The 50,875-nt window shown below is 51.6% G+C and carries 44 protein-coding genes and 2 pseudogenes; 25 read left to right on the top strand and 21 right to left on the bottom strand.

The window, feature by feature from the left end; all coding sequences use genetic code 11:
* Window positions 1-169: pseudogene (locus tag V3O24_RS03575) on the top strand (IS5/IS1182 family transposase); the annotation flags it as partial.
* A gap of 198 nt (window positions 170-367) precedes the next feature.
* Here the strand turns inward: V3O24_RS03575 and V3O24_RS03570 are convergent.
* Window positions 368-3,547 (bottom strand): EAL domain-containing protein, encoded by a 3,180-nt coding sequence (locus V3O24_RS03570; RefSeq protein ID WP_331306246.1) that lies wholly within the window; start codon window positions 3,545-3,547, stop codon window positions 368-370.
* Window positions 3,548-4,132: 585 nt separating this feature from the next.
* Here V3O24_RS03570 and V3O24_RS03565 point away from each other — a divergent pair.
* From V3O24_RS03565 to ppk2, 3 genes are all read left to right on the top strand, one after another.
* Window positions 4,133-4,648 (top strand): aspartate carbamoyltransferase, encoded by a 516-nt coding sequence (locus V3O24_RS03565; protein ID WP_104424765.1) that lies wholly within the window; start codon window positions 4,133-4,135, stop codon window positions 4,646-4,648.
* Window positions 4,649-4,900: 252 nt separating this feature from the next.
* Complete coding sequence (locus V3O24_RS03560) at window positions 4,901-5,923, top strand: class I fructose-bisphosphate aldolase (protein ID WP_331306245.1); 1,023 nt, start codon at window positions 4,901-4,903, stop codon at window positions 5,921-5,923.
* Window positions 5,923-6,681 (top strand): polyphosphate kinase 2, encoded by a 759-nt coding sequence (gene ppk2 / locus V3O24_RS03555; RefSeq protein ID WP_331306244.1) that lies wholly within the window; start codon window positions 5,923-5,925, stop codon window positions 6,679-6,681. The genes V3O24_RS03560 and ppk2 overlap by 1 nt, the downstream gene beginning before the upstream one ends.
* A 50-nt stretch (window positions 6,682-6,731) precedes the next feature.
* Here ppk2 and V3O24_RS03550 read toward each other — a convergent pair whose 3' ends face one another.
* Both V3O24_RS03550 and V3O24_RS03545 read right to left on the bottom strand, forming a co-directional pair.
* Window positions 6,732-7,067, bottom strand: a complete 336-nt coding sequence (locus V3O24_RS03550; RefSeq protein ID WP_104424768.1) for a hypothetical protein — start codon at window positions 7,065-7,067, stop codon at window positions 6,732-6,734.
* 126 nt (window positions 7,068-7,193) lie between these two features.
* A complete protein-coding gene (locus tag V3O24_RS03545; protein ID WP_331306243.1) occupies window positions 7,194-7,829 on the bottom strand; it encodes a TetR/AcrR family transcriptional regulator in 636 nt (211 codons plus the stop codon).
* Between the two features lie 165 nt (window positions 7,830-7,994).
* On the opposite strand from V3O24_RS03545, the gene V3O24_RS03540 reads away from it, so the two are divergent.
* From V3O24_RS03540 to V3O24_RS03525, 4 genes are all read left to right on the top strand, one after another.
* On the top strand, window positions 7,995-9,152 hold the full coding sequence (locus tag V3O24_RS03540) for an efflux RND transporter periplasmic adaptor subunit (RefSeq protein ID WP_331306242.1): 1,158 nt from the start codon (window positions 7,995-7,997) through the stop codon (window positions 9,150-9,152).
* A 3-nt stretch (window positions 9,153-9,155) separates the two neighbouring features.
* The gene (locus V3O24_RS03535) at window positions 9,156-12,368 is read left to right on the top strand and encodes a multidrug efflux RND transporter permease subunit (RefSeq protein WP_331306241.1); all 3,213 of its coding nucleotides are present in this window, start codon (window positions 9,156-9,158) and stop codon (window positions 12,366-12,368) included.
* Window positions 12,369-12,370: 2 nt separating this feature from the next.
* A complete protein-coding gene (locus tag V3O24_RS03530) occupies window positions 12,371-13,858 on the top strand; it encodes an efflux transporter outer membrane subunit (RefSeq protein WP_331306240.1) in 1,488 nt (495 codons plus the stop codon).
* A gap of 81 nt (window positions 13,859-13,939) precedes the next feature.
* A complete protein-coding gene (locus tag V3O24_RS03525) occupies window positions 13,940-15,160 on the top strand; it encodes a hypothetical protein (protein WP_331306239.1) in 1,221 nt (406 codons plus the stop codon).
* A gap of 86 nt (window positions 15,161-15,246) precedes the next feature.
* Here V3O24_RS03525 and V3O24_RS03520 read toward each other — a convergent pair whose 3' ends face one another.
* From V3O24_RS03520 to V3O24_RS03505, 4 genes are all read right to left on the bottom strand, one after another.
* Window positions 15,247-15,696, bottom strand: a complete 450-nt coding sequence (locus V3O24_RS03520; RefSeq protein ID WP_331306238.1) for a CBS domain-containing protein — start codon at window positions 15,694-15,696, stop codon at window positions 15,247-15,249.
* Window positions 15,697-15,817: 121 nt separating this feature from the next.
* Complete coding sequence (locus V3O24_RS03515) at window positions 15,818-16,711, bottom strand: Gfo/Idh/MocA family oxidoreductase (protein ID WP_331306237.1); 894 nt, start codon at window positions 16,709-16,711, stop codon at window positions 15,818-15,820.
* Between the two features lie 114 nt (window positions 16,712-16,825).
* Window positions 16,826-17,200, bottom strand: coding sequence for a DUF2784 domain-containing protein (locus V3O24_RS03510; RefSeq protein ID WP_331306236.1), 375 nt, complete (start codon window positions 17,198-17,200; stop codon window positions 16,826-16,828).
* A 181-nt stretch (window positions 17,201-17,381) separates the two neighbouring features.
* Window positions 17,382-17,987, bottom strand: coding sequence for a MarC family protein (locus V3O24_RS03505; RefSeq protein WP_104424776.1), 606 nt, complete (start codon window positions 17,985-17,987; stop codon window positions 17,382-17,384).
* A 152-nt stretch (window positions 17,988-18,139) separates the two neighbouring features.
* Between V3O24_RS03505 and V3O24_RS03500 the strand changes: the two genes are divergently transcribed.
* Complete coding sequence (locus tag V3O24_RS03500) at window positions 18,140-19,687, top strand: cation:proton antiporter (protein WP_104424777.1); 1,548 nt, start codon at window positions 18,140-18,142, stop codon at window positions 19,685-19,687.
* A gap of 51 nt (window positions 19,688-19,738) precedes the next feature.
* On the opposite strand, the gene V3O24_RS03495 is transcribed toward V3O24_RS03500, so the two are convergent.
* The 3 genes from V3O24_RS03495 to V3O24_RS03485 all read right to left on the bottom strand — a co-directional run bounded on the left by V3O24_RS03495 (window position 19,739) and on the right by V3O24_RS03485 (window position 25,314).
* Window positions 19,739-22,045 (bottom strand): EAL domain-containing protein, encoded by a 2,307-nt coding sequence (locus tag V3O24_RS03495; protein WP_331306235.1) that lies wholly within the window; start codon window positions 22,043-22,045, stop codon window positions 19,739-19,741.
* A 691-nt stretch (window positions 22,046-22,736) separates the two neighbouring features.
* A complete protein-coding gene (locus V3O24_RS03490; protein WP_331306234.1) occupies window positions 22,737-24,704 on the bottom strand; it encodes a M48 family metallopeptidase in 1,968 nt (655 codons plus the stop codon).
* Window positions 24,705-24,723: 19 nt separating this feature from the next.
* On the bottom strand, window positions 24,724-25,314 hold the full coding sequence (locus tag V3O24_RS03485) for a LemA family protein (protein WP_331306233.1): 591 nt from the start codon (window positions 25,312-25,314) through the stop codon (window positions 24,724-24,726).
* A gap of 83 nt (window positions 25,315-25,397) precedes the next feature.
* On the opposite strand from V3O24_RS03485, the gene V3O24_RS03480 reads away from it, so the two are divergent.
* A complete protein-coding gene (locus V3O24_RS03480; RefSeq protein ID WP_331306232.1) occupies window positions 25,398-26,159 on the top strand; it encodes a ceramidase domain-containing protein in 762 nt (253 codons plus the stop codon).
* Between the two features lie 64 nt (window positions 26,160-26,223).
* On the opposite strand, the gene V3O24_RS03475 is transcribed toward V3O24_RS03480, so the two are convergent.
* Both V3O24_RS03475 and V3O24_RS03470 read right to left on the bottom strand, forming a co-directional pair.
* Window positions 26,224-26,550, bottom strand: a complete 327-nt coding sequence (locus tag V3O24_RS03475) for a hypothetical protein (RefSeq protein WP_104424782.1) — start codon at window positions 26,548-26,550, stop codon at window positions 26,224-26,226.
* A 117-nt stretch (window positions 26,551-26,667) separates the two neighbouring features.
* Window positions 26,668-27,357 carry a rhomboid family intramembrane serine protease gene (locus tag V3O24_RS03470; protein WP_331306231.1) on the bottom strand — a complete coding sequence of 230 codons (690 nt, stop codon included), beginning with the start codon at window positions 27,355-27,357 and terminating at the stop codon, window positions 26,668-26,670.
* Between the two features lie 176 nt (window positions 27,358-27,533).
* Between V3O24_RS03470 and V3O24_RS03465 the strand changes: the two genes are divergently transcribed.
* On the top strand, window positions 27,534-28,868 hold the full coding sequence (locus V3O24_RS03465) for a DEAD/DEAH box helicase (protein ID WP_331306230.1): 1,335 nt from the start codon (window positions 27,534-27,536) through the stop codon (window positions 28,866-28,868).
* 115 nt (window positions 28,869-28,983) lie between these two features.
* Here V3O24_RS03465 and V3O24_RS03460 read toward each other — a convergent pair whose 3' ends face one another.
* Window positions 28,984-29,373, bottom strand: coding sequence for a response regulator (locus V3O24_RS03460; protein WP_104424785.1), 390 nt, complete (start codon window positions 29,371-29,373; stop codon window positions 28,984-28,986).
* A 109-nt stretch (window positions 29,374-29,482) separates the two neighbouring features.
* Window positions 29,483-29,698: a DUF2905 domain-containing protein gene (locus tag V3O24_RS03455; protein WP_104424807.1), complete on the bottom strand. Its 216-nt coding sequence runs from the start codon at window positions 29,696-29,698 to the stop codon at window positions 29,483-29,485.
* Between the two features lie 142 nt (window positions 29,699-29,840).
* On the opposite strand from V3O24_RS03455, the gene V3O24_RS03450 reads away from it, so the two are divergent.
* The 13 genes from V3O24_RS03450 (at window position 29,841) to V3O24_RS03390 (ending at window position 41,710) form a co-directional block, all read left to right on the top strand.
* Window positions 29,841-31,448, top strand: a complete 1,608-nt coding sequence (locus V3O24_RS03450) for an NAD(P)/FAD-dependent oxidoreductase (RefSeq protein WP_331306229.1) — start codon at window positions 29,841-29,843, stop codon at window positions 31,446-31,448.
* Window positions 31,449-31,492: 44 nt separating this feature from the next.
* Complete coding sequence (locus V3O24_RS03445) at window positions 31,493-32,473, top strand: rhodanese-related sulfurtransferase (RefSeq protein ID WP_331306247.1); 981 nt, start codon at window positions 31,493-31,495, stop codon at window positions 32,471-32,473.
* Window positions 32,474-33,082: 609 nt separating this feature from the next.
* Window positions 33,083-34,660 (top strand): cytochrome D1 domain-containing protein, encoded by a 1,578-nt coding sequence (locus tag V3O24_RS03440; protein ID WP_331306228.1) that lies wholly within the window; start codon window positions 33,083-33,085, stop codon window positions 34,658-34,660.
* Entirely contained in the window at window positions 34,660-34,971 is a 312-nt protein-coding gene (locus tag V3O24_RS03435; RefSeq protein WP_331306227.1) for a cytochrome c, read from the top strand. The genes V3O24_RS03440 and V3O24_RS03435 overlap by 1 nt, the downstream gene beginning before the upstream one ends.
* 26 nt (window positions 34,972-34,997) lie before the next feature.
* Window positions 34,998-35,303: a cytochrome c gene (locus V3O24_RS03430; protein WP_331306226.1), complete on the top strand. Its 306-nt coding sequence runs from the start codon at window positions 34,998-35,000 to the stop codon at window positions 35,301-35,303.
* 17 nt (window positions 35,304-35,320) lie between these two features.
* On the top strand, window positions 35,321-36,034 hold the full coding sequence (locus V3O24_RS03425; protein ID WP_331306225.1) for an HNH endonuclease: 714 nt from the start codon (window positions 35,321-35,323) through the stop codon (window positions 36,032-36,034).
* 61 nt (window positions 36,035-36,095) lie between these two features.
* A complete protein-coding gene (locus tag V3O24_RS03420; protein WP_331306224.1) occupies window positions 36,096-37,259 on the top strand; it encodes a cytochrome D1 domain-containing protein in 1,164 nt (387 codons plus the stop codon).
* Window positions 37,260-37,263: 4 nt separating this feature from the next.
* Window positions 37,264-37,722: an Lrp/AsnC family transcriptional regulator gene (locus V3O24_RS03415; protein WP_331306223.1), complete on the top strand. Its 459-nt coding sequence runs from the start codon at window positions 37,264-37,266 to the stop codon at window positions 37,720-37,722.
* A complete protein-coding gene (locus tag V3O24_RS03410) occupies window positions 37,715-38,212 on the top strand; it encodes an AsnC family protein (protein ID WP_331306222.1) in 498 nt (165 codons plus the stop codon). Before V3O24_RS03415 ends, V3O24_RS03410 begins: the two co-directional genes overlap by 8 nt.
* Entirely contained in the window at window positions 38,205-38,648 is a 444-nt protein-coding gene (locus V3O24_RS03405) for an AsnC family transcriptional regulator (protein WP_104424792.1), read from the top strand. Before V3O24_RS03410 ends, V3O24_RS03405 begins: the two co-directional genes overlap by 8 nt.
* 2 nt (window positions 38,649-38,650) lie before the next feature.
* Window positions 38,651-39,133 (top strand): AsnC family transcriptional regulator, encoded by a 483-nt coding sequence (locus tag V3O24_RS03400; protein ID WP_181049921.1) that lies wholly within the window; start codon window positions 38,651-38,653, stop codon window positions 39,131-39,133.
* A 470-nt stretch (window positions 39,134-39,603) separates the two neighbouring features.
* On the top strand, window positions 39,604-40,740 hold the full coding sequence (nirJ, locus tag V3O24_RS03395; RefSeq protein ID WP_331306221.1) for a heme d1 biosynthesis radical SAM protein NirJ: 1,137 nt from the start codon (window positions 39,604-39,606) through the stop codon (window positions 40,738-40,740).
* Between the two features lie 202 nt (window positions 40,741-40,942).
* A complete protein-coding gene (locus tag V3O24_RS03390; protein ID WP_331306220.1) occupies window positions 40,943-41,710 on the top strand; it encodes a hypothetical protein in 768 nt (255 codons plus the stop codon).
* A gap of 163 nt (window positions 41,711-41,873) precedes the next feature.
* On the opposite strand, the gene V3O24_RS03385 is transcribed toward V3O24_RS03390, so the two are convergent.
* From V3O24_RS03385 to V3O24_RS03365, 5 genes are all read right to left on the bottom strand, one after another.
* Window positions 41,874-42,953 (bottom strand): AI-2E family transporter, encoded by a 1,080-nt coding sequence (locus V3O24_RS03385; protein ID WP_331306219.1) that lies wholly within the window; start codon window positions 42,951-42,953, stop codon window positions 41,874-41,876.
* Between the two features lie 48 nt (window positions 42,954-43,001).
* Complete coding sequence (locus tag V3O24_RS03380) at window positions 43,002-44,960, bottom strand: hypothetical protein (RefSeq protein ID WP_331306218.1); 1,959 nt, start codon at window positions 44,958-44,960, stop codon at window positions 43,002-43,004.
* 32 nt (window positions 44,961-44,992) lie between these two features.
* Window positions 44,993-45,469: a putative lipoprotein gene (locus V3O24_RS03375; protein WP_331306217.1), complete on the bottom strand. Its 477-nt coding sequence runs from the start codon at window positions 45,467-45,469 to the stop codon at window positions 44,993-44,995.
* A gap of 92 nt (window positions 45,470-45,561) precedes the next feature.
* Window positions 45,562-46,152, bottom strand: coding sequence for a TIGR00730 family Rossman fold protein (locus tag V3O24_RS03370; protein ID WP_331306216.1), 591 nt, complete (start codon window positions 46,150-46,152; stop codon window positions 45,562-45,564).
* A gap of 21 nt (window positions 46,153-46,173) precedes the next feature.
* Entirely contained in the window at window positions 46,174-46,890 is a 717-nt protein-coding gene (locus tag V3O24_RS03365; protein ID WP_104424799.1) for a YebC/PmpR family DNA-binding transcriptional regulator, read from the bottom strand.
* A 397-nt stretch (window positions 46,891-47,287) separates the two neighbouring features.
* Between V3O24_RS03365 and V3O24_RS03360 the strand changes: the two genes are divergently transcribed.
* Window positions 47,288-48,328 carry a hypothetical protein gene (locus tag V3O24_RS03360; RefSeq protein WP_331306215.1) on the top strand — a complete coding sequence of 347 codons (1,041 nt, stop codon included), beginning with the start codon at window positions 47,288-47,290 and terminating at the stop codon, window positions 48,326-48,328.
* A 380-nt stretch (window positions 48,329-48,708) separates the two neighbouring features.
* Here V3O24_RS03360 and V3O24_RS03355 read toward each other — a convergent pair whose 3' ends face one another.
* Both V3O24_RS03355 and V3O24_RS03350 read right to left on the bottom strand, forming a co-directional pair.
* Window positions 48,709-49,851, bottom strand: coding sequence for an IS91 family transposase (locus V3O24_RS03355; protein ID WP_331306213.1), 1,143 nt, complete (start codon window positions 49,849-49,851; stop codon window positions 48,709-48,711).
* Window positions 49,848-50,752: pseudogene (locus tag V3O24_RS03350) on the bottom strand (site-specific integrase). The gene V3O24_RS03355 and the pseudogene V3O24_RS03350 overlap by 4 nt, the downstream one beginning before the upstream one ends.
* Window positions 50,753-50,875: the final 123 nt, after the last annotated feature.

Raw genomic sequence — 50,875 nt, 5'->3', positions numbered from 1 at the left:
CGACAATCGTTATCAACGGGACAAAAAGCGCAAGCGCTGTCAGCGTCGGGCAGCCATTGAGCCGATCATTGGTCATTTAAAGTCCGACTTTCGCTTAGTCAGAAACTTCCTCAAGGGCACCGTCGGGGATTGCATCAATTTATTGCTGGCAGCCTTGGCCTGGAATTTCAGCCTCTGGATGAGGCTATTTTTTGCGCTGATTTTGAGCGTTAAAACGATTAAACCATCCCTGTTTCGGCTGACAGGTACCTCAAAAACGCTATTCGTTGAAATGGCTTCCGCTTAACAACTGGGGTTACCGGCTGAGATCGGAGTCTCGGTATCTGTAGGCATGGTTCGGGGGCTTTTTTCAGGGCTGACTATATACTCAGCTACGATTTTCAGGATCAATAGAGATCATGCTCGCGTCTCTGGGTTTTGCAACACCCGCCAGTAACTGACTTTCCAGCTCCTCGACCGGTACCGGCTTGCCAAACAGATAGCCTTGAAACACCGTACAGCCCAGAGATTTTAGAAATTCATCCTGTTCATGATCCTCCACCCCTTCCGCAACCACGTTGATCCCCATCAACTTACCCAGGGCGAATACACTGTTTATAATGAAGGCGTCATTGCTATGTTCCTTAATGCCGTCCACGAAGCTTTTATCGATTTTTATCTGGTCAAGCGGCAGGTTTTTCAGATAGCTGAGCGATGAGTAGCCGGTGCCGAAATCATCCATGGTAAGAAGCACACCGATAGACCTGAGTTCCAGCATTTTTTCGATGGCGGTATTCATTTCTTTCAATACCATCCCCTCGGTCAGCTCCAGTTTAAGCTGCATCGGCTCAATAGCATATTGCGTCATGATCTCGCGCACTTCATCGACGAAACCGGGTTGATAGAACTGTCTGGCGCTAAGGTTTACGGCAATACTGAGTTTTCGGGTCAAGGGCCGGTCGCGCCACACCTTGAGTTGGGCGCAGGCGGTCCGCAACACCCAACGCCCGATAACCAGAATGGTATCCGTCTCTTCGGCGACCGGAATAAACTGCATCGGTGAAATTAAGCCAAGATCGGGATGATTCCACCGAATCAGCGCCTCCACGCCGACCATCTGGCCATTGTCGTCAACCTGGGGCTGGTAGAAAAGCTTTAATTGATCATTGTTGATGGCCTGTCTTAAAGCGAATTCAAAGTTAACCCGTTGCTCCAGCTCTTGTTGCATGGCCGGATCAAAAAAACGGTACGCATTTTTGCCGCTCTTTTTTGCGGCATACATAGCGGTATCGGCCCGCGCCAGTACGGCATCGGCTGTCGTGGCGGGATCGCCGATCAGCACTACGCCGATACTGCTTGAGCAATTATGTACGACACTGCTCAAGCTATAAGGCTCGGCCAACGCCGCAACAATCTTTTCCGCAACGTTTTTTACTTGAACCGCGGCATTGTCATAGGCGGTATCAAGATCCTCCAGCAGCACGATAAACTCATCGCCGCCCAACCGCGCCACCGCATCTACTTCACGCACACAGGCTTTCAGCCGGTGCGCAACTTCAATCAGCAACTCATCGCCCACACCATGCCCCTGAGTGTCATTTAACAACTTGAAATTATCCAGATCGAGAAATAACAACGCGGCGTGACATCCTGTACGCGCATTAACGGCGATGGCATGATCCAGGCGCTCAGTCAACAGACGCCGATTCGCCAATCCAGTCAACGTATCGTAGAAAGCCAGGTTTTTTATCTTTTCCTCGGACACTTTGCGCTCGGTAATGTCCTTGAAATTCCCCACATAATGGGTGATCCACCCCAATTCATCCTTAATGGCCGTAATGGCGAGCCATTTTGGATAGACGTGTCCATCCTTGTGCCGATCCCATATTTCCCCTTCCCACTGTCCATCGCGTTGCAAAATGTAGTGCATGGCGTGATAAAAGTCGGGATCATGACATCCTGACTTAAGGATGGAAGGTTTCTTGCCGATGGCTTCCTCCGGGGTATAACCGGTAATCTGGGTAAATGCCCGATTGACGCGCACGATAATTTCGTCGGCGTCGGTAATAACGATACCTTCCTGAGTCTCGAACGCGGCAGCGGCAATATGCAATTCCTGTTCGGCCCGTTTGCGTTCGGTGATGTCTCTAAAAAAAGCGACAAAATATCCACTGCCTTCATCGATGAAAGAAACATTGACTTCAACATCCCACTCGCTGCCGTCTTTACGGCGATGCCGGGTTTCAAACGTATCGGTTCCCTGCCGCATAATATTGGCGATGCGTTCTGCCGTTTCCTCCGGGGATTCCTGCGCTTCCAATTCACTAATACGCATACCGACCAATTCCGTTTCGGAATACCCGGAAAGGCGGGCATACGTGGGGTTGACTTCCAACAACCGCCCTTCGCTATCCACTTGCCAGAATCCTTCCCCTGTGCTTTGAATGACCGAATGGTATTTTCTATGCCGCTGCTCAAGCTCGGCGGTACGCTCAACAACCTGTTTCTCCAGCTCACGTTCGGAGGTTTTCAGCCTGTTTAGCGTGTCACCCAATTGTTGGTCGATGCTATTGAACAGCAGCCCCAACTCGGCAATTTCGCAGTAATCTGTTGAGCGGACCCTATGCGTGAAGTCTCCCCTGTACAAGGCCCGCGCCATATCGATTAGGTCGATCAGCGGTTTTGTCATACGCCTGCCGACCATCGTTGCGATTAACCAGGCCGCACAAGCAAAAAGGAGGGTCGCGATGCTCAGCCCGAAAACCAATCGCCTCAATGGCGCGAAAGCTTCCGCCTGCTCAATATGTGCCATGATGCAACCGCCGCCGATCTCCGGCACAAACGAAAAACCATGAATGACGGGAACGTTGCGATAATCAACACCGAGAACCTGGTTGCTTTCATTGTGCGAACAGCGCCCCATCGGTTCAACAGAAATGTCTTGAATAAGCCCTTGAGGCGGCGGAAAACGCGGCTTGGTGACAAAGAAGCCTTGGTTATCAGTCAGAAAAGTTTCTCCTGACCGCCCCAATAGAGAAGATGCGACGAAAATATCTTGCAATCGTTGTCCAGGATAAGTCGTCACCAGGCTCAAGCCCGATGCCGAATCGAGCGCAATAAAGGAAATCAAGCGGGCGCCGTTTACCTTGGAGGTTGATATGGCTGCTATCTGCCCAGGCGGAAACGGTTTATTAAAGGTATCGAGCGACATAGCATCGGCGCCCACAACAATGTCGTTTTCGATCCCTGAATGCAGGGTAAGACCGGCCGCATGATTGATGTCGGCAAATATCTCTATTCTGTCCCGGGCGCAAGCATTGAAACCTTCGCCGCTACCGCGACAGACGGCAATTAAAGTCTCCAACAAACCTTTAGCCCGCTCGTTATCTTCATACAGCCGCCTACGCGTTGCTTCATAGCATGTGTTGGCTATCTGTCCCACATCCTCAACACGGCTTTCCTTGATCGCATCGTATAAAAACCAGTACGCCGCAACGCCTATTAATCCGGTAGGCAGCAGAATGCATAGCAGCAGCACGGCAGTTAAATGTGTTTTTATTGTTGTCATTTTTTACCGCCCGCTCATTTTACGTGGCTTTTTAAAAACCATAAACACAGCACTCTTGGTCCGGTTATTTCTCGAACTTGTGCAATTTAAGCGCAATACTTCGGAACAGCTTAACCGGTATAGTTTCTGCTCTCGGCCAAGAACAGGAGCTGACGACCATACAACGCCAAAAAAAGATGTGACACGGCACACAAAAGGTTATTTCCACAATGATAAAAAGTATATCTGTCTTTTAGCACACAAAAAACAAGCATGTAAAACCAAATTAATGCCGCCAAGAAGAAATCGCCGCAGTCAGCAGCATTGGAACCGATCATTATTTCGGTCATATTTAAGGCGTACAGCCATCAAAGATCAGGGCAGAGCGCCATTTTCTTAGGATAGAGCTACCCATTAGCGCTTATTTTATTACGCACGGTGTTTCCACGTTTGCCGCGCCGAGCACCGCTCTGCAACAAACAAAGGCCACGTAACATCAGTTATGTAAGTAATTGTACGGATTTCTTATGGTGCGCAAACGCCAGATACTTCGTTATGCGTTTTTAGCGGTTCTCATCTAGCTTTAACTAAACGAGGAGTAAGACTGTGAAAAATCACCTATTAATATTGACCGGATTTATACTATTTTCTGCGACAGCATCGGCTCTTGAAAAAACCGCCGCCGCGCCTAACGATCAAGTACATCAACGCACTCAGCAATCGGCGCCGTTTGCCCTGGATCAAACCCTGGAAACATTTACCAAAACCGTTCATGGCGGAGTTCAGCATGTAATCGCCAAATCGGCGGACAATGCCGGGCAAATAAAATTAGTCCAGACGCATCTGCTGAAAATTGCCAATGAGTTCAGAAAAGGTGATTTTTCTGCGACAGAGCGCATCCACGGCGCCGGCATGCCGGGCCTCGCCCAATTAAAAAAGGCGGAAACTAACGATATAAAATTTGAATACGAAGCCTTACCTAATGGCGCACAAATCCATTATTCGACTGAATACCCCCGGTTTGTTGAAGCGCTACATGAATGGTTTGACGCCCAGAAAAGCGAACACGGTAACGATGAAATACCGGCGCATAGCCGGCATCATTCCTCCCCTGCCGAGTAAATTAAGACCGCCAACCCCATATTCCACGGCTTGAGACCTTGCAAGTCGAAATCGGGGTGCTTCTGACGGTATGACAACGGAGATTGCCGCCGAAAATCGAGTTCAGGAGGATCGTTTGATCCTGCGTAACAACACGGCCCGGCAAATATCCGGCCAGCGCCAATGCCCGGTCTTCAGCCGCCGCCGATCCGCTTACTCGGTTTTCTTTAAACGCGGCCTACAATAGCGCGAAGTCATAACCGGAGAGTTATCATGAGCATACAAACCGAACTGCAATCCACAATTACCGACCTGGTTGTCAAGGGCAAAGGCATACTGGCCGCCGATGAGAGCCACCCGACCATGACCAAGCGCTTTAAAGCGATCAATGTAGAATCAACTGAGGAAAGCCGCCGCGCTTATCGCTCATTACTGCTGACTACGCCGGGCTTAGGCGAATTCATCAGCGGCGTTATCCTGTTTGAAGAAACCCTGGAGCAAAAAACCGATGACGGCAAGCTGCTTCCGCAAGTGGCGGCCGAACAAGGCATAGTACCGGGCATCAAAGTGGATAAAGGCACCCTGCCCCTGGCAAATGCAGCCGGCGATTTAATTACCCAAGGCCTGGACGGACTGGCTGAACGACTGACGGGCTACAAAGAACATGGCGCCCGATTCGCCAAATGGCGCGAGATTTATTCCATCAGCGCACTTAATCCGACTCCGCTCGGCATAACCGCTAATGCCGAGGTATTGGCGCGTTACGCCGCGATTTGCCAGTCACTGGGCATCGTACCTATTGTCGAACCGGAAGTGTTGCTGGACGGCGACCACACCATTGAGCGCTGCCTTGAAGTGACGGAAGCTGTCCAACATGCCGTATTCCATGCCTTGCACAGGCATCGTGTGGAACTGGAATATATCGTACTCAAGCCCAGCATGGTGGTGCCGGGTAAAAACGCTCAAAACAAAGCAAGTCCTGAAGAAATTGCCGAAAAAACCCTTGCGCAGTTGCGCCGTTCCGTCCCCGCGGCAATGCCTGGAATTAATTTTCTTTCCGGCGGACAAACGCCTGAGGAAGCCACGGTAAATCTTAATGCCATGAATGCGATGGCCGGCAATGCACCGTGGCAATTAAGCTTTTCTTACGGACGGGCATTGCAGCAACCGGTGCTGCAAGCGTGGCAAGGAAAACCGGAAAATATCAAGGCAGCGCAAAATGCGTTATATAAACGCGCGAAACTTAATGGCGCTGCGCGCTACGGCAGCTATACGGCGGAAATGGAAAAAGAATAATGAACCGGAAAGAATACAAAAAAACGCTACACCAATTGCAAATCGAGCTGGTCAAGCTCCAGAATCATATTATCAAGCATAACGATAAGATTCTAATCATCTTTGAAGGCCGCGACGCCGGCGGAAAAGACGGCACGATAAAACGCATTACCCAATATCTGAGCCCCCGTGAAACGCGCACGGTGGCTCTCGGCAAACCTTCTGACCGGGACAACAGCAGTTGGTACTTTCAGCGTTACGCGGCGCACCTTCCCTCCACTCAGGAAATGGTGCTGTTCAACCGCAGCTGGTACAACCGCGCGGGAGTGGAACGCGTTATGGGATTTTGCACCGATGAGCAATACCATGAGTTTCTTGAAACCGTACCCGACTTCGAGCAGATGCTGATTCGGTCCGGCATTAAACTGCTGAAATATTATCTGGATATTAGCCGGGATGAACAAAAGAAACGCCTGGAAGACCGGGAGCAAAACCCGCTCAAGCAATGGAAAAGCAGTCCCATCGATAAAGCGGCGACTAAGTATTGGGATGAATACAGTCTGGCCCGCAACATCATGCTTGCCAGAACCCATCACATCAACGCGCCCTGGACTGTTGTCAGGGCTGACGATAAACAATCCGCCCGCATCAACGTGATTAAAGATATGTTGTTTCGTCTTGATTACAAAAACAAGAACGAAAAGCTGATATTGCCTGACGCAAATATCGTTTTCAATTATGACGAAGGTTACCTGCAAAACGGCATGATTGCGCCGTAATTATTAGCCTTGCAAAGATGCAAGGCCGGACAAGAAAACTCACGGTTTCTTCAATAATGGTAATGAAGGCCGCATTTCCCAAAGAGCCGATTGCTGAGGGGAGCCTCGCCTACCGTGTTCTGAATAACATCCATATTGCAATTCACGTTAACCGGTTTTCTCTTTAATGCAAACGCTTGAGCTTCGGTGTCGCTGTCGCGCGTCGCCGCATTCATTAATCCGCTTGTTTTTTCTGCCGCGAGCCATTGATTCGGCAATGTTAATATTAATTTAGCAGGCGGAGCCGTCTTTTTAAATGTCTTTACAGGAACCGCATGCACGGGCATCGAATAACAAAGAACAATAATAGCCGTCAATATCGTCTTTAAGAAAATAGCCATTTTCATGATTTTTCCCCAAGCTAACCTCAGTCATTACAAAGAGTAGACAATATGGCGAAAAAATCAATATTTGATGGTTTTTTATTAAGTTATATTAATTTATTAATGTAGAGTGACAAGCCGCAGCAAAAACTATCCCCTCACATTATTCAGGCAACCACGCAGGAAGAGTCCAACGGACTGCCGGACCCAAACATCGATTTCCGCTTCGTCGGGTGTTGGTTCCAAACCCAGTTGCAGCTTTTGAAACCGTCCATTGCGTAATGCGCTCAAGAAATGGTCGGCAAGAAAATGCGGATCTACCGCCGCAAAATACCCCGTTTGCTGCTGCCGGGCGAAAAACTGCGTGAGATGATCGAGAGTGCGTTGCGGCCCTTGCTCATAGAATTGAGTGGCAAGATCGGGAAATCGCAGCGACTCGCCAATCAGTATGGTGCGCATACGCACCACCTCCGGCCTTGTGATCCGATACAGGAATTGCTTGGCAAAAGAAATTAATGCTTCCTCTGGAGAATTCTCCAGAACATTTTCCTCCGACAGGCTGGTGACGAATTGGTCGCTGCAGCGCTTGATCACAGCGCCGAATAATCCGGCCTTACCGCCGAACTGACTATAGATAGTCCGCATTGACACGCGCGCATCCCGCGCGATGGTTTCCAAACTGAGGTTGCCGTAGCCGTTTTCAAGGAAAAGGCTGAAGGCTGTGTCCAACAGCCGGTCACGGCTTAGGCATTCTTCCCCTTTTCGGGGACGCCCGCATTTAATCATGGTGTAGCACTCACAAAATTAGTTGACTAAAACAGTAGGATACCTTAGATTAAATGATAATATATCTTATCATTTATTACTATCAAATATCAGGGTGTAAAGACGATGAAAAAAGAAACGTATCTATCGGTTGCTATCCATCGCTTGAACATCCCGAAAAGGTCAATGCAGCGCACACGAAACGGCATGCTTGCCGCCGTCACCCTGCTGGCGCTGGTCGGGTGCGGAAATCAAGACGATCCCGGCTCTAATCAGCGCCCGGCGCCCAATGTCAAAATCGCGCAGCCTGTGTCCCAGCAAGTTACTGAATGGGACGAATACACCGGGCGTATCGAAGCCGTGGAATCGGTAGACGTGCGCGCGCGGGTCAGCGGCTACCTGGATAAAGTCAACTTCAAGGCAGGCGACCAGGTAAAAAAAGGCGACCTTTTGTTCCAGATCGACCCGAAACCCTTCACCGCTCAGTTGAACTATGCCGTAGCTGAACTGGAAGGCGCTAAATCCCGGCACGAATTGGCAAAAAACGACCTGGCGCGCGCCGAGCGTTTGTTTCGCGCCAAAGCCATTTCCGAAGAGGAGCATGACGCCCGCAGTAAGGGGCTGCGCGAAACACTTGCCGCCGTTCAGTCTGCTGAGGCCAATGTTTACACGGCACGGTTAAATCTGGAGTATACCCAGGTGCGCTCCCCGATAAACGGACGGATCGGCCGCGAATTAATCACCGCCGGTAACGTGGTCAACGGCGGCGGATCGGATCCAACCCTGTTGACCTTTATCGTCTCCACCGACCCTGTTTATGTTTACGTGGATGCGGACGAACGCTCGGTACTGAAATACCGGCGCCAAGCTCAGAAAGGAGGTACGGGCAACATGGGCGATGAACACACGCCGGTCGAGTTGGCTGTGGCCGATGAGGTTAACTTCCCCCACCTGGGCCAACTCGATTATATCTCGCCGCGTGAAGATGCGGCCACGGGTACCCTGACCATGCGGGGTGTATTCGCCAACCCGGATGGATTGTTAAGTCCCGGCTTTTTTGCCCGCATGCGGGTTCGCGGCAGCGCTCCGTACCCCGCGATATTGATTCCCGACCGGGCTATCGGTACGGACCAGGCGCAGCAGTTTATCTGGGTAGTCAATCAGGAAAACCAAGTGGAATACCGCAAACTATCGCTGGGTGCGCATATCGGCGATTCCCGCGTGGTTACCGAGGGGTTAAAGCCCGACGAATGGATTGTTACCGAAGGCATCCAGAAACTCAAACCGGGCATTAAGGTGAATCCTGAACGCATCTCGCTGACCAAGCAAGATGGAGCAAAGTAGACCATGAACCGATTCACTCACTTTTTCATCGACCGCCCGATTTTTGCGGCGGTGTTATCCATCATCATTATCTTGGTCGGCGGACTTGCGCTGATCGGCCTGCCTATTGCCCAATATCCCGAGATTGCGCCTCCCACCGTCGTGGTCAGCGCGGTCTATCCCGGCGCCAACGCCCAGGTGGTGGCCGAAACCGTGGCCACGCCTATCGAGCAGGAAGTGAACGGCGTCGAGGACATGCTGTATATGTCCTCCCAGTCGTCCAATAGCGGCAGCATGGCGCTGACGATTACTTTCAAGCCGGGCACCGACCTCGACAAGGCCCAGGTGCTGGTGCAAAACCGCGTGGCATTGGCCGATCCCAGGCTGCCTCAGGAAGTGAGCCGGCAAGGCATCAGCGTCAAGAAACGCAGCCCGGACTTGAGCCTGGTCGTCAACCTGATCTCCCCGGACAAGCGCTACGACAGCGTTTATTTAAGTAACTACGCGTTGCTGCAAATCAAGGATACCCTGGCGCGGCTGCCCGGCGTCGGTGAAATTCTGATTTTCGGCGCCCGCGACTACAGTATGCGTCTCTGGCTGAATCCGGAAAAAATCGCCGCCCGCAACCTGACCGCCAGTGACGTGGTCAACGCTATCCGCGAGCAAAACATCCAGGTTGCGGCGGGCGTAGTCGGCCAACAACCGACAAAGGAGAACGTCGATTTCCAATATACGGTCAGTACCACGGGACGGCTCATGGCGCCTGATCAGTTCGCCGAAATCGTCATTAAGAAGGGCAAAGATGGCCAAGTGACCTATCTGAAGGACGTGGCCCGCATCGAGCTGGGCGCCAAGGACTACAATTCGGGACTGCTGATGGACGGCGAACCTTCGGTGGGCCTCGCCATCTTCCAGCTGCCCGGCTCCAACGCCCAGGAAACAAAAAAAGCGGTCATAGAAACCATGGAGAAACTCAAACCGCGCTTTCCCCAAGGCCTTGATTACACGATTGTTTATGACACCGTTATATTTGTCGAGCAATCCATCGACGCCGTCATCAAAACCCTGCTTGAAGCCATCCTTCTGGTCGTGCTCGTGGTCGTGATATTTTTGCAGAACTGGCGCGCCACCATCATTCCGTTGCTCGCCGTACCGGTATCTTTGATCGGCACCTTCGCGGTAATGTCGGCATTAGGCTTGTCGCTTAACACCTTGTCATTGTTCGGCCTGGTGCTGGCTATCGGTATCGTGGTGGATGACGCCATCGTAGTGGTGGAGAATGTGGAGCGCCACATCGCCGAGGGATTATCGGCCAGGGACGCCACCCGCAAGGCTATGGAAGAAGTGGTAGGCCCTATCATCGCCACGGCTTTGGTGCTGGTCGCCGTGTTCGTACCGACCGCCTTCATCACCGGCGTTTCGGGCGCTTTCTACAAGCAATTCGCTCTAACCATCGCGGTATCCACCGTCATATCGGCATTCAATTCACTGACCTTAAGTCCGGCCCTGTGCGCGCTGTTGCTGGATCGGGCGCACGGCGACAAGGACCTGCTCACGCGGCTGGTTGACCGCCTGTTCGGCTGGTTCTTCGTCCGCTTCAACCGCTTCTTCGACTCTTTCAGTGAAGGCTATTCTCGGCTGGTCGGCAGACTGATTCGCATGACCGCTGTTGTAGGGGTGCTGTATGTCGGCCTCAATGGACTTAATTTCCTGGCCTTTGAAAAAGTGCCGACAGGTTTCATTCCTCCGCAAGACCAGGGCTACCTGGTTATGTATGCGCAACTGCCCGACGCAGCTTCTCTTGCGCGCACTCAGGAAGTGGTCCAGAAGGCCACCGGTATTATCCTGGAAACGGAAGGGGTCAAACATTTGATTGCCTACTCCGGCTTTTCGATCCTGAGCGGCTCCAGCCAATCCAACGTCGCCACGATGTTCGCGACGCTGGATGACTTCGGACAGCGCTCAGGCCATCCTGAGCTTCACTCCACCGCTATAATCAAAGACCTCCAGCAGCGTCTTTCCAAAATCGAAGGCGCCCAAATCGCCGTATTTGCGCCGCCCCCGATCCGGGGCATGAGTTCGGTGGGCGGTTTTAAGCTGCAAGTCCAGGACCGCTCCAATGCCGGTATTGCCGCGTTGCAGAGCACGACCAACGAGATGATCGCCAAAGGCAATCAGCAACCGGGATTGGCCGGACTGTTTACGACCTTCCGTGCGGAAGTGCCGCAACTTTTCCTGGACGTCGACCGCACCCGCGCCAAATCGATGGATGTCCCGTTGAAAGAAGTTTTCGATACCTTGCAGATCTATCTGGGTTCCATGTATGTCAATGATTTCAACAATTTTGGCAGAACCTACCAGGTCGTGGCGCAGGCCGACTCGGAGTTTCGGATGGAACCGTCGGACATCGCCGAGCTGAAGACGCGGAATAATCAAGGCGGCATGGTGCCGCTCGGGTCGCTGATGTCGGTTAAAAAAATTACCGGCCCCAACAACATCAGCCATTACAACATGTACCCGACAGCGGAAATTAACGGCGCCACCTTGCCGGGAGTCAGTTCCGGCCAGGCGATTACCATCATGAATAAACTGATGGACGCGGAACTGCCGCCCGGCTTCGACTTTGAATGGACCGAACTCAGCCTGCAACAGGTATTAGCCGGAAACGTCGCCATGCTGGTTTTCCCGCTAAGCGTGATCTTTGTGTTTTTAGCCTTGGCAGCCCTGTATGAAAGCTGGTCGTTACCGTTTGCGGTGATCCTGATCGTGCCCATGTGTATTCTGTCTTCGTTGGCCGGCGTATGGTTGCGCGATATGGACAACAACATCTTCACCCAGATCGGATTTATCGTACTGGTGGGTTTGTCCAGCAAGAACGCTATCCTGATCGTCGAGTTTGCAAAGCGGCGGCAAGAGGACGGGATTAACCGTTTCGATGCGGCGGTGGAAGCGTCGCGGATACGGCTACGCCCCATCTTGATGACCTCCTTCGCTTTCATCATGGGCGTGTTTCCGCTAGTCAAAGCCCAAGGGGCGGGAGCGGAATCACGGCAGCTGCTGGGTACTGCGGTGTTTAGCGGCATGTTGGGGGTGACGCTGTTCGGTCTTCTGTTAACGCCGGTCTTTTACGTGATCGCTCAGGGCTTGGCGCAACGCTGGCAAGCCTCAAGGCGCAAGGCCCCGGTCTTGATGCCGCATGAGCCTGTGTCCGGCCCCGACTTATCAACCAAGGAATAACTATGCACTCCGCAGAATTTCACCCTGCCCTGCAACGCGGCAATACCACCTTATCCGTTGCGATTGAACGCAGCTTAATTTGGGGACAGGCTTTCCTGTGCGTCGCAGCACTGAGCGCCTGCGCGGTAGGACCCGATTACAAGACCCCGGCCACCGAAGCAGGCCAAACTTTCTCTAATGCCGCCCTGCCTGAGTTTTCTGAAAAGGGCGTGGAAGCAGCATGGTGGAAACTGTTTGAAGACAAGGAGCTAACCGAACTTGTCGATCTTACGGTGCAGCACAACCGTAATCTCCAGGCCGCCCGCGCCAATCTGCTCGAGGCACGGGCTCTGTACCTGCAAGCAGGATTGAATCTGGCGCCTACGGTGACCTCGCACGCCAATTATACGGACTCGAAACGCAGTCTCGGCGCGTTAAACAACCTGAATTACGCGCCCCGCGAAATAAAACTCTACAATGCGGGCTTCGATGCGTTTTGGGAACTCGACTTGTTTGGCCGCGTCCGCCGTGACGTGGAGGCCAGCAGCGACGAAGTCGATGCGCAGGAAGCCGGCCTTCGAGATCTCGGCGTCAGCCTGATCGCCGAGGTAGCCAGAAACTATTTCGAATTACGGGGCCTGCAAAACCAGTTGGCAACCGCGGAAAAGAACGCCCACAACCAAGCCGAAACACTGGAAATAACCCGCATCAGATTGGAAGGCGGCCGCGGGACTGAACTCGACACTTCGCGGGCGTTAGCCCAGCTCGATTCCACCAAGGCCGGCATTCCGCCACTGGAAAGCGCCATTTACCAAGCTATGCACCGGCTCAGCGTGCTGACCGGGCAGCTTCCGGGCGCGTTGACGAAAAAACTGTCCAAACCCGCACCCTTGCCCAAAATTCCCGCAAATATCGACATCGGCCGACCCGCGGAGCTGTTGCGCCGCCGTCCCGACATTCGTATCGCCGAGCGGACCCTGGCGGCAGCTACAGCTCGCATCGGCGTCGCCACTGCCGATCTTTTCCCCAGGGTGACCTTTGTCGGCAGCATCTCTCTCGAAGCCAGCACCATGTCCGGGCTCGGCGCAGTGGGTTCCGACGCTTACTCGGTCGGTCCCAAGATCAGTTGGGCGGCGCTGGATTTGGGCCGCGTGTATGCCCGCATTAAGGCCTCGGATGCCCGCGCCGAAGCCAGTCTGGCCGAGTACGAACAGACGGTGCTGAACGCTTTGGAAGAAACGGAAAACGCGTTGGTGAATTACAACCGGACGCGAATTCGGCGGGACTTGCTAACCTCGGCGGCCCAAGCCAGCGAAAGGGCGCATGACCTGGCGCATCTTCGCTTTGCCGAAGGCGTTTCGGATTTCCTGACGGTACTGGATTCCGAATCGCGTCTGTTGCAGGACCAGGATCGCCTGGCCCAGAGCGAAACCGCCACGGCAACCGCGCTGGCGGCGCTTTACAAAGCGTTGGGCGGCGGCTGGGAAGCGAACCCTGCTTTGGCTAAATAAACACGTCCACGTTAAAAATATCAGCGTCGCGAACAATGCTCCGGGTACAATATGCAATAGTCTTATTATTGAGGAACTCCCATGCAAACATACCTACCCCTTATCAAAGCAATGTTTCCCGAATGGTATTTTTTTGCCATGAACAATCCATTGTCCGTTACGGTAGCGTTCGCAACAGCAATCTGGCTGCTGACGGCGATATTTTACAGCATCAGGATTGCCGCATTAAAAAGAGGAAAAGTCGCCTGTGAAAAAGCCGGCATCGAAAATCTAAATGCCGCTCAACAACAGCTGCTGCAAAATCAGGAAGAATTAGCCGCGGCTACCGAACAAATGGAAAAAGCCCAGCAAGCGGCTCAAGACGAAACGCAACGGGCTTTAGCGGTTGAACAGCTGATCTATCAACGCAACCAGCAGATTGCCGGAATTATTCAGACGCTGGCGACAAGCTTTGATCTTGGCGAGCGCCCTCTGCTTGCGAGCGAAGACATGAAAGCGGACGCGTTATGGCAGCAACATGACAAAGTCATCGGCCAATTAATAGAGCGTCTGCGTTCCGAGCAGCAGGCGAAAACCGAATTACAGCAAGCTTATAAGGCGGAGTCGGCGAAACTGGCCGAAAAAGAAGGTCTTTTTCAAGCTTTGCAGACAACATTAGCCGCCCACACCCATCAGCTTTCAAAACTGGAGCAGGCGCTTGAACAGCAAAAAACGATGCTTCAACATCAGGATAACGCCCATCAGGCATTGACCGATACCCTGAAACAATACCGCACTGATGCACCCCGCCCCGCAGAACCGGAAACGATAAAACCGGTTAATATCATAGAACCGCCGGTGCAGTTGCAAGAAAGCCCCAAAATTGCGGATACCCCGATTGTTGCGGAACCGGGGCCGGTTACTTTGGCGCCGCAGGTTAATGAAGAACCTCTGGCCGCAGTTACCCTGCTGAATGAAGATACACAAATTGAGTTCGTCGTATCCACGCGCATACCGCCAGAGATAAAACCGGAACCGGTCGTCGAAGAAGCGCCGCCTGTGGCATTGAATATAGAACAATCACCGGCTGCACCCGCCAAAGGTTCGCTGGGCAAAATCAAAAATCTGTTCGGTAAAAAACAACAACCGGTTAAAACAGAACCGCAGTGGAGCGCCACAAAAGCGGATGAAAAAGAATTCCAGCCGTTAACATCGGCTGAGGCGCAACAACCGGCTACTCCTGACGAAGCATCGAAACCGGCCGCAAAGAAGCCGGGAAAACTGAAAGGCTTTTATAATAAGTTCAAATCAAAAGATAAATGATCCGCTTGATGCGTGATTGGACCCGGTGCTAAACCGATTGATGGGCTTGTACATCAGGCCCATCGCACTCAATCAGCCTGCGTTGATTAAGTTCTTAGTTTAGCCTCGCGCTCTTGTCCGCGCGGAGCGACCTTGGCCAGTTCGGTCATTTCCTCGGCCAGAAGCTCCAGTATATCGTCTGCCGACACGATGCCGGCAAGCCCGCCCTCCGAATTAAGCACAGGAATACGGCGAATTGCCTTGGTCCGCATCAGCCGTATCGTCTCAAATACGCCTTCGGTTTCCTGCACGCCGACCAGTTGCGGAGCCATGATGTCGCCCACGCTAAACTCATCGAGATTCAGCGATTTAGCAATAATCTCGATGACTATATCGCGGTCTGTCACCACGCCGACCGGCGCCCGCTTACCGCCAACCTCGTCGACGACCACCAGATCGCCGACATGGTATTCGCGCATCAATTGCGCCGCTTCCGGCAGACTCATTTCCCTGGTCGCGAACACCACGTCGCGATTGCAAAATTCACCAATAGCCATTGTCAATCCTCCACTTAAGTTAAGGTAGAACTGTAGCAAAACCGGCAACAAGCCCGCTCCCTACAGCAATAAGCACAAACATCCCGACTCATGCTGATATGATGCGCTAAAAGCAGCCGATTTACACCCACTTCTTTTCCCCGGCTGAACGCAATCCGCCCCATAGCGCGCCGACAGGCAGGTCAAGCGGCGAATAAGCGCCCGCTTGCAGAGCCGGTAACGATTGCGCGGCGGCAAGCATCATCCTCGCGGCAAGCCCAGTCTCGTCAAAACGCGCTTCCAGTAAAAAAGAGCAATGACCGACGTCGGCAGGTGAGCTGAGGCGTGCGAGCGTCACGCCGCGGTTTGTTTCTTCCAGCTCGGCGATACTCGGTACCGGCAATACCAGCGTTTGCTCGTCCAGAAACAGCGGATCGTTTACGATGGCGCGCTCCACCCCGGCCTCGTCCGCCGATTCATCCAATTCGACATAGACATAGCGTTGAAGCGTTGCGCCGGATTTAAGTTCGGTCGCCAGTGCTTTTTTGACCCCTTTGACGCCCTCCGCCGCCAGCGTATGATGCAGGCTGACTCCAGTGTGCAGGTTGGTTTCAGTATGACCGTGAGGGGCCAGTAGCGCAAAATAACTGCGGAACAGGGAAAGCGCGCCAGGATCGCATCCCGCGCCGACAATAGCGGGGACTTTGTGCAGCAGCGCGCTCCGGTGAATTTCCAACTTATGTTTAACAAAAGCCTCATCGTGGAAACGCGCGCACTCCACGACCGGAACCCGGCGTTGCAAAAGACCTTTGGCAACGTTCACGACCGCGTCCGGCGGGACACATATCAGTGCGGCGTCAACTTCCGCCAACTCGCTGATGTGGGTAACGACAGGCACTTTAGACTCGGAATCCGAGGAAGCGACGATGCGCTTGACAATACCCGTCAACTCCGTGGTTTGATCGGCAGAAATGAGATCGGCGCATTTGCGCCCCAAATTTCCCAGACCGATGATCGCAAGCCGCAGTTGTTTCATATTGCCTTCTCCGTTATTGCTATGGATCAACGCTCAACCCTCTCGTTCCGGGTTGAGGCACAAAAACCGTTGAAGCTGCGCGCACCCCAACCACAGACTTCCCCCTTCGACAAACTATTGGAACCGGGAACCGCACTTCCGGTAAACAAGCCAACCGTATATCGCAGCGTTGATCAATATCACCAAAGCCGCCAGCACAAATTGAATGTCTCCGGTAAGGCCGGCAGGATAGATCACGGGCAAAAGATAATGCTCGATAAAGCTACCCGAATAACCCGCGTCTCCGGCAAGCCGGCGAAATTCGACTTCGATCACGGTAAGCGGACACAGCCCGCCGGTCAGCTCAATAAATGCGCCCCAGCAGGCGGCCGGTATATGGGCTAGCGCAATCCGGGGAGAACGTAACGCGGAAAATCCGCCGAAAACGACGAAGCCGATAAACAGGAGATGAAGAATCAGGACGGAATCTGCTAAAAGTCGATAAATCATATCATTCGTAGAATATTGATGAACTACGCCCCGGCATCTGAAATTAGACGGTTGTTTCGTGCTTAAGTTTATTCCCCACAGCAATAAAGCCGGCCGCAAAGGCACTCGCGCTTCAGTTACGCCGCTCCCGGCGACTTAATTTAACACGCCCGCCTGCCTCCCATGCCTGATCCGCATCCGGTTACGGCTTTGGAAGAGTCCAAAACGCATCGATAACTAAATCTACGGACAGTGTGGCTAGGATTATTCCCATAATACGCTCCAGTATCGCAGCGCCGTTCTTCCCGATGATACGCAGAAGATGCTCCGCGAGCAGCATTAATAGGTAAGTAACCGCCAAGACGCCGAGCATTATCCCGGCCGTTATCGCCTGCGTGGCGACGGAATAGAGGTAATTGTCGGTGAGTAAAATCACCACCATGATAGCTTCCGGTCCCACAATGGAAGGTATTGCCAGCGGAAACACCGCAATATCGTGCCCGGCCTCAGACTGGCTAAAAGTGGTTGCCGCTCGGCCGAAAATCATCTGGAGTCCAAAAAGAAATAAAATGATGCCGCCGGCAATTTGCAACGAAATAAGCTGAATATTCATCGCAGCGAGCAGGATTTGCCCTATAAGAATTGCGCCAAGCAAAACGATAGCCGAATAAGCAATCGCCCTTGTTGCAATTTTTCTGCGTTCTCTTGCCGAAAGTCCCGAAGCCAGCGCCGCAAAAAGCACAACAGTCCCAATCGGTTCAATGGTTACCCAGATCATCAGCGCGTCGTGGATTATCTTATTAAGCACATGTTCTCCTTTGCCGCCACAACGTCAGCTTTTCAGGTTTAAAAACGTTCCTGATAACTTACTTTATCCTAGTTTTGACTAGGCCGTTCTATTCTAAACAAAATTTGCGCTATCATAGATCAGCAATTGTACTTATAGAAACAGGATTTATTATGGAATTAATTTGGGTCGGCGCCGCTTATCTGGCAGGGTTAATATCCAGCCGATTGCATTTACCCCCTTTGGTAGGCTACCTGATGGCGGGATACGCGTTAAATCTTTCCGGCGTTGAACCCAACGAAACACTCAGTCATTTAGCCGATATCGGCATTGAACTACTCTTATTTACGGTCGGCCTGAAGTTGAAGCTTTCTTCGTTGTTGCGACGCGAAGTGCTTAGTGTCGGCACCTTGCACTTGCTTATCGTCACCCTGGTTTCCGCACTGGTCTACTTTGGTTTTAATGGGCAGGTTACCGGCGGCTTAGTGATAGGCGTGAGCTTGGCTTTTTCCAGTACAGTGCTCGCGATTAAAGTATTGGAAGACAGCGGCGAACTATCCACCTTGTACGGCCGGGATGTACTAAGCATATTGATTTTACAAGATATTGTCGCCATCGGCCTGCTGGCTGTCGCCAATAACAAACAACCGTCGCCTTGGGCCCTATGCCTTCTGCTGTTGCCTTTTCTCCGCCCTTTGGCGTATCGCTTGCTTAACGCCAGCCGCGACGATGAATTGAAATTGTTATTGGGCATAGTACTGGCATTGGCAGGCGGCGTATTGGCGCAAAAGGTCGGTATTTCCAGCGATATTGGCGCATTGCTGATGGGCGTTATGCTGGCTGGGCACCCCGACATAGACGATCTTTCTAAAAAACTATGGGGGTTAAAAGAAACCTTTTTAGCCGCATTTTTCCTTCAAATCGGCTTGGCCGATTTGCCGGGTTATGACGAAGTCATACAAGTGTTTGAGCTGCTATCTCTATTGCCATTGCAAGGCATGCTTTTCTTTGCGTTATTTTTGCTGGTCGGCTTACGCGCACGCACGGCTTTTGTTTCCGCGCTGGCGTTGATGACTTACAGTGAGTTTGCGTTGATCACCTCGAGTGTGGTCGTCAAGGCGGAACTGCTTCCCCCCGCTTGGGAAGCTGTCATCGGTCTGGCGGTTGCGCTTTCCTTGGCTATTGCGGCGCCATTAAATCGCTTTTCACACCGTATCTTTTCCTTTCTGGAACCGGGATTAGTCCGTTTTGAACGTAAGGTCGAACATCTGGACAGACTACCCAGCAGCATCGGGGGAGCGGAATGGCTGGTGGTGGGAATGGGACGCACCGGCATGTCGGCCTATCTCGCTTTTAAGCAGCAGGATATGCGCGTGCTGGGCTTGGATGCCGACCCTATCAATCTAAAAAACTTGCTTGCCGACGGGCGAAGGGTGATTTACGGTGATGCCGAAGACTCTGCGCTATGGGAGACGCTTCCCTTGGAAAAAGTCAAAGGGATTATCCTGACCATGCCGGAATTTGAAGCAAGATCGTCGTCGATCAAGCAGTTAAAAAGCCTTAAATTCGCCGGCAGTATCGGCACCGTTTGTTTTCACAACGACGAGGAAAGCGAACTGTATCGATTGGGGGCCACTTTCGTTATTCATCCGTTGATAGAAGCGGGTAAACAATTGGCCGAACAGTTGCTGGACTCGACGCGCGAGCTGGATTTGGCCTAAAACAGCCCCGGTTGGTTATTTTCGATAAATATCAGAGTCGCGCAGAATATATCAATCTTTGCGCGGCCCCGCCAAGAAAGCCCCAAACTCTTGTTCCGGCATCGGTTTGGCGAACAAGTAACCCTGACACTGGGTGCAACCTTGGTCGCGCAAGAAGGCAAGCTGCTGCTCTGTCTCCACGCCTTCGGCGACTATCGAAAGACGCAGGCTTTTCGCCATCGCGATGATGGCGATTACCAACGCGGCGTCGTCAGGATCGCTGCCAATATCCCGGATGAACGACTTGTCGATCTTGAGCGTATGGATCGGAAACTGCTTTAGATAGTTCAGACTTGAATAGCCGGTGCCGAAGTCGTCTTCGGAAATTTGCACCCCCAGTACCCGTAATGTCTGGATGACAGCAATGGTATGTTCCATGTTATGCATCATCATGCCTTCGGTAATCTCCAGCTCCAGCGCTTCGGGCGGCAAGCCGGTTTCTATCAGCACGGCGCTCACGGTATCTATGAAATGCATATCATGGAACTGCCGGGCCGAGACGTTCACCGCAATCCGCAATGACGGCTGCCCCTGATTGCGCCATGCCTTGGCCTGGGAACAGGCGGTGCGAAGCACCCACGCGCCAATTTCGGTAATGAGCCCGGTGTCTTCGGCCAAAGCGATAAAATCATCGGGACTTATAAGGCCGCGCACGGGATGCCGCCAACGGATCAACGCCTCCGCTTTACTGATGGCGCCGGTCGTAATATCGACAATAGGTTGGTAATACACCTGGAACTGGTTTTCGGCGAGGGCCTCGCGCAAGTCCGCGGTCAGTTGTATCCGGTTCAACATGGCGTCGTGCATCGATGGAGTAAAGCAGCAGTATGCGTTGCGGCCTTTATCCTTGGCGGCATACATAGCTTGATCGGCGTTTTTGAGTAAATCCTCGAGTTCAGTGGCGTCCTTAGGATAAAACGTAATGCCGATGCTGGCCGATATCTGGGATTTTTCACTACCTAATTGGAACGGTTGGGCCAAGCTGTTCAAGATCGAGTGAGCGATGCGTTCGGCGCTGTCGGTAGCGTCCAAATCGCCGAGGATGACGGTAAACTCGTCTCCGCCCAGGCGCGCCACGGTGTCGGTATCGCGCACGCAATGGATCAGGCGTTGCGCCGCATCCACAAGCAGCGCATCGCCTACTTCGTGTCCCAGCGTGTCGTTAATTTCCTTGAAGCGATCGAGATCGATGAACATCAACGCCAAGGAAGAATTGACACGATGGGTTTTCTTGACCGCCTGCTCCAGACGGTCACGGAACATACTGCGATTGGGCAGTCCGGTCAATGGATCGAAGTTGGCTTGCCGCCAAATCAGTTCTTCCGACTGTTTTCGCTTGGTAATATCGGAGAACAACGCAACCCGGCGGTTTACCGAGCCATCGCTGTTGAAGATGGAATTGATGCTAAGCCATTCGGCATAAACCTCACCGTTCTTGCGGCGGTTCCATATTTCGCCTTCCCAGTGCCCCGTAGTGACGAGCTTGCGCCACATAGCCTGGTAAAACATGGCATCCTGACGGCCGGATTGGAGGATTTTCGGGTTTTTACCGATGACATCTTCCGGCGTGTATCCCGTCAGTTGCGTGAAAGAAGGATTGATCGCAACGATGGTGCCGTCTGCGCCGGTCACCACCATACCCTCGCTGCCGTTTTCGAACACCAGCGCCGCCAGTTGTACCGCTTCCTCGGCCTGCTTGCGCAGGCTAATGTCAGTCTGCGTACCGATCATGCGCAAGGCTTTGCCGTTTGCATCCCGGTCGATCACCTTGCCGCGCGTCAGCAGCCATTTCCAGCTTCCATCCTTATATCGTGCGCGGTGCTCATTGCTGTAACTGTCTGTATCGCCGTCCAGATGAGCCTGCAACTCGCTCATCACGCGTTGGAAATCGTCAGGATAGATCGTCGATTCCCAACTCAAAATCCGGCTTTCATAGTCATCCTCATCATATCCGAGTATTTCCTTGCAACGCGGGGAAAAAAAGACCTCGCCGGTTTGCAAATTCCAGTCCCAGACGCCGTCTCCCGCGCCTTCGAGCGCAAACTTCCAGCGCTCTTCGCTGGTGCGCAGCGCATCTTTGTCCAAGCGATGCAAGTTCAGGAAAAAAATCAGTACGGAGGAAACCAGCGCCGCAACGCAAAGAGACGCAAAAAATCCGGTCAACAGGTAATCGTAGGTAATCTCCCCTTTCAGAAGCAAGCCCATTGCTCCGACGATAATCTCCGTCGCGGCTATGGAGAAGAAAATACAAAACAGAAAAAGCCGGGTTAAGGGTAGCTTTTTCAGGCGATGAGATAAATCTATGGCGGTTCGGGTCATTGAAAATAAATGTAAATTTTATAGCGTAGACAGTTTGGGCCCATTAATAAACGCCCGGATAATTCGATAATGGGTGAAGGCTACATTGAAATGACGCCCGTTGTATTGTACCTGAACTGCCCGTATTTCCATCCTTAGCCCAAAGCCCAGGAACATAACTCATAGCCAATGAACGATCGTGCATGCTCCCGGCTCTCAAAACATTGGGGCAATGCAGCGAACGCCGGAATTCCTGCATCATCGATAGCCATCATGAAACCCTGATCCTAGGGGCGTAGATGGTGGAAGAAATTTAATTGTTTCCGGTCAAACTGATTGCGTTCGTTCGGTTTAACGCGACAATTTCTTACCGGCATTCGTCAGTCTTTTCAATTCCATGAGCGCCGGAGGTAACCGAAAAACCACCTCAACTCATCGTCAAAATAAAACCGGGGCGCCGCTAAGATAGAGGATTTTCAAAACCTTTACACCTTAGCGACACTTATCATCTGCCCTTTTCTTTATCCGTCACTACCGTATAGACAACATAAACGACAAAGATAACCGTTGCTATATATATTATTGCTGACATGCCCGCTCCTCATCTTCAAATGAATTATTGACTATTTTGCCCAGGTTTTCCGTTTTCACAGTCCTTTAAGGCAAACCGCACAACGTTATTGAGAATATACCAAAAGCGATTCGAATGCTATCAGCCGGCATCAAAAACAAACGGCGGCAAAGGCAAATGCAGGGTTGCGCATATCGCTCTCAACAACTCCGCTTCATCGGAGGTAACTTTACCGTCATGAGAGATTGTCAGCACCAGCGCTGAAATCAGTGCTTGTTTGTCTAGCATCCGTAATCCGTCCAACGTTTTTAATGCAGTATCTGTGGAGAAAACCCAATCCCCAGGAGGCGCATACCCCGGCCATTGTCCCGTATCCATCAGCATTTTTATCCGCCGCTCATGGCGTCCCAGAGATTCCATGCCTTGCTGGTAAGCTTTGCCGGCGATACCCGCTTCGGCATGGCCTTGCTTCGCCACGACAGAAAACAATGTAGCGACCGCTTCGGGCAACTGCGTCAGACGGAGATTACCGTGCCGATGCTGCGGTTGAACGGCATCATTCAGGTGGGTTTTTAAAACGCAACCCAAGGCGAACTCGAACGTATCGACGACGCCATCGACCTTGATCAAGTGCTCTACCAGATCGGCTAGGCGTTCAAGCTGTTCCAGCGGCCGGGTTTTAATCAAGGGGAAGGCGATTTGCAATAAGGACAGACGAAACGCCGCCCCCGGTTTTTGCATCTCCCGTTGCAGCGTTTCGGCAGCCATTGCCGCCGTACCGCTCAATTGTTCGGCAATCAGGTCTAATTGGATTCGGCGCACGGCTTCGTTGGCGTCCAGCAGCAACGCCAAGACTAACGGCAAGGCGTCAGTGCCGGAATGCGCGGCGCGATACAGGTTTTCGGGTATTGACCGCCTAAAGCTCGAAGCAAGCTGCATATGTCCTTCGTCGGGCATGCCGACCGTTTCAGTCACCGCATCCGGCGTCACGGCAAAGTGTTGCGCCGCGAAACCGGCCGTTGCTGTACTTTCTTCAATAACTTCCGAACCGTTTTGAATTTGTCCCCGCATTTGCTCGGCAAGCCGGTCTATTTCCGCCTCATCGAAATTCGGTTCCAGGGCCTTGATACGCCGGAGTAACGGCGGATGCGTAGCCAGCAATGAATTGAATGACGCCCCGGTCGCAAACAGCATATGACTGACTTCGTCGCTATCGACCGTCTGTAGCTCAGAGCCTTGCTGAGCGGCGGCTATTTTTTTTAACGCGCCCGCAATGCCTTGGGTCTGGCGGGCAAATTGCACGGCTGAGGCGTCGGCCAAAAATTCACGTTGCCGGGACACTGCCGCTTTGATCAGCTGGCCGAAAAACACGCCGATATAACCGATCAAAAACAGCGCTAAACCGGCCAGATAAATAGCCCCGGCGCCGTCACGCCGGGAATTGTCGGAGCGGACAGCGCCGTATCGGGCGCTGTTCAACACCGCCCTGCCGATCAGGCCGATAACCAGGATGCCGAACAAAACTCCCATCAGCCGCGTGTTCAGCCGCATGTCGCCGTTCAGGATATGACTGAATTCATGCCCGATCACGCCTTGCAATTCGTCCCTGGAAAGCGTTTCCAGCGTACCGCGAGTGACGGTTACCGCCGCATCGCCTGTAGTAAATCCTGCCGCAAAGGCGTTAATGCCCGCCTCCCGTTCCAGCACGTAAACTTCCGGCATCGGAATACCGGATGCAATCGCCATTTCTTCAACGACGTTATACAAACGGCGGCGTAGCGGTTCCCTAGTCTCTGCTGTAATCAGCGTAGCGCCCAGGCTTCGCGCGACTTTGCCGCCGCCTGAACTCAATGACGCAATCTTGTAAAGGCTGGACAGGCTGATAAAGCCGATAGTGACCAGTGAAATGCCCCCAACCAACGACAGGTGACTCATGATCCAATCGAAATCGGGAAGCGTCGCCGTTTCCGTTTCATCGCCCGCATTAATGACCAGGGCCGTTATCACCAAGTTGACCGCCGCAACAATCGCAATCACGGCCAGTATGAACATCAAGATCAGGATGCGGGTCTTGCGGCGTGCCTCGTCCTGGCTTTGAAAGAAATTCATCTGCTTAACCGAAGCTGTTTTAACTAAAAGACACCTTCGGTGCTTCGCGTTTTTCCGGCGCTTCTATTTCCAGATGTTCGGCAGGATTAAAATTAAACATGCCGGCCAGAATATTGTTTGGGAAATTCTCCCGGCCGTTGTTATAAATCATGACCGCATCATTAAAAGCCTGGCGGGCAAAAGCCACTTTGTTTTCGGTAGACGCCAACTCTTCCTGAAACTGCATCATATTCTGATTGGCCTTGAGATCGGGATATGCCTCGGCCAATGCAAACATTTTACCGAGACTGCCCTGAAGCGCCGCCTCGGCGCCCGCCAGTTGCCTGATCGCATCTGGATCGGCAGGGTTCGCCCCGGCGGCCTTAAGCCCGGTTACCGCAGCATTCCGCGCACTGATAACGGCGTCCAGCGTTTCCTTCTCGTGTTTCATATAACCCTTAACGGCTTCAACCAGATTCGGGATAAGGTCGTAACGCCGAGTCAGCTGGACATCGATCTGGGAGAAAGCGTTTTTAACGCCGTTGCGTAAGTTGACGAGCCGATTGTAAATGCCGATAAAAAACAGCGCAACAACAATGATGAAAGCGATCAACGCGAACAGGATAGGCATGAGGGTACTCCATGAAATAACAAGGTGTATCCTAATCATACAAGAGCGATTACTATCTGTCCTTTGTTTTTCTCTCTAAATTTATGCTTGCCGATAACCGCTTAAAAATTATGCTGGCGATCATTGTTGTCTCCGTGGTCGCGATTTTCAATATCGATCCCATTGCCCAGGAGCCGGCTTACCATCATTTCGCCGACCAGCGCAGCATCCTAGACATTGCCAACTTTTTCAATGTGCTGTCCAATTTGCCGTTCGTCATTATCGGCATCATCGGCATGCGGCTGGTCGCGTTGCGTCGGGCACAGGGAGGATTGGCCGAATTGCAGCCCATGTATTTGACATTCTTTGCCGGAGTGCTTTTGACCGGTTTCGGTTCTGCGTATTACCACCTTCAACCCGGTAATCAAACCCTGCTTTGGGACCGCCTTCCGATGACGATTGCTTTTATGGCGTTGTTCTGCGCCATAGTCGGGGAATATATTTCGATTCAGCTGGCGCGACAATTATTTGCCCCCTTGCTGATAGGGGGCATTGCATCGGTACTCTACTGGTATGTGACTGAAATTAACGGCAACGGAGATTTACGCGCTTATGTGCTGGTGCAGTTTTTACCGGTATTGTTGATACCGCTGATCCTGCGGCTGTTCGACTCGAAACTGGATAACGACAAGTATATTTGGGGCGTCGTTATAGCTTATGCGGTCTCGAAACTAATGGAGCTGTTCGACGCTCAACTTTACAGCATTTTCGGCTTGCTCAGCGGGCACTCGTTAAAACATTTGGTTGCCGCATTCGGGGCGTTGATTTTTTATTGGGCATTGCAACAGCGGCGGTCTTCAAAATAACAGGCACAAAAAAAAGGGTGTGCCGAAACCGGCACACCCTTTTTTAATATGAACAATCGCAAACTTAAGCTTTTACTGCATCGGCGATTTCATTAAACGCTTCAACCCGGGTTTTACCGGTCTTGATCAGGTCAACGCCTGCATCGACTACCATTTTGCAAAGCCCTGGCGTTTTATAAACCATCAAACCTAAATAGCCGACAGCCGGCACAGCAATAAAGGCCGCAATAAAACCGTTAAGACCCACTACTCCCATCAGCTTTATCAGCAATACAACGGCATCCAAAGGCAGTAAAACCATGGCGCCGAAATAGACGATTACCATGAATATGGACACCACAAAAACTACAAACTGAAGTAGCCTGACCAACGCAACGTTAATTTTTTTCATATTACTTTTGACCTGATTGAACTTAAGGATTCTTTTTTAAATCAGGAAATAACTCCTGATACTGGTGTATTGTCAAAAACACCGCTTTTTGAAGCGGCAAATTATACCTGAACACCGTCAAATTAATTCATTTTTTTCGGCTTGGTCTTTACGAAGAAATAACCGATATAAAACAGTACCTGCAATAAAACCGCCTAAATGAGCCCACCAGGCCACATCGACGGCTGTCCCTTCAAACAGCATTGCAGTGGTCGCGCTATGGAGCTGAACCAAGACCCACAAGCCTAAAAAAGCAATCGCCGGAATATGAATGACTATCGGCAAAAAAAACAGGGGAACCCACACGACAACCCGCTCAAGTGGATACAAAAAGAAATAAGCCGCCAATACACCGGCTATCGCACCCGATGCGCCAACAACGGGGATCGCAAGTTCCGGGTCGAAAAACCACTGCAAAAAAGTAGCCAAAAGGCCGCACACTAAATAAAAAATCAAGAAAGGCAAACGCCCCATTCTGTCTTCTACATTATCGCCAAATATCCATAAAAACCACATGTTCATGATAAGGTGCAGCCAGTTTCCGTGCAGAAACAGGCTGGTCAAAAAAGATAAATAGCCATCGAACGGCAAGCCATAATACGGATTGGTATAGCGGATAGGCACCATGCCATAAAGATTAAGCAGCCTGTAACTCATCTGATCCGGCATCAATTTCATCGACACAAAAATAGTAATGCAAATCGCCATTAACCCCCAGGTGACTAAAGGTCTGGAATGGCAGGGGGCAGTGTCTCTAATTGGTATCATCGTTGTTCCTGTTCTCTGTCGACGGGATGGTATTCCTGCTTTGAACTAGCTTAAAAGCTAAAAAACCGATTTGCAATGAATAGTTATTTAATCATAACCCCGTCTGCAAAAAGTCTATAATACCTGCACAGATTGCTTCTTATCATCCTTGCGCTTTAGCAGCCATTTAAAGATCCATGCAGCCAAACCCAACAAACAAAACGCCGTCATTTTCCAGCCTGGAACTCGATGAGCAACTGCTGTCGGCAGTTAAAAAAATGGGCTTTGAACAGCCCACGCCCGTACAACTACAGTCAATCCCCCTGGCTCTGGAACACAAAGACCTGCTGGTCAGCGCCGAAACCGGCAGCGGCAAAACCGCCGCATTCCTGCTGGCTGCGCTGCATCATCTGCTAACCCTGCCCTCCGCAAAATCCGGCACAAGAGTCTTGGTGCTGACCCCGACCCGCGAATTGGCCCAGCAGATCTTTAAGCACTGCCAACAATTGACTGAATTTACCGACCTGAAAACCGGCCTGATCACAGGCGGCGATGATTTCAGGCTGCAACAAAATATGCTGCGCAGAAACACGGAAATCGTCATTGCGACTCCAGGCAGAGTATTGGAACTGATGGAGCAAGAGATACCGGACTTCAGCAATCTGGAAGTGTTGATATTGGATGAAGCCGATCGCATGCTGGATATGGGCTTTAGCGAAGACGTACTGACCATCGCCAACAGCTGCAACGCTACGCGGCAAACCCTGCTGTTTTCGGCCACCTTGACGCATTTCGGCGTCATCAAAATGGCTGACAAGGTGCTGAAAAATCATGAAGTCGTCGCCTTAAATACGCTGCATGACGGACACCGCAACATCGAACAGCAAATCGTGCTGGCCGACGATAATGATCATAAACAAAAGCTGCTGGCTTGGCTGCTGCAAAATGAAACCTATGACAAGGCGCTGGTCTTCACCAACAGCCGGATTCAGGCGGACGCTCTTCGCGGTCCGCTACGCGGACAAAAACTCCGTGTCGGTGTGCTGCATGGAGAAATGGATCAAAAAGACCGCAACCGGATGATGGAATTATTCCGCGAAGGCCAAGTCAAGGTCATGATTGCTACCGACCTTGCCGCCCGAGGCCTGGACATCAAGGGTATTAATCTGGTCATCAATTTTGATGTGCCGAGAAACGGCATCAATTATATCCATCGCATAGGACGGACAGGCCGGGTCGACGAGCTGGGCTTGACCATTGCGCTGGTAAAACACACTGAATGGAATTTAATGTCCGGCATTGAGCGTTTTTTGAAGCAGAAATTCAAACACCGCAGCATTAAAGAGTTGGAAGGCAAGTATAAAGGCCCTAAAAAACTCAAGGCTTCAGGAAAGGCGACTGGCGGCAAAAAGAAAATAGAACCTAAAAAAGCAGCCGCCGAAAAAGTCAAAATACGCCACAGGGACAAGAAAAATATCGGAAAAAGACGGGCGCCGACCGCTAAGCCGGACATAGAAAACAATCGGCCATAAAAAAGACCTCATTTGCAATCTGCTGTTGCGAATGGGGCCTTTTTGTTTGCGGTCACCGAAGTTAACGCATTGCCTACGAATGTGGTAAGGGGCGTAAAGCTTTGCCTATAAAACGTTAAGAAAGTTTAGCCACAACTTGCTTGACCAAGTTATCCGGCTTAAAAGGTTTTACAATATATGAGGTTATTCCGGCCATAATGGCTTCCTTTACCTTGTCGCCTTCGGACGAAGAAGTCAGCATTATCCAGGGCGGCGTTTCTAATTTGGCGTCGTCTTTTACTGTCTTATACAAATCAAGACCGCTCATACCCGGCATGTTCCAATCACAGACCACGATATTAATCTTTACCTTTCTCATCATCAGCAATGCTTCTTCACCACCCGGCGCATCAAAAACGTGGGTAAATCCGGCCTCGCGCAGAATAGCTTTGGTTAGTGTCCGCATTGAAGCTGCATCATCTACAATCAGAATCTTTTTCTGTAGCAATTCTTGTGATATGTCCATTCTTGTTCCAAATTACAGGTATTATGAGCACTGCAGTACTTAATCGGAATATTCTACAAGAACTCAAGGTATCCGACAATATATTGTAAGCATAATACCATGCAGTTCATTATTTACGAAAAAACAGATTAAAAATTAGCGTCAATATAATACTGACAACAAACATAGAGGTAATCGGGATAAACACGAACCGCTGCTCGTCCTCAACACGTATATCGCCGGGCAACTTGCCAAACCAGCCGATCAGCCAGGGCGCGTAACTAACCGTGAGCCCGATAATCGCTAAAATAACGCCAATAACCGTCAGTAATTTTCCTAGCGCCATTTGCAACCTCCCCTTTTTGACCTGCTTGCACAAACGCACGGTGCAGCTAACAAGAAAAACTGCGTTAAGGTAAAATAAAACATCCTCATACGCCACCGGCAAAACAATCGGTTCTGTCAGGAACCAATCGGAAATACATTACATGTTGAGAATCACTGAACTTAAACTCCCGCTCGATCACCCTGAAGACCAACTCAAAACCGCGATACTTGAGCGGCTTGGCCTCAGCGCGGAAGAGCTGATCGCTTACACCATATTCCGCCAAGGTTATGATGCCCGCAAGCGCAATGCGATCCTGCTTGTATACACCGTTGATGTAGAAACCAAAAATGAACCGGCCATTCTTAAGCGCCTGCAAAACGACCCGCACATTTCTGCAACACCGGACAGCACTTACCGTATTGTAACCCAAGCGCCAAAGAATCTGGCGCAACGCCCCGTGATCATCGGCACAGGGCCGTGCGGGCTGTTTGCCGGCTTGATTCTGGCTCAAATGGGTTTTAAACCGATCATTCTGGAGCGGGGAAAAGAGGTACGGGAACGCACCAAAGACACGTTCGGCCTTTGGCGTAAAAGCCGGTTCAACCCCGAGTCCAATGTACAGTTCGGCGAAGGCGGTGCCGGAACCTTTTCCGACGGCAAGCTTCATACCCAGATCAAGGACCCGAATCACTACGGACGCAAGGTGCTGACCGAACTGGTCAAAGCCGGCGCACCGGCCGAAATCCTCCATGTCAGCAAGCCTCATATCGGCACATTCAGGCTGGTAGGCGTAGTGGAACAGATACGAGAAACCATCGAGTCATTAGGCGGAGAAATCCGCTTCCAAAACCGGGTTGACGACATCCTTATCGATAACGGACAGGTGCGCGGCGTGGTGCTCGCCGGCGGCGAAACCATTAACACCCATCATGTGCTGCTGGCGGTCGGGCATAGCGCGCGCGACACTTTCAAAATGCTCTATGCCCGGGGCGTTTACATTGAAGCCAAACCTTTTTCTATCGGCTTTCGCATAGAACATCCGCAATCCCTGATCGACAGCTGCCGGTTCGGCGGCAATGCCGGGCATCCGTTGCTGGGCGCCGCCGATTACAAACTGGTCCATCACTGTAAAAACGGACGCTCCGTGTACAGCTTTTGCATGTGCCCAGGCGGCACTGTCGTGGCTGCAACTTCAGAGGCGGGACATGTTGTCACCAACGGCATGAGCCAATACTCGCGCAACGAGCGTAACGCCAACAGCGGCATTGTCGTCGGCATCACCCCTGACGATTATCCCGGTCATCCGTTGGCGGGCATCGATTTCCAACGCCGCCTGGAAGCGGGCGCGTTCAAGTTGGGCGGAGAAACCTACGAAGCGCCGGGGCAACTGGTTGGCGACTTTCTCGCCAAACACCCCTCAACACAGTTGGGTACGGTACAGCCCTCCTATACACCGGGCGTACACTTATGCGACCTCAGTTCGGCCTTGCCCGATTATGCGATAGCTGCGATACGCGAAGCCATCCCGGCTTTCGATAAAAAGATAAAGGGCTTTGCGATGCATGACGCTGTATTGACCGGCGTAGAAACCCGCACCTCATCGCCTATCCGAATCAAACGCAATGACCATTTCCAAAGCCTGAATACCAAAGGACTCTATCCGGCCGGGGAAGGCGCAGGCTATGCAGGCGGGATTCTTTCGGCGGCTGTTGACGGCATCAAAGTTGCCGAGGCATTGGCGCTGGACATGAACCGATCAATCGCATAATCACTACATAACCGGATTTACGTTCCGGTCCGCAACAAGGAATCATAATGTCCCACATCGTCGTTTGTGCCCTGTACAAATTTGTCACACTGGAAAATTATCAGGCTTTGCGCCAACCCCTGCATAAGGTCATGGAAGCCAATCAGGTTCGCGGCACCTTGTTGCTGGCCGGCGAGGGCATCAACGGCACGATAGCCGGGTCACGCCAAGCCATCGACACAGTGCTGCATTGGCTGCGTAGCGATCCGCGTCTGGCGGATATTGACCACAAGGAATCACTGACCGACAAACCGCCGTTCAACCGCACCAAAGTCAAACTCAAAAAAGAGATCGTGACGATGGGCGTCGAAGGCATCGACCCCAAGCGCGTGGTCGGTACTTATGTCAGCCCTGAAGATTGGAACAAACTGATCTCCGATCCTGATGTCATACTGGTGGACACCCGCAACGACTACGAATTTAAAGTCGGCACCTTCAAAAACGCGATTAACCCGAATACGGCCAGCTTTCGGGAGTTCCCCCGGTACGTTAAAGAAAACCTCGACCCCGAAAAACACAAAAAAGTCGCGATGTTCTGCACCGGCGGCATCCGCTGCGAAAAATCCACGGCCTTCCTAAAAGAACAGGGCTTTGCCGAGGTTTATCATCTCAAAGGCGGGATATTAAAGTACCTGGAAGAAGTCCCCGCACAAGAAACGCTTTGGGAAGGCGAATGCTTTGTCTTCGACGAGCGGGTAACGGTTAATCTCCAGCTTGAAAAAGGCGTTTACGACCAATGCAACGCCTGCCGCCTGCCAATCACCGAAGCCGATAAAGCCAGCGACAAATATCAGCAAGGCGTTAGCTGTCCTCATTGTTACGATAAAATCACCGCTGAACGGAAAACCCGTTTCATAGAGCGCGAAAAACAAATAGAACTAGCCAAAAAGCGCGGTGAAGCTCATATCGGCGCAGATGCCGCCAAGACGCTGGTGCAAAAACGGGTAGCCAAACTGCAACGGCGGCAACGAGCGACAGAAGACTAAAACTTGATTAGCTGTTTAGTCCCACAATCAGCAAATAATCTCAGTCTCGCGGGGTACGCTGTGCGTACCTTTCAGAGTTCGATAAATAGACACGGCGGACAGTCTGAAGCGCGTGGAGAGTTTTACCAATTGAGTTGAATTCATCAAGGCGTGTCCGCTTCAACAGCACTATAATTCCATAGCAAGGCAATTTATGGGGAAAACTAAGAACTTTACCGGAGAAAATTTCCGGGCCCGAGGTTGTTTTGTATCGGCGGCGGGACTGGATAAAAATGTTGTTAGGGCGTATATAGGGCGCTAGAAAAAGAAAAGCACAACTCAGTTTGTGGAAATAAAAATAATCGCCTTTAGGCGGCTCATGAACATCCCCCTTTGAGGGGCTAACAATAATAAAGCCCCTGGCAAAACCGGTCCGCCATTACCCTGCCGGCCTTTCAAAAACAGGAACGCCAACCGTCAACGCCGGAAATGTCGTTACAGATATTACATGATGCAAAACAACAAATTGCAGCAACCATGAATTTTTCTCGTATTAAACAAGCATGATTGCTTGAGCTTTCCAACCATACACGATAATATTGATTCAATACTACATTGGAGACCAACATAATGACTACAAAAAAACGCCTACCCAAGTCAGTCCTTCTCGGCTTAGCCGCTATTATTTTACCTTTTGGTGTACAGGCAAGCTCTGATACATCCAAAAACATGCACCAGCTATACGAAGATAATTGCGCCAGTTGTCACGGCTCGGACCATGGCGGGTTTATTGCTCCCGGCTTGAATGCCGATAGTTTGAAAGGCCGCAGTCCTACGGCTTTACGCAGTCTGATCATGACCGGAAGTTTCGACACCTTGATGCCTCCGTTCTACGGTCGTTTATCGGATGACGAAATCCGCGGCTTGGTCAAACATCTGCAAACCACGCCAAAACAGGCCAACCCAGCCTGGACCCTTGACGACATCAAGGCGTCGATCAAAGTGTATGTCAAGGACGAAAGCACCCTGCCCGCAAAGCCCACCTACGCAATCAACAGTATGGATGATGTAATCGGCGTGGCGGCTCGCGGCAAATACGGGCGCGGCTCAGGCTCCAAGGCGGTGTTCATCAACAGCGTTACCCACAAACAAATCGGTGAAATTCCTACCGGCACCGCCGCGCACATTATCGACTATAACCCCGCCAACCCGCGTTGGGCTTATGTAAAAACCGATACGGCGGAAATCTTTAAAGTCGATTTATATTCCATGCAAGCGGTGCGTAGCGTTAAAACCGGATTCAACGGACCAGGACTGGGCGTTTCCCGCGACGGCAAATACATCATGGCGGGTTCTTATGTACCGCACAACGCCGTTATCCTTAATGCCGACACCTTGGAACCGTTGAAAACCTTTGAACTGGAAGGCATCGACCCGGATGGCAAAATGGTCTCCTCCGATTCCGGCATGATCATCGGCACGCCGTTTGACGATATTTTCGCCATCGCCCTGGAAAACGCCGGTCAAGTTTGGGTGGTTGACTTAAAAGAAGGCTTTCCGGTCACTAAAATAGAAAACGTCGGACGCCATTTGCATGACGCCTTCCTGTCCCATGGCGGTAAAAAACTCATGGTTGCTTCTTATGATGACAGCATCGTTACCGCGATTGATCTAAAAGACCGCAAAATCATCAAAAAACTGGAAGCCGGTTGCGTGCCTCACGTTGGTGGCGGGGCTGCGGTTGAAGTTGACGGCCGCACGCTCGGTTTCGGCACCAACTTCGGCGACTGCGACAAAGAAGTGGTCAGCGTCTGGGATTTGGACAAAATGGAAGTGGTCAAGCAGGTTCCTGTTTCCGGCGGCACCGAGTCCCCAGCAGCTCACGCCAATGCGCCTTATGTCGCGGTGGACATCATCTCTAAAGACCGTCGCGCCCGCACCATCCAGCTGATCGACAAGCTTACCCTGGAAGTCGTTAAAACCCTGGATGTAGGCGGACATGCTTATTTCCCTGAATACAGCGCCGACGGCAAGTTCCTGTATGTCAGCGCCGGTTACAGCGGAGATGAGGTCGTCGTCTATGATTCCACCTCATTGCAAAAAGTCGCGTCCGTAGCCATGGAAAGCCCGGCCGGTATCTTTTCTCACGGCCGCGTCAGATACATGACTCGCGGTCTTTCTCCTGACGAGATGAAAGGAGCAAAATAATGAGACTATCAACTCTTACAGGATCGTTGATATTAGGCTTGATGTCCGCCCAAAGCGTCAATGCGGCCAGCATTTATGCGGGCGAGGCCAAAGCGGCGGCGGTTTGTTCGCAATGTCACGGCATTAAAACGCCTTCAGCCGACGCGCCTTTTCCGCCGTTGGCCGGACGCGATGCGGATTACTTGAAAACGGCGCTCAAACAGTACCGGGATAAAACCCGCAAATCCGACATTATGAATGCTATCGCCGGTTCCTTAAGCGATGACGATATTAATAATGTTGCGATGTACTATGGCAGGCTAAAACCGTAACATCGATGAAAAAACTGCCGCTTTTAATGTTGGTTATGACAGCTGTTTTAGCCAAAGCCAGCCTGGCCGGCGAGCCGTCTCAGGAAAGGCAAAGCACGCTGCGCAACATGCTCAATCATGATTGCGGAGCGTGTCATGGACTGACATTAAAAGGCGGCCTTGGCCCTGCCCTGTTGCCCGAAGTATTGGCCGGGAAGCCCGATGATTTTTTAATTTCAACCATTCTTAACGGTCGAGAAGGAACCGCCATGCCGCCTTGGCAGCCGTTTATGAATCGGGATGAGGCTGCTTGGCTGGTTGGGATATTGCGTAAGTATGGAAACGATAAATAAGGACAAGGGATACAACAATGGCAACAGAACTTACAAACACACAATGGATAGAAGTTTTACAAAATAGTGCCATAACAAAAGAGTTCGACATCGCCATGTTTCAAGCTCTCTATTCCTTTGAAGGCCACAAAGCATACGCCAGCCAAATTGGCCTAATCCTAGGAACTCATTATGGGCCATTAAATCTGGAGCTTGGTAGATATGCTAAACGCATTGCAGAACACTACGACATAAACTTTACTGCACGAAGCAAAGAAAAATATAAATTCTGGGACTTGTTCTTTAATGGCTGGGAAGATGGTATTAAGTTCGTTTGGCAGTTACGCCCTGAGTTAGTTGAAGCACTAGAAGCGACAGAGTTAACTGGCGACGAACACTTTCCGAACGAGTTATCAGCGACACCAGAAACTTTATTTGAGGGAATTAAACGAACAATAACTGTTAATGCCTATGAACGAAATGTCAGAGCAAAACAATTATGCGTTCAGCATTGGAAAGCCATTTGTTCAGTTTGCGGATTTGATTTTGTAAGAACTTACGGCGAATTAGGTAATGGATTTATCCACGTTCATCATCTGGTGCCAATATCAAAAATAGGCAAATCATACCAAGTTGATCCAATTAATGACTTGAGACCTGTTTGCCCAAATTGTCATTCCATGCTCCATAGAGTAGATCCACCATTGGCAATTGAGGAATTAAAAAACATTGTCTGTCAATTATCATCGTAGCGTTTCCTCCCTACGAAATTGCCGATAACACGCTTCAGTTTATGCCTGCATTAATATTTTTATGAAAAAACTGCTTCCCTTTTTAACCTTGCTGATCTCTCTCAACGCCACTGCCGACCTACGCGCCACCGGCGACCTGGGCGTCGTGATCGAACGCGAAGACGGCAATGCGCTGATCATTAACACCACCGAGCATAAACGCTTAGCCAAGATCGAAAAGCTGGGCGATTTGTCCCACGCTTCCGTGGTTTTCTCCCGCGACCAACGTTACGCCTATGTTTTCGGCCGCGACGGGGGCTTGACTAAAATCGATATGCTCAAGGATGCCATCGACAAGCGCATCATCCAGGCCGGCAACAGCATCGGCGGTGCTATTTCCCAGGACGGAAAATTAATCGCCGTGTCCAACTACACACCCGGCGGCGTTAAGGTTTTTTCAGCCGACACGCTGGAACTGGTTGCCGACATTCCTTCCGACTACGGCGATGGGCTGCGCTCCAAAGTGGTCGGCCTGGTTGACGCCCCCGGACAGCGCTTTGTATTTTCCCTGTTCGATGCTGGTGAAATATGGATGGCCGACTTTAAAAATCCCAAAGCGCCGCTCATCAAAAAATTCCCGAACATCGGCAAGCAGCCTTACGACGCGCTAATGTCGCCGGACGGACACTACTATATCGCCGGTTTATTCGGCGAACCCGGACTGGCGCTGCTGGATTTATGGAATCTTGATGCCGGAGTCAAACACATATTGCCCGACTACGGCAAAGACGATGAAAAACTGCCCGTTTATAAAATGCCGCATCTTGAAGGCTGGGCGGTAGCAGGCGACTACGTGTTTGCACCCGCGGTAGGCCAGCACAAGGTTCTGGTCATCGACAAAAACACCTGGGAACTGCACGACACCATAGCGGTCGCAGGGCAACCGGTCTTTGTGATGGCAAGGCCCGATGCGCGGCAAGTCTGGGTTAACTTCGCCTTCCCCGATAATAACCAATTACAGATTATCGATGTCAAAGACCTGTCCCTGCATAAAACCTTGTCGCCCGGAAAAGGCGTCCTGCACATGGAATTCACCCCGCGCGGTGAGCAAGTCTGGGTTGCGCTAAGAGACGATAACCAACTGGTGGTTTACGATACGGACACCTTGCAGGAAATCACCCGCCTGCCCGCCAACAAACCCAACGGCATTTTCTTTAGTTCGCGTGCGCATAAAATCGGCTTATAGACCCATGCTGACGACCTTACACAAACAGCTGCTAAACGACTATCAGCACGATTTCCCGCTGTCGACCAGGCCTTATCAGGACATCGCCGATGCGCTGGGCGTGACCGAAGCCGAGGTTTTATCGGCATTTACCGAGCTGAACGATAACAACCTGATAAGCCGCATCGGGCCGGTCATTCCGCCCAATCATATCGGTGTCAGCGCCCTGGTCGCCATGTCGGTACCCGAACAACATTTGCAAACTGTCGCCGATATAATCAGCGCGTATCCCGAAGTCAATCATAATTACGAACGCGAACACCGGTTTAATCTCTGGTTCGTGGTCATCGCGTCCGATACCGAACACTTACACGCGGTGATCGATTCGATAGAACGGGAAACATCCTACCCGGCCATGCTGCTGCCGATGCTGGACGATTTTTTCATTGATTTGGGCTTTAAGCTGGACTTGAATAATGATTGATTCTCGTGACCGTCAACTGCTCGAACATATCCAGCTGGGTCTGCCCATTTGCGCCAGACCTTATGCCGACATCGGACAGCTTTGCGACATGCCCGAAGCCGAAGTGATCGAGCGCCTAACCCGGCTTAAACAACAAGGCCTGATCAAACGCATGGGCGTCATCGTCAAACACCGGCAACTGGGCTACCGCGCCAATGCGATGATCGTCTGGGACGTACCGGATCATCTAATCAAGCAACTGGGCGGCCATATCAGCCGGTTTTCGTTCGTGACGCTCTGTTACCAGCGCCCCCGGCAGCCGGAATGGCCGTATAACCTGTATTGCATGATCCACGGCAAAGACAAGGCCACCGTGTTAAAGCAACTGGAACAACTCGTTGACGCTTGCGGCTTAAGCGGTTTCGACAAGGAAATCCTGTTCAGCAAGCGCTGTTTCAAGCAACGCGGCGCCATTTATAAAAATCCTACCCCGGCTTTAGCTGATGGATGAAATAGACAAAAAAATTATCAACGCCCTGCAAAACGGCTTTCCGATCTGCGACGCGCCTTACCGACAAGTCGCCGTGCAATTGGGACTGACCGAACAGGAGCTGATAGCCAGGCTGAAAGCGCTGTTGGATAACGGCGTCCTGACCCGCTTCGGCCCCTTGTATAACGCCGAACAAATGGGCGGAGCCTTGACCCTGGCGGCCGTTAAAGCCCCGCAACAGCGCTTCGATGAAATCACCGAAATCATCAACAGCTTTCCTGAAGTCGCCCATAATTACGCACGCAGCCATGAGCTGAATATGTGGTTTGTGATCGCCACGGAAACGCCCGAACAAATCCGGCAAACCGTCAGTGCAATAGAACAACAAACGGGACTGACCGTCTACAACATGCCGAAAAACAAAGAATATTTTGTCAACCTGAAGCTGGAAGCCTAAGCATGCTCGATGAAACAGACCGCAAAATCATCCAGGCGACCCAGGCCGGTTTGCCGTTAACGCCTCAGCCCTACCAGGCTATTGCAGAGCAACTCGGCCTGACCGCGGATGATGTTATGATGAGATTGTCAACCATGCAAAACAGCGGCATCATCCGCCGTATCGGCGCAGTACCCAACCACTATAAATTGGGTTATCGCTTTAACGGCATGACTGTCTGGAATATCCCGGATGAGTTCATCGATGAAATGGGGCAAAAAGTCGGCCAACTGGAATTTGTCAGCCATTGCTACCATCGCCCCCGGCATCCGCCCGAATGGCTATACAACCTGTTTGCGATGGTGCATGGAAAAACTCAGGAAGCCGTCGATCAACAGATTCAGCAAATTTCCGATCTGCTCGGCGACTATAATCTGGGTTCTGATGTTTTATACAGCACAAAAATCCTGAAAAAAACCGGTTTTCGGACGACTGCAAGGAGGTAGAGCACCAAAAGTAGGCGCTTTAGGCGACGCATGGAGCAGTTGCCGAGCAGCAGAAATCCTAGCAAGCCGGACGGGGCATGTTGCCCAGTCCGAAACGTTTTGCGCTGATTAAGCATACCCACTTTGCTTTAGGCTTCGCGGAAACGTCAGGGGCGGGGTTGCAAACCCCGCCCCGCTTTAAGTTAAACCGTTCGTGGTGAACCCAGTTAGCGAAGCTCCAGCTTCGCGACTCGGGAAGCTGGAGCTTCCAAGACTGCATTCCCAAGCTGGAGCTTGGGAACGAGCGAAAACGAGCGAAACCGGTTTCCGAACGAGTGCATAATAGAACACGGATGGCACTGATTAGACGGATTTAAACGGATTTTTTATTCACGGTTTATCAGTGTTTATCCGTTAAAGCCGTGTCGCCTAGAGGCGCCTACTTTTGGTATCCGTGTTCTATTTTTCTAACTTTTGAGTAGTTATTGATTATGTTTAGACTAAGCCACTACATGCGCGAACTGATAGACCCGACACCGTTAAAACCGGCGCGCAAACCGGCGGCTCCGGTGGTTATCTGGAATTTAATCCGCCGCTGCAACCTCACCTGCAAGCATTGCTATACGACGTCCACCGACATCGATTTCCCGAACGAATTGAGCACGCCGGAAATCTATACGGTCATGGACGACCTGAAAGCCTTTAAAGTGCCGGTGTTGATCTTGTCCGGCGGCGAACCATTGCTGCATCCCGACATCTTTAACATTTCCCGGCGCGCGAAAGACATGGGCTTTTATGTCGCGTTATCGACCAACGGCACCAAAATCTCCGCGGCTAATATCGATGAAATCGCCGCGATTAATTACCAATATATCGGCGTCAGCCTGGACGGCATCAAGGATACCCACGACCGGTTCCGCCGGGTACAAGGCTCATTCGACCAAGCCCTGCACGGCATCCGCCTGTGCCTGAAAAAAAGCATCAAAGTCGGCCTGCGCTTTACGTTGACGCAGGATAACGCCCAGGATTTCCCTGCCCTGTTGCAGCTAATGGATGAACACAATATCGACAAATTCTATTTGTCGCATCTGAATTACGGCGGCCGCGGCAATAAGAACCGCAAGGACGACGCCCATTTTGCGATGACCCGGACCGCGATGGATTTGCTGTTTGAAACCAGTTACCAATGGCTCAAGGAAGGTAAAGACCGGGAATTCGTGACCGGCAATAACGACGCCGATGCGGTTTATTTTTTACACTGGGTAGCGCGTCATTTTCCCGATCAAGCCGATCACATCAAAGCCAAGCTGGAACAATGGGGTGGCAATGCCTCGGGCGTCAATGTCGCCAATATCGACAATCTGGGCAACGTCCATCCCGACACATTCTGGTGGCATTACGAATTGGGCAATGTAAAGGAACGGCCTTTCTCGGAAATATGGATGGACACCGGCGATCCGTTGATGGCGGGTCTTAAGCAACATCCCAGACCGCTTGAAGGGCGCTGCGGAAGATGCCGTTACCAAGAAATCTGCAACGGCAACACCCGCGTCAGGGCCGCGCAAACGACAGGAAATTTCTGGGCCGAGGATCCGGGCTGCTATCTGGCGGATAGTGAAATAGCGTAGGGTATGCATTCCTTTCGGCGTTCAATGGTACGCACAGCATCCCTTCCATAACGTTATCATCATGCCCCAGACTGCAAAAATAAAAAACATTTTTTGCTATGTCTAAACCCACTGCGCTATGATCCGTGTCGGTTGAACGCGGCGGAGCCCCTATCAACATCCTATGATCCTTATTGCCTTGCCTTCTGGAGGGTTCGTACACATGACTACCCTGCGCTCGATTTGTTTATTCAGCCTGCTGTTTTTTGCGGCGTTGCCGGCTTATGCCGCAGCCGTACCCAACACGCATATTTCCGTGATTGTGTCCCTGGTCGACAACGTATCGCAAGGCATCGTGCCTGTTCCTGCGAAAATCGGCAATGGCGATGATCCTCGTAACAACCTGTATTGGGGCGCGGCTTATGGCGTGAAAACCTTTTTGAGCAAGGCGGACGGCTGGAAAAACTTGGGCTGCGAAAAAGATATTAACGAGACTATCCTGGAACGCTGCCAGTTTTCCTGGAAGGACCGGCTCACCGTTACCGCCGACGCATATCGCGGCAGCAAGATTGACCAGGCAATGCTTGATTTTATGCAACAAGCCGCTACGCCGCCCGATGCGGCGCAGCGTGAAATGGTCGTATTCATCGGCCATGACGGCTTGATGGACGAACAAAACCAGCCCATCATAAAACGCTTCCCCAAACATGCCGGACACGATAAACCGGCAGTTGTCCTGGCCTGCCTGAGCGATGAGTTTTTCTCGGGGCATTTGCTTGCCGCAGGTTCAAAGCCGGTAGTAACCACTTTCAGCTTCATGGCGCCGGAAGCCTATGTGCTGGAAGCGGTTGCCCGAGGTTTTGCAACCCAGGCGAGTGAAGCGGAATTGCGCAGTTCCGCCGGCCTCGCTTACGCCAAATACCAGCGCATCTCAGCCAAGGCCGGAAAGTCGGTTTTTGGCGCGAATAGTCAGACCAAGCCGAGAGGCTGAGCCTTCGATAAGGTACGCACAGCGTACCCTACGAAATTTTCTAAGGCCAAGCCTAATGCTTAGGATCGTACATGAAATAACTTGAGCAAATTTTATTTTTAAACCATGAAGCGCATGAAGGATTTAAGTCTTCATGCGCTTCATGCTGATTGCTTAAATTAATTTATGCATGTTCCTTAGAATCCCCGGTATCGACGGGATCAATAGCTTGTTCCAGATCCAACCAGCTTTTCAGCAATGTAAAACAGACGACCAACAGGGTAGCGCCGACAAAGATGCCGACAAAACCCCATGCCAGCAAGCCGCCCAATACGCCAAGAAAGATAAGCGGAATAGGCAAGCCGCTGCCGTGGCTGATCAGGTAGGGCTTCACAAAATTGTCCGCTATATTAATAAAGATACTCCAGCCGACGGTAAAAACCGCCCACCCCGTTTCGCCCTGATAGGACAGCCAGACGGCCGCCGGAATCCAGACCAGGGCCGTACCAACTTGCAACATAGCCAGAATAAAACAGAATAAGCCCAACAAGCCCGCACCCGGTATGCCGGCAATGGCGAAGCCGAACACGCTCAATAAAGCCTGCATCAGCGCCGTACCCACCACGCCTACGGATACCGCCCGGACGGTTTGCCCCGCAATAGCAATCAGTTCAAGGCCCGTTTCTCCTGCGACTCGGCAAATTAAACGCTTCAGCAATTCCTGGGTCCCGGCGCCGTTAGCGCATAGAAATCCGGCCAACACGATCGCCAGAAGAAACTCAAAAAGCGACAGCGTCAAATTCCCGCTTTGTTTAAGCAGCCAGGTCATCCCGTCCTTGAGGGCGGGCCTCGCGGTCTCCAGAAGGGCCGGCATGTCGGTGCTTGCCTGCTGCCAGAATGCGTCGATTCTCGGGCCGATCAGCGGCGCATCAACCAGCCAAGCCGGAGCCGGCGGCAATGTCATCGTTGTCAGATCCTTGATCAGCCCGCTCACTGAAGCGACATGCTCGGTCAAGGAGTAAACCAGCAGGAATATGGGAACGACAAAAACCAGGATCAGTCCTGTCGTCAGGATAAAGGCAGCAAAACCCTGCCGCCCCCCCAGTTGCCGTTGCAGCCGGTCAAACAAGGGCCAGGTCGATATTGCGATGATGGCTCCCCAAAGCATCGGCCCCAGAAAAGGAGCGATGATCTTCAGACAGGCAATAACCAACACGGCGACGATCGCAAGACCGCCCGCTCTTTCAAAAAATCTATCGTTCATGCCCGTACTCCTCTGTCGCGGTTTAAATTAAAAACGTAAAAGATCATATCAATGATCCGGCAAGTCCGCATGGGTCAATTGATTCAGGGATAAATACCGGTAACTGCCCTTGCGCATATTGAAAAAAAACAATTCGGGCAGACTCATTAAAATGCCGGTTGCGCCCGACTGCAAATTTTTCCCCGAATCCAGCGGCCAGCTGAAAAAGCCGTAAATGCTTTGGCCGATCCCTGCGCCGGTGTTGACAACACCGAACAACGGCCTCAGCAGCACATTGTCGTCGGTAAAAAATACAAATAACGCGTCGTCGGGATTGTATTTGTATAAACGACTGCTGATGATATTCGATTCCCTCAATCCCGTTATCAGGCTGTTTTGCCGGGCTGAGAGCTTTGCCAATTCGAGGCGGCGGTAAGAATCCAGATCACTGCTCTGCGTCACATGGTAATGATCCAGAACCGATTGGTAAGCAACAAACGGGACGAAGTTATAGGCTGTCTCGATATATCCGCCCAAACGCTGTTCGGATTCCTTTATCGTTAAAGCTTCCGGGTCCGCAACTTCATCGCCGGAACGGTAGGGCTTTAACAGTGCCTGGTTGATGGTTCCGAACAGTTCGGTCACGCAATTGCGGCTAAACAGATCATAGCGATAGCTTTGTTTTAATGCTTCAAGCAGGCTGCTTTCAATGTTATCCAATGCCGACAGCGCCGTGGTTAATTGTTCCGGGCTAAGATTCGGAACCGGGCCGTCCGGGAAAACGATGCTCTTTGACGGCAGGGCTTTTTGACCGTTATAACGGAAATCATGACGCTGTTCGCTGTTCAGCAGTTCGATATAACGGTTGCCCGCCATTTCGATTTGACTGTATTCCGCCTCGCCCAAATGTTGGCGGGACGTTGCCGATAGGCGGTTACGTTCCAGAGCCGCCCTGGCGTCGCTAACCAGTATCCGTATCCGGGCGCTGTGTTCAAGGTACTGATCCGGCCTGAGCCGTTCGCTGTTTTCGGTAAAATCGTCAGTAAAAACCCAGTAGCCGGACTGCAATGAGGCGTCGATAGCGATATAGCGGGCCATATCGACTAAAACGGCATAACCCCAGTCCGGGCGGCTTGAATCGAGCGCTTTGATCAGGCCGGTTTCGAAATCACCCTGCAACTCGGCCAATGCCCGTCTTTCCGCTTCGGAAATTTTGAAAACCGGCTGATTCGTCGGCAACAGAGCGCCGGATTGCAGCGGCGGCGCATCCATTAGGGCCTTGATCGCAAATAATGCGGTCAGATAGTCCGAATATCTTTCCGTGAAGGTATAGATTGAGGAAGGAAATTCCTCAGCGACCAAATCCGAATTTATCGCAGGCCACTGGCTGGGCGCTAATGCTTTGATTTGCGCTTCGATCATTTCACGGCGGCGCTGCAAAAAGTCCGGGCCATATCGCTGCTCCACTTTTCGGCGCAAACTTTGAACGCTTAGCGATTGTTGTTTTGTTAGGTTGCTGTCCGTGTATTGAGGCTGCCGGCCCGGTTCAGGATAAAAAAGCCCGACGCCTTTTAACCGCAAAACCGGAGCCGCATCGGAGGAGGCAATAGCGTGGCCGCCGGTTGTTTTCTGCAACAAGTGCCGGATAAAAATCCGCTCTTTATGCAGATCGTCGAGCAGTTTGAACTGCCGTTCCTGCTTCAAAAACCGCCACTTGAATTGGTCTTTAAGCAGATCGAAAGTGTCTTCGCTGACCTCGACGCGGCTTAGATGCACCGGGCGATTCTGCAAGTAGCGGTAGAGAAAATGAAATTCGGTTTTTTCTTGCCTGAACAGGCGGATCAGGCCGGAATCGACATGTTGATAATGGTAAATTTCATCATCGAATTGAATCGCGGTATGCCCCCCGCTCGAATTGCCTTCACCGGCTTCTATATACAGGTAATTAAAGCCGGCGGCCGTGCCGGCGGACGGCGGTAAAGCCAAGGCCGCCAGAACGCCGATGGCCTGTAATTTCGAGCGCATCATGTCCCGGATCGCCGACCTTGAAGACGAATAGTTTATTTCTCGGACTCGTAACCTTTTTGAATACTTTGCATATGCTGTTGATCGGAGCCTGCAAAATTCTTTTTATAGGTTTCGTAAGCGGCACCCTCAACCCCTGCTTTCTTCAAGCCTTTGCCGATCCCCCTGTAGGTTTTTGGCTCCTCATCCCAGTTAACGATACCGATCTTCGCGGCAATATCGCTTAAGCCCTTAAGAAAGCCGGCGTAATCGGCATCCGCATGGGAGGATTTCACATAAGCCATCGTGTAGTCCGACACTTCGCTTTCGTATTTCTTTTCCCTGTTCGACTTGCTGCTGGAACTAGAGCCTGATGAATCGGATAAACTCCCTGAGCTGTCGGAAATACTCTCGGAACTGGTGGAACTACTCCTGGAACTGTCCGAGAAAGAACAGCCGGTGATTATCAGTGGTAGGATCAAAATCACAAAGCGGCAGCATTTATGATTAAACCGCCCTGAAATGGAATGCATAATTATCTCCTTTAAATTAAGTCGTATTGAGAGCGCCAAGCACCCGACCATAGTTGGGGGCTTATTTCCCCGGCTGGAATCAGTTTAACCGATCAGGTCTCGTCTTTGCCAAGCCAATGTTTCACGGCAGGCGGCCGGTAATTGACAAAGCGCTCCAGCAACGCATCAGGATGGGTCTCCACCATCAACATCGCATGGTGATGTTCCTTAACAAATTGCTCTGCCTTTACGTGATCTAAAAACTCGATCAGCGCATCGTAATAACCTTCCACATTGAGCAGGCCGCATGGCTTATGATGAAATCCCAGTTGCGCCCAAGTCCAAATCTCGAATAATTCCTCAAGCGTTCCTATGCCGCCGGGAAGTGCGATAAAGCCATCCGCAAGCTCGGCCATCAGCATCTTCCGCTCATGCATCGATTGGGTCACATGCAGTTCGGTCAAGTGATGGTGCGCGACTTCTTTATGCGCCAAGGCTTTCGGTATCACGCCGACAACTTGGCCGCCGAGCTTCAATACCTGATCCGCCACCCTGCCCATGATGCCGATACTCGCGCCGCCGTATACCAGCCTGATGTTTCGGCTGACCAGCGACTCGGCCAGCGCAACAGCGGCCGAGGCGTAGGCGTCGAGCCGCCCCGGACTGGAACCGCAATAGATACAGAGGCTGTTAATGGGCGTCATGTTTGCTTTACGGCACGGCTGTTAATACTCCGCATCATGATAAACATTCTGCACGTCGTCCAGATCGTTGCACAGGTCTAAAAACCTCTCAAACTGCGCAACATCATCGCCGCTGATCGGGCTGCCGCCTTTGGGCAAAAATTGAATCTCGTCCACTTCAAAATCAATTTCGCCTAACAAATCCGTTAAGGCTTGCTTGGCCTTGAAGTAATCGGCCTGGGGCGTGAACACGGTGATTTTTCCCTCCTCGCTTTCAATATCGCTGACATCGACATCGGCCGAAAGTAAGGCTTCAAGAACCGCATCCTCATCGTCATGTTTAAATGCCAGGATAGCGGCATGGTCGAACATATGGCTGACTGTGCCGGGCGTGCCGATTTTGGATTTTGTTTTTACAAAACACTGGCGCACATCGCCGTAAGTGCGGTTAGGATTATCAGTCAGACATTCGACTATCACCATACAGCCGCCAGGGCCATAGCCTTCATAGCGTGCAACCGCGAAATCTTCACCGCCGGCGCCTTTAGCCTTGTCGATGGCTTTTTCAATAACATGGGTAGGAACCTGGTCTTTCTTGGCGCGTTCAATCAAGCCGCGCAAAGTCAAGTTTGCTGACGGGTCAACGCCCCCCGACTTGGCGCTCACATAAATTGCACGGCCGTATTTGCTGTAGACCTTGGTCTTGGCTTCTGCCGTCTTAGCCATGGACACTTTTCGGTTTTGATAGGCTCTACCCATTTTGCTGTTGCTCCAATACTAATAATAAAGCGGCAGATTTTACAGGTAAGTATTTGCATAGGGAACTTATGAATTGGCTAACGAGACCGATCATGCCAGAAATTCACGGCCATAATGCATGAGTCCGGCCTGTACTGATTGACTGATCTGATTACTTTTGTTGATCGATATTAACGCGAGCGTTGAATGGCCGGAAACCGTCTGTCACGTAATAAAAAGAAACTACAATCCGCCGATACGGGAGATATACAGTCAGGGTTTCGAGAAAACTCCAGAGCTTATTGCCTAGAATAGGGGAATCAGGGATGATATACGGAAACTATATAATCACTTGTTATGCCCCAATAACCAGCATTTCCATCACAAAAAAATCGGGGGGGCCTAAGGGCCGCATGAAATGAAAGGCAAGGCAATTACTATCGCGGCACGAATCCGCAGGTTCGGTAATCAATCGGGTAAAGCTATTTCGAGACTTATAAAAAGTGTTTGGGGGCCATCAGTGGCTTTACTAGCAGTGGGCCTCTTCTGGTTTTATACAGCCCACAGTATTCCCGTTCCTACCGAGCAGACCGTGGAAAAGTATGGTGTGTACGGTGATAGTTTTGGCCGAATCACATCACTCTTCACTGCGCTCGGTTTTGGCGGCTTAGTCATAACCTTATTGCTGCAGCAGAGACAGATTCGTGCACAGGAAGAAGATGCGAAGCACAATCGGCAGAATGACGAGAAGGGACGGTATGAAGAAATATTGTTCAGGCTATTAGATATCTACCACCACACCCTTTCAGAAGTACGTGTGGGCGACACAGCGGGGCGCGACTTGCTGAGAAAGGCCTTGGACAGAGTGAACTCCGCCATCGTGGAAGAGTGTGTAAATGTTTTGCCGCGAGATATTAAGGGAAGGTGGGACAGCGGCTCACTTACAGAAAACGACAGACAACGCATAGACTATTTGCATTACCGGAACTTCAAGATTGTGGGAACTGAAATTCATCCACAGACTCGTCTAGTAGATACCTTTGAAGTTTTACTCGAGCACATGCTCCGAGGAGCGCCGGATCACTTGCTGATTAATTCATATAGAGAGTTGGTATTCGCTCAAATCACGTTCATCGAATGTCGGTACTTCTTTTTAGTAGCACTCTCTCATCCCAGCAGGGCCCGCCTTAGGGAGCTCTTAGCCAAAACTGGATTCTTTGAACGAATTTCGCTCTCACAACTCCATCATCTTCACCGTGACATGTACAAGGAATATTGGGGACACGAGCTGGAAAAACGTGAATTGCCGGCGAGTATTCCGATGTCACCTGGACGAGTCAAGCGCGCCCTACGTGCACATAAATCTGCAGGTGGTTTGCCTAAGACCACTTACACGCCATTGGGGGTCCGCCAATCACAAGGTGCGCTGAAGAACGATGCCAAGGATATTCTTCAATGAATTCATTGCAACTTCACTTCTCCGACGGGCTATGTCCGTCTATTCCCTGCATGAGGCATAACGAATAAGGTTAGATTGTGTGAGCGATAGCGAGCCACAATCTGAACCGGTTGTTGGACAAGCCCGGTCGTAGTCGGAAAGCTGGCTTATTATAAGAAAATATCTTTTCGGATGTTGTCGGTTGCTGCGAGGAATCTATACCGGCAGCAGTCTAGGGCAAGCCAAAAGCGTTGCTTTGGCAATGCCTTTAGCGGGTGGTGGTGATTTAAGGTGAAAAACAGTCTTTTTTAAGCCGAGCGTGGCCCTCGGCTTAGAAATGCCGATTTCGCTCCCTCGGAATGACGGATGCAGTTACATAGCCGGTCACGCCTCCACGTTAGTTAGCCGGATGGCGCAAGCCGCCCGAATGCCGCCGAGGCTGGAATGCGCGTTTGCACAACCCGCATGGCACCGCCGCAGCAAGGGCACTTGATCTGAGGGCCTTTTGCCAACCCTGTCAGCATCTTAACCGGGTTCAGCTTGAGCAGCCGCTGAAGTAATTCCAACAGCCGCTTGCTGTTGGGATGCAAAAAGCCGAAGTTACGGGCGCGCCGGAAGCCTTTGGGCAACACATGCTGCAAAATCAGCCACAAGAACTTAGGCCCTGACAGCGTTCGGGTTTGCATCTGTTTGGTTTTGCCGTCTTGGTAGCGGAAGGTCACCAGCCCATCCCGACAAGCGATAATATCCTTTTCCTGGATCACGCCCTTGTAAAGATAGCGCCCCAGATAAACCAGCGCCTTGCCACCGCTGCCGACGGACTTGACATCCACCACCCAGGTTTTCGGGACAGAAACCCGCTCCTTGCGGTTTCTGCGCTTCCCACTTCCCTGTGGGTCGTAGCAGGCCGGAAGCTCGAGGCCCTCTTCCCGGATGGCCGTAAGCAGCTTGGCGCGAAACACTTTCGCCAAGGCTTTGTGGTTGAACAGGTAGGATTTGCCGGCTTTGCCGGCTTTCGTCCGCCACAACCGTTCATCGGCATCGATAGCCGCCGCCGGCATGACCACATGCACATGCGGGTGATAATCGAGCCGGCGCGAATGGGTGTGCAGTACGCTGATGGCGCCGGCCTGTCCTTGCAATTGCGGATCGTTCTGCGCGAAGGTTTTGAGCGTCTCCCAGCTGCAACGGATCATCAAGTCATAAAGTGTACGTTGATGTTGCCAGGCCAAAGGACGCAGTTCTTCGGGCAAGGTGAAGGTCAACAAGAAATACTCGGCGGGTACTTGTTTTTTGAGTTGCCGTTCCAACCATTGCTGGCTCTCATGATGCTGGCAATGGGGGCAACTGCGATGGCCGCAGGAATGCGGGATGAAGACTTGTTTTTCGCAGCCGTCGCATTGCGCCAGCATCACCGGACTTTGCGTGGTGCGGCACTGTTTCTGGGAGGCCAACGCTTTGCGCTGACCGGGCAACAGCGCGTTCTGATAAGTCGCCAGAAAATCGGCTTCAAAGGTTTGGATGATCGACGAAAGCAACATCATTTGATCCTCCGCCAGTCGATGGCAAAGCCATTCATCAACGTATTGATTAACTGGTCGGCTTGCTGGTTTGTGGTGTCGGTCAGATGGGTATAACGGGCGGTGGTCAGGATACTGTGGTGACCGAGAATTTTCTGGACTTCAAGCAGGTCAACGCCCGCTTCGATCAGATGGGTGGCGTAGCTGTGACGCAGACTGTGCGGGGTAATCTTTTTTTTATACCGCAGTCTTGGGCGACCTGGCGTAGCGTCGCTTGTACGCCGCCCCGATCCAGCGGCGTGGTAGCCAAATGCGCCGACTTGAGACCGCCGTGGCGATTGGGAAACAGCAACACCGGATTGCGATGCACCTGCCAGAAGCGGCGCAAGCAGACTAAAGTCGCCGTCGGCAACGGCACCAAGCGATCTTTGTTGCCCTTGGCATCGCGTATATGCACCCGCTGCCGCTCGGCATCAATATCGGCCACCGTTAGGCGTAAGCCTTCGCCGAGGCGCAAACCCAAGCTGTAAAGCGTAAAAAAGAACACCCGGTAACTGAGGGTATGAGTCATCGTGAACAGCCGCCGGGCTTCCTCAACGGTGACAATGTCCGGCAAACGCTGCGCCCTTGGCGGCTTGATCAACTTAAGCTCCGACCAGGGTTTATTCAAAACGTAACTATAGAAGAATTTAAGGCCGTACAGATCGAGTTTGACGCTGCTCCAGGAATGGGATTCCAGCAAATCGCTGAAATAATCGGTCAACTGGGGTTCGGACAGATCGTTAATGTGATAGTCGAAATAAGTGCTGATGCGCCGCATGGCACGGGAGTAAGCCTCTATTGTTTTGGGCTGGAGTCCTTTGAGTTTTAGGTGTTTAAGATGCGTTTGATAGTTTTGCTTGAACTCTGTTTCGGATGATGTCATTGTTTGGCAACCTCATTGTTTGATGATAAACGATCCCTCTGATGAGGGCTTGAGGTTAAATTTTAATTGTTTTATCGGGGGCTGTTCAGCGGGGTGTTCTCCGCGGTAGCGGCTTCGTCCAAC

The sequence above is a fragment of the Methylobacter sp. Wu8 genome (assembly GCF_036440755.1).
Classification (GTDB): Bacteria; Pseudomonadota; Gammaproteobacteria; order Methylococcales; family Methylomonadaceae; genus Methylobacter_A; species Methylobacter_A tundripaludum_A.
This window is presented reverse-complemented; position numbering and strand designations above follow the sequence as displayed.

Bases quoted from the DNA above. Each gene is read 5' to 3' on its own strand.
- V3O24_RS03455 (WP_104424807.1), bottom strand. From the start codon at position 29,698: ATGGCGCTAGGAAAATTACTGACGGTTATTGGCGTTATTTTAGCGATT.
- V3O24_RS03410 (WP_331306222.1), top strand. From the start codon at position 37,715: ATGATTGATTCTCGTGACCGTCAACTGCTCGAACATATCCAGCTGGGT.
- V3O24_RS03405 (WP_104424792.1), top strand. From the start codon at position 38,205: ATGGATGAAATAGACAAAAAAATTATCAACGCCCTGCAAAACGGCTTT.
- nirJ (WP_331306221.1), top strand. From the start codon at position 39,604: ATGTTTAGACTAAGCCACTACATGCGCGAACTGATAGACCCGACACCG.
- V3O24_RS03380 (WP_331306218.1), bottom strand. From the start codon at position 44,960: ATGATGCGCTCGAAATTACAGGCCATCGGCGTTCTGGCGGCCTTGGCT.
- V3O24_RS03495 (WP_331306235.1), bottom strand. From the start codon at position 22,045: ATGACCCGAACCGCCATAGATTTATCTCATCGCCTGAAAAAGCTACCC.
- V3O24_RS03375 (WP_331306217.1), bottom strand. From the start codon at position 45,469: ATGCATTCCATTTCAGGGCGGTTTAATCATAAATGCTGCCGCTTTGTG.
- V3O24_RS03420 (WP_331306224.1), top strand. From the start codon at position 36,096: ATGAAAAAACTGCTTCCCTTTTTAACCTTGCTGATCTCTCTCAACGCC.
- V3O24_RS03355 (WP_331306213.1), bottom strand. From the start codon at position 49,851: ATGATGTTGCTTTCGTCGATCATCCAAACCTTTGAAGCCGATTTTCTG.
- V3O24_RS03415 (WP_331306223.1), top strand. From the start codon at position 37,264: ATGCTGACGACCTTACACAAACAGCTGCTAAACGACTATCAGCACGAT.
- V3O24_RS03525 (WP_331306239.1), top strand. From the start codon at position 13,940: ATGCAAACATACCTACCCCTTATCAAAGCAATGTTTCCCGAATGGTAT.
- V3O24_RS03370 (WP_331306216.1), bottom strand. From the start codon at position 46,152: ATGACGCCCATTAACAGCCTCTGTATCTATTGCGGTTCCAGTCCGGGG.
- V3O24_RS03425 (WP_331306225.1), top strand. From the start codon at position 35,321: ATGGCAACAGAACTTACAAACACACAATGGATAGAAGTTTTACAAAAT.
- V3O24_RS03460 (WP_104424785.1), bottom strand. From the start codon at position 29,373: ATGGACATATCACAAGAATTGCTACAGAAAAAGATTCTGATTGTAGAT.
- V3O24_RS03500 (WP_104424777.1), top strand. From the start codon at position 18,140: ATGGAATTAATTTGGGTCGGCGCCGCTTATCTGGCAGGGTTAATATCC.
- V3O24_RS03545 (WP_331306243.1), bottom strand. From the start codon at position 7,829: ATGATTAAATGCGGGCGTCCCCGAAAAGGGGAAGAATGCCTAAGCCGT.
- V3O24_RS03530 (WP_331306240.1), top strand. From the start codon at position 12,371: ATGCACTCCGCAGAATTTCACCCTGCCCTGCAACGCGGCAATACCACC.
- V3O24_RS03490 (WP_331306234.1), bottom strand. From the start codon at position 24,704: ATGAATTTCTTTCAAAGCCAGGACGAGGCACGCCGCAAGACCCGCATC.
- V3O24_RS03440 (WP_331306228.1), top strand. From the start codon at position 33,083: ATGACTACAAAAAAACGCCTACCCAAGTCAGTCCTTCTCGGCTTAGCC.
- V3O24_RS03385 (WP_331306219.1), bottom strand. From the start codon at position 42,953: ATGAACGATAGATTTTTTGAAAGAGCGGGCGGTCTTGCGATCGTCGCC.
- V3O24_RS03430 (WP_331306226.1), top strand. From the start codon at position 34,998: ATGTTGGTTATGACAGCTGTTTTAGCCAAAGCCAGCCTGGCCGGCGAG.
- V3O24_RS03520 (WP_331306238.1), bottom strand. From the start codon at position 15,696: ATGGCTATTGGTGAATTTTGCAATCGCGACGTGGTGTTCGCGACCAGG.
- V3O24_RS03475 (WP_104424782.1), bottom strand. From the start codon at position 26,550: ATGAAAAAAATTAACGTTGCGTTGGTCAGGCTACTTCAGTTTGTAGTT.
- V3O24_RS03570 (WP_331306246.1), bottom strand. From the start codon at position 3,547: ATGACAACAATAAAAACACATTTAACTGCCGTGCTGCTGCTATGCATT.
- V3O24_RS03470 (WP_331306231.1), bottom strand. From the start codon at position 27,357: ATGATACCAATTAGAGACACTGCCCCCTGCCATTCCAGACCTTTAGTC.
- V3O24_RS03515 (WP_331306237.1), bottom strand. From the start codon at position 16,711: ATGAAACAACTGCGGCTTGCGATCATCGGTCTGGGAAATTTGGGGCGC.
- V3O24_RS03485 (WP_331306233.1), bottom strand. From the start codon at position 25,314: ATGCCTATCCTGTTCGCGTTGATCGCTTTCATCATTGTTGTTGCGCTG.
- V3O24_RS03535 (WP_331306241.1), top strand. From the start codon at position 9,156: ATGAACCGATTCACTCACTTTTTCATCGACCGCCCGATTTTTGCGGCG.
- V3O24_RS03465 (WP_331306230.1), top strand. From the start codon at position 27,534: ATGCAGCCAAACCCAACAAACAAAACGCCGTCATTTTCCAGCCTGGAA.
- ppk2 (WP_331306244.1), top strand. From the start codon at position 5,923: ATGAACCGGAAAGAATACAAAAAAACGCTACACCAATTGCAAATCGAG.
- V3O24_RS03480 (WP_331306232.1), top strand. From the start codon at position 25,398: ATGCTTGCCGATAACCGCTTAAAAATTATGCTGGCGATCATTGTTGTC.
- V3O24_RS03540 (WP_331306242.1), top strand. From the start codon at position 7,995: ATGCAGCGCACACGAAACGGCATGCTTGCCGCCGTCACCCTGCTGGCG.
- V3O24_RS03435 (WP_331306227.1), top strand. From the start codon at position 34,660: ATGAGACTATCAACTCTTACAGGATCGTTGATATTAGGCTTGATGTCC.
- V3O24_RS03360 (WP_331306215.1), top strand. From the start codon at position 47,288: ATGAAAGGCAAGGCAATTACTATCGCGGCACGAATCCGCAGGTTCGGT.
- V3O24_RS03400 (WP_181049921.1), top strand. From the start codon at position 38,651: ATGCTCGATGAAACAGACCGCAAAATCATCCAGGCGACCCAGGCCGGT.
- V3O24_RS03510 (WP_331306236.1), bottom strand. From the start codon at position 17,200: ATGATTTATCGACTTTTAGCAGATTCCGTCCTGATTCTTCATCTCCTG.
- V3O24_RS03550 (WP_104424768.1), bottom strand. From the start codon at position 7,067: ATGAAAATGGCTATTTTCTTAAAGACGATATTGACGGCTATTATTGTT.
- V3O24_RS03365 (WP_104424799.1), bottom strand. From the start codon at position 46,890: ATGGGTAGAGCCTATCAAAACCGAAAAGTGTCCATGGCTAAGACGGCA.
- V3O24_RS03390 (WP_331306220.1), top strand. From the start codon at position 40,943: ATGACTACCCTGCGCTCGATTTGTTTATTCAGCCTGCTGTTTTTTGCG.
- V3O24_RS03560 (WP_331306245.1), top strand. From the start codon at position 4,901: ATGAGCATACAAACCGAACTGCAATCCACAATTACCGACCTGGTTGTC.
- V3O24_RS03450 (WP_331306229.1), top strand. From the start codon at position 29,841: ATGTTGAGAATCACTGAACTTAAACTCCCGCTCGATCACCCTGAAGAC.